Consider the following 57,671-nt stretch of genomic DNA (forward strand, 5'->3'; position numbering starts at 1 on the left):
ATCTGCCAAATCATTTTCCCAAGATAAAATGGCTCTCGCCTTATCGCAAGAATTGTATGACCAGCCAGCTTTTAATGACCAATTTAATGAGCAGGAAAAAATCTTCGCAGTTATGCCATTTATGCATTCTGAATCTAAAGTCATCCACAAATGGTCCTTAGCCATTTTTCAAGAAATTGGTAACGAAAATAATTTACACTACGAGAAGCTTCACAAGAATATCATCGACAGGTTCGGTCGGTATCCTCACCGCAATGAGGTGCTAGGCCGTGAGACTACCGCTGAAGAAGCTGAATTCCTGACCCAAGAAAATTCTTCGTTTTAAACAATGATCCAAGCAGAAGCAAACTACATAGTCGGTTTTTACATGATTGGATGATGTATTGTCAAATTTAGAGAGGATTCCATCGAATACAATGTCGATTTAGCCAGGGAAGCCGTCACAATCTCTAACGATTGAAGAACAAATCGAAAGCTTATCAAATTTAGCACCTTGGATTACCAACCTTCATGTCTTTCATTGACAACAAGACTTCTACAACCGTTATCCATTAGATGATGGGCATGATGAATGGTTACAATACTTCCAAACCATTGAAAAAGAGTCCCAAAAAAACATCATTACCTCATTCAATTTGTACCTGGCGAAGACCAAAAACAAGGATTCTTAGACAGTGTAGCCACTTTGAAATCTTGGTTAAACCAATTAGACATTGAATATTAATTCATCGCTAACAATAAACAAAGACGCAATACCTTTGTCGGCCTCCCAGCCAGCAAGTTCTTGCGTCTTTTTCCTATAGACATTTATTCAAATTTTTGACCTTATTGATAAGATGTTATTAAAAATACTTACTTAATATAGGTGGCAAAGTCTGTGAGTTCGAAAGGATTGGTATTCCCGCTAATAGTAATAACTTTATTCCCTTTTTGGATACTTAGGTAATTGGTTTCTGGATTGGATACTGAGAATCGACCCATACCATAGTCTTCTGGCGCGGTTAATAAGTTTTCTTCTAAATACTGAACCACAGTTGATGCTAGTGTTAACCCATCATCGCTGCCGTCGTTCTGTGCTTGGGTAGAAAAATCCCAGTGCCCTTCGTTCCATGAAGTATGGATTTGTCCTGCACCAGCGTCCATATAACCGGTGATGCCGTAACCCAAATCTACTGTTTCCCCGCCGATTTCTGCATAGTTATTTTGCGAAATCTGTTCGGCTGCTGCTTCACCACTATCGTAGTTGTCGATCGTAATGGAAGCTATTTTGACATCATCAAATTCTCCGTTAGCTAAACGTTCGTCCCCGTACGGCACTTGTTCTTCGATGCCATAGAAGTCAATTTTAATCCCCTGATCTGTTTCACTTGTGTAGGCTGTTGGGAATACCGTTATCCCTTCTGGCAGTGGGATATCAGTAGGAATATAGTCGACATAGTCACTGGCCACGTCAGCTTGAATGGCTTCAATGATAGCCGCCACGCTATTGTCATCCGACGTTTGATTTTCGTCTGATGATGCTTCTTCTGAATTAGTGTCTTCCGATGATTCCTCTGTTGAAGACTCGGATTCATTTTCCGTTTCATCACTAGACTCACTAGAAGTACTTTCTGATGATTGCCTGCTTGTTTCCGATGAGACACTTTCTGACTCGTTAGACGTCTCTGTATCGCTAGATGCGGTGTCTTGTCCGAACATGCCACATCCTGATAAGGCGATGACTGAGACAAATAACAGCATGCTTTTAGAAAATTTCATAAAAGTGAACCTCTTTCCATCGATCTTCCTACCTGCAGTTATTTCTGTATATATATTTTAAGTCAAAATTCCCCCATAATCCAAGGATGACCTGTAGTCCACTAATTTAAATTGAATAAAGTACAAAAATCAATAATTTTAAATACAAAAAATACCCTGAATATTATCCGAAAAAGGACACTATTCAGGGTAGATGGCTATTCAAATAGGTGATAATCGTGGTGATTAACCTCTTCGGCCATTTTCTCTTTATAATCATAGGTCCTATCTTGAATCATAGACTGGCTATAAAACTTATAAAGGTGGTATTGCAAGTAAGCGGCCAATAAACCAATCAAGGTCCCAATGACAATACCTTCAAATCGGTAGCTGAGATAGTCAAAGCCAAGATTTGGATTCTGAAAAGTTAATTGAATCAAAACCATATTGGTCACGAAGAAAATCCCCATTGAATAATTGCGCGGGATAAAGTACTCAGCCAATAAGTATAAAATAACTACTGCACCGATCCGTACAATATGCGGGATTGGGATAATAATGATTAAAGCAGCTGTTGCCAGACCGGCTATGGTCCCAAAAACTCTTTGGAAACTTCTATTTAAAATAATTTCCAGTGTGTTCCCTTGAAGGATGGCTGAACAGGACACGATAATCCATGAATAAGGACTCAGATCGAGCACAATATTCATATAAGACGCGAAGAATAAGACGGCTGCATAATAGAAAGAATCAACCACCATCCGTGGATCTTGTCGAATAGCCTCTTTTAAATGGAAGGTGAAGGTAAAGGTTTGTTTAGGTAAATGCAGATATTTCACTAATATATAGGCCATGATTAGGGAAACCACAATCCCGTAGTTAAATTCAAGCAATTGCACAGGCATTTGATTGAGTGGTATATCTCGTGTAGCAGCTGCAGCCATCACTAAAATAACGAAAATATCTCCTGGCTTATCGATCCGGTAAATCCGGTAGATCAGTCTGGCAAAAAAGGCTACTAGGCCGATTGCTATGGGGGCAATTAAAGGAATTTGCCCGATGATTAAGCCGACTGTATAAGCCACCATTAAGGTCATGGCCACAAAAACCATCCGTTTAATCGTCCGACTACCTTCAAAAGATTGAAAATGTAAGAAAGTAAATAAACCTAAGCTAGATGTGGCATTTATCCCAGGCATATCCAATAAATAACCGGTTAAATTGACAATCAAGGTACAAAAACCAGCGACTAATACTCGTTCTAAATGATCATTTGGCGAGGGTTTTAATAATAATGTTTGTTTAATAAATGAACGCATGTAGTTTCCTCCAAAAAATACCGGACCTGCCTTTTTTATATCAGCCAGCATCCGGTTGCCCTTCCATTATACCATGAAAGATTTCACTACATTTTCATTTTTTACCATTGATTGACAAGATCAACGATTTTAAAACCGTCAGACCTTAATTCATAGACTGTGTCACACACTGATTTTAAAAACTGTCGGTCATGGGAAACGGTGATGATAGCACCAGGATAATCATTGAAAACCGTACGGATTTCTTGTTGAGAAGAAGCTGAGAAATTCCTAGTCGGTTCATCTAAGAGTAAGACATTGTAGCCTTTAAGGTCCAAACTGGCTAGGATAATTTTCCCCTTTTGCCCACCAGATAAGTAAGCAATTGGTTGGTCCATTTCTTCAGGTATAAATCGTAGACTACCCAAACAAGTCATGATTTGCGTTCTTTCTTCCTTGTCCCCAGTGGTCGTCATAAATTCGATTGGGCTTTGGGCATCATGAATTTCCTCGCTATATTGTTGGGGCATGTAACCCACTTGAAGACCCTTTGACTCTTTTAAATCACACCAAAGTTGACGAAGGAAAGTCGTTTTGCCAGTACCATTAGGGCCAATAATACCGATTTTATCTTGACCTTTGACAGTCAGTTGCAGATTGTCGGCTAAAATGCGGTCATCAATGGTTATTTGACCGTCGTCTAAGTGCACGACCACTTGGCTCTTGGATAAAGGGTTCACGTTTGAAAATTCAATATGAATAGGCGATTCTTTAATCGGATAGTCCACAAATTTGGCTCTTTCGCGTTCAAATCGTTTGTCCATAGATTGGACAGCTTTCATCTTTTTGGCAAGAAGTCGCCCTGCAGTAGAATCCTTGGTATTGTTCAATTGGTGGTCTACTGAATCATGCACGCGGTTAAACTTGGCCATCCGGTTTTGGTCTTCTTCCCGCTGCTTGTTGGCTAAATTCTCCTGATTGGTCATTTCTTGATTACGGTGGGTCAGGTAATCTTCGTAGCTGGCCTTTACAAATGTTGAGCGGGCAGTCGACTTGTTGGTCAATCTTTCTACATGGAGGATATGGGTGGCGGTTCGTTTAAGCAACAACTCGTCATGGGAGATATAAATGATAGCCAAGTCACTTTGCTGAATAAACTTTTCAAGCCAGAGACTGGTTTCGACATCTAGATCATTAGACGGTTCATCCATTAACAACAAATCCGGCTCATCCATCAGCAAGTCAATCAACTGTAACTTAATTCGCTCGCCCCCAGACAGGTCTCCCACTATTTGTTGGTCATAAATCCGTTCCACATCAAAGTTTAGCCGGTTACCCAGTTGATAGAGCAATTGATAATCCACATCTGCGTAATCCCGACCCTTGAAGAAATAATCTTCCAACGACTCTGCTAGGTCCTCATTTGCCATCGCTTGAGGTAAATAAGCCAACTTAGTAAAATGATTGATCATTTGTCCAGTAATTTCAAGATAAGATTGAATACTTTCATCCCCGACAATATATTTTAGAATCGACGATTTCCCGTTGCCCTCTTCGCCAATAATTGCGACCTTATCACCAGCGTTTACCACAAATGATAAGTCGTCAATCATGGTGAATACAGTGCTAGCTTGCGTCATGGTTAAGTGTTTAATTTGTAACATAGATGTGCCTCCTTTATTATTTTGGGCACAAAAAATGCCCTACTAGCTTGTTCTGTAGTAGGACAAATGTTGAACATGGATACTTGGAAAATGACGATGCCAACTCAATCTAGGTCTATTGTATACCCTAGATATAGGCCCGCTTGCACTTTCCGTTAAACCTTTTTCAATGTTAAAAATGCAAACAAAAAAGAAAGGTTGCTAGTATCCGCCCAAAGTTTTTTATCCTACCAAAATAGCCGAGGTTAAACCAACACTATTATCAGTGTTTTTTCTCGCTCACTATTTTAAATAAAGTAGGATTATAACTTCATTGGACTGAATACCTGACCTTTCTTTGAAATTGTTATGTTATAAAAGCAATTTACCAGGATATTGAGGGTATGTCAACCTATAAGATATCATTTAGAAGGACATTCTTATAGATAACTGCTAGCCTTACTCACTCTCAAGAGCCGTTTTCAACTTAGCTAAAGCTTGATCTACCACATCTTTTGTGACATTTAATGGGGGTAGTAAACGGATGACGTTATCCTTAGCTGAAGTCACTAGCAAACCTTGGTCTGCTGCTGCCGCAATCACTTGGGCTACTGGCTTAGTGACTTTCAAGCCAATCAAAAACCCTTGACCACGAACTTCTTCAATTATAGGTGACTGCCAGGATTGCACTTGATCCTTGATATAAGCAGATATCACCTTCACATTTTTCAATAGTTGTTGGTTGTCAATGGCTGACAAGATATAATTGCCCGCTGCTGTAGCTAATGGATTACCACCAAATGTAGTGCCGTGGTCTCCTGGTTTAAAGTGGTCGGCCACCTGGGCCTTTGCCACTACAGCACCGATTGGTAAGCCCCCACCTAACCCTTTAGCTAGGGTGATGATATCCGGATCTAAGGTTGTTTGTTGAAAGGCGAACATAGTTCCTGTCCGACCAATTCCTGTTTGAATCTCATCTACAATCACTAGGACATTCTCTTGTTTTTGCAGTGTGTTGATGGCAGACATGAATTCAGGCGTAATGGCATTGACCCCACCCTCTCCTTGGATGACCTCAAGCAAAATGGCGCAAGTATTCTTGTTAACAGCCTTTTTTATAGCGTCAACGTCATTAAAATCCACATATTTAAAGCCGACTGGCAAGGGTTTAAAGGCGGTGTGCATGTCTTCTTGGCCGGTCGCCGTTAAGCTGGCTAAGGTCCGGCCGTGGAAAGATTGGTTCATGGAAATAATTTCGTAGGCATCGGGTCCCTTGCTTTCAGTCCCCCATTTACGGGCCAGTTTAATAGCTGCTTCATTGGCTTCAGTCCCAGAATTGGCGAAGAAAGTCTTATCCAGATTTGAAGCTTGGCTTAATTTTTCGGCTAGTTTAATCCCATTTTCATTCCAGAAAAGGTTAGACACATGAATCAAATTGCCTGCCTGCTTAGAAATGTATTCGACGAATCCTTGGTCGGCGTGCCCTAATACATTACAGGCAATCCCAGAAATGAAATCGATGTACTTTTGCCCATCAAGGTCTTCCACATAGGGACCTTGGCCTTTCACCAATACTGTTTCTTGGCGATTAAAGGTGTGCATGGTCACTTCTTGTCCTAATGTAATCAATTCTTGCGTATTGAGATTTTGTGTCGTCATATGCTCCTCCTAACTCCGGTAGTCGGCGTTAATTTTGATGTAATCTTCAGTCATATCGCAGGTCCAAACGGCTGTCTGGCTCTTGCCAATACCCAAGTCGATGGCAATTGTGATTTCTGTTTCAGATAGGATTTCATAGGCTAAATCTTCATCAAATACTAGCCCCTGACCATTCTTGCAGGTTAAAATCTCTCCCTTTTCAGAAATAAAACTGATCTGAATTTTCGCCGGATCTAAGTAATCAGGTTGGGCTTGTCCGATGGCTGAAAGTACCCGGCCCCAGTTAGCGTCTTGCCCGAAAATTGCTGTTTTCACAAGGGATGATGTCGCCACCTGTTTGGCAATGCCTTCAGCGTCTGCTTGATCTGACGCCCCTTTAACAGCTACAGTGACAAATTTTGTTGCCCCTTCTCCGTCGGCCACAATTTCCTGAGCCATCATTTGACAGATTTCCGTTAATTTCTCCTGAAAAATGAGTATGTGCTGTTTAGTTGGCTTAACTGAGACCTTATTGGTAGATGCAAGAAGGACGGTATCGTTGGGACTAGTATCCCCATCAACTGAAATCTTATTGAAAGATTGGTTGACAGACTCTTTCAGTAATTGCTGTAAGGTCTCTTGGCCAAGGTCCAAATCAGTTACCACATAAGACAACATGGTGCCCATATTCGGGTGGATCATACCTGACCCCTTGGCAATGGCTGCTAGGTGAACGGGCTGCCCTTCGATTTCAAAGGCAATAGCAGCTTGTTTAATTTTGGTATCCGTAGTCATAATGGCTTCAGCCGCTTGAATCGAATCACCATCCGTCAGATTATGGGCTAATGTGTCCACTTGGTCGTCGAAATTACCCAGGTCCATTGGTACACCAATAACACCCGTAGAACAAATCAGGACTTCATCTGGTTGAATCTTTAGCTTGCTAGCTAGTGTGTTAGCCATGATTTGAACATCGGTATCTCCTTTTGGTCCGTTAAAGGTGTTGGCATTTCCTGAGTTAATCATAATGGCTTTAAAGGTGGCCTGTTCATTCAAGCGTTTTTTATCATATTTGATATGATGCGATTGGATGGCATTTTTTGTAAATACCCCTGCCATAGTGGCCCCTTTTGGAAAATAAATCAGGGCTAAATCTTTATTACGGTGTTTGAAACCAGAATGTACACCAGACACCCAGACATTTTCAATAGCGCAAAGGCCTCCAGAAATGGCCTGACTAGCTAAGGGATGTGGTTCAGCATTTTCATTACTTATTGTGGTCGTTAATTGACTTTGTGACATGTAATCGAACTCCTTTCATTAATGGTTATGGGAAGATTGGGACTTGGGTAAGCCCAGTCGCTTGGTCTAGGCCTAACATTAGGTTCATATTTTGGATGGCTTGACCAGCTGCCCCTTTTACTAGGTTGTCTATAACGGCAAAAATGACTAATCGGTTGGTTCTTTGATCGACTTTGACTTGGATATGGGCAAAATTGCTAGCCCGTACCGCTTTAATTTGTGGCAATTGGTCTTGACCTAAAATTTGAATAAAATACTTATCTTGGTAGTAATCTTGGTAGATTTGACGAACTTGGTCTTCAGTAATCTCAGCTGTTAAGTCCAGGTAAATAGTGGCATGAATGCCCCGTTCGGTTGGCAACAAATGCGGAGTGAATTGTATTGTAACGGGGTTTTTGGCGACATTGTTTAAAATCTGTTCGATTTCAGGTATATGGCGGTGTGCCATAGGATTGTAAGCATAAAAGTTATTACCTAACTCAGTCAGTAAGTTGGCTACCTTGGCAGACCGGCCTGCCCCAGAGACACCTGTTTTGGCATCAATAATTATTGAATCTGTTCGAATGAACTCTTGGTCGATTACTGGCAATAAGCCGAGCAAACTGCAGGTCACAAAACAGCCAGGATTAGCGATTAAATCTGCCTTTTGAATGTCATCTGCGTAAAGTTCAGGTAAACCATAAACCGCTTGTTCAAGTAGCTCAGGCTCTGTTTGTGGGATGCCATAATATTGTTGGTAGATTTGCTTGTCTTTCAGTCTAAAGTCCGCCCCTAAATCAATCACTTTAACCTGATGTCCTTGCGCTGCTTTAGCGATTCCCATGGATACCCCGTGTGGCAGACCTAAGAAAAGGACATCCACTTTGTCGAAAATTTGGTTTGGATCATAAGCCACAAAGGATTGGTCGATTAAGCCCTTGAAATGAGGATAATAGTCCTGAACCTTTGTTCCCACTTCATTTCTTGAAGTTAAAATGGTTAATTCAATATCTGGACGGGTCACCAACAAGCGGATTAATTCCTCGCCTGTATAGCCAGTTGCCCCGATAATCCCTACTTTAATCACCTAATCGCCTCCTTTGTCTTTATTGTTTGGCCAGAATAAGTTGCCATTTGTTGCCGCCATGATGGCTTTAATTGAGTGCAAGCGATTTTCTGCTTGTAAGAATTGCTTGGCGTAATCGGCCTGAAAGACTTCATCTGTCACTTCCATTTCTTGGTAGCCGTATTGGTCTAAGACTTGCTGGCCGTAAGCAGTTTCTGCATCATGGAAGGCAGGTAAGCAATGTAGGAAAATAAAATTCGCTGTTTCAACTTGGTCTATCAATTGCTTGTTGACTTGGAATGGCATTAATTGCTTGATCCGGTCTTCAAAGGTCGCCTCCTCACCCATTGAAACCCAGACATCTGTGTATATAATGTTGGCTGTTTTCACAGCTTGAATTGGGTCGTTTGTTACGGTGATTTTGGTATTTGTTGTTTTGGCAATATCTTGAGCGGCTTCAAGAATATCTTGTTCAGGGTGTAATTGTGGGCTTGTCGCAATGGTGATGTCAACGCCCAACTTGGCACCTGCAATCATTAAAGAGTTGGCCATATTATTACGCCCGTCACCTAGATAGACCAAGTGGTGCCCTTTTAAAGAACCAAAAATCTCTTTAATCGTCATAAAGTCCGCGATCATTTGGGTTGGATGCCAGGTATCGGTCAATCCGTTCCAAACTGGTACGCCAGCATGGACGCCTAACAATTCAACTGCTTCCTGGTCAAAACCGCGGTATTCGATGCCATCAAACATTGCGCCAAGGACTTTTGCAGTATCGATAACAGATTCTTTCTTACCGAGTTGGATGTCGTTGGCCCCAAGGTATTCAGGGTGCCCGCCTAGATCGTTGACTGCCACGGTAAAAGCTGCACGGGTCCGAGTGGAAGATTTTTCAAATAATAGGGCAATATTTTGCCCTTTTAAATATTCGTGTGGAATATTGGCTTTTTTTAATTTTTTCAAATGCAAGGCGAAGTCGATTAGGAATTCAATTTCTTCACTGGTATAATCCAGTAATTTTAAAAAGTTTTTATTTTGTAAGTTCATGTATAAACCACCTTTTTAAGCTGTAATCATGGTGCCGATGCCATTTTTGGTAAATAATTCTAAGATCATAGCGTGGGGAATGGTGCCGTCGATAATCTGGCAAGAACGGACGCCCGACTGGATGGCGTCTAGGCAATTTTCCACTTTAGGGATCATACCACCAGTAATGATTTTGCTTTCAATAGCTTCTTGGATTTGGTCAGCGGACATAACCGAATATAAAGTTTTTGGGTCAGCCGGATCTTCATAGATGCCGTTAATATCGGTTAGATAAATCATTTTTTCAGCCTTTAAAGCTGAGGCAATAGCAGCGGCCGCTTCATCCGAATTGATGTTCAAACTTTCACCTTTGGGTCCATAAGCGATGGGTGAAATCACTGGCAGCAAATTATCATCTAACATTTGGCCTAGGTAGTCGGTGTTGACATTGGTTACCTGGCCAACTAAACCAAGCGACTCATCCTTTTTCACAGCTTCCATAATTTTATTGTCTTTACCGGAAACAGACACTGAGGAAACGCCCTCTTCATTCAACATAGTTGTTAAATTAGGTGAGATCGATCCAGTTAATACCATCTCCACTGTCCGCATGACGTCACTTGAAGTCACCCGCAAACCATTAATAAACTGAGGTTCAACCCCTTGCAGCTCAAGCATCCGGTTAATTTCTGGTCCACCACCATGTACGATAATTGGCTTCATCCCAACGTATGACAGCCAAGCGATATCTGAAATCACCCGGTGACGCATTTCCTCAGAAATCATGGCATGCCCCCCGTACTTAATCACCACAATTTTCTGGTGAAAATCCTTAATATAAGCCAATGAGTCTATTAAAATATTTGCCTTCTCAATATCTTGCTTGCTAATTTCTATCACTTTTCTCCTCCATTCATCAAAAAACACCCCTACATCTGCATTTCGCAAACATAGAGGCGTTAAACCGCGGTACCACTCTACTTAATCACTTTCCTAATTCATTGAACACAAATTCTTTGCATACAAGTCCTTGGAAAATGACTATCTCTCATCCTAACGTGGACACCACGTCCTTGTTCAGTTTTTTTACCTAACAAGAAATCTATAAAGCGCGGTTCAATTGGTTGATATCAGTAGTCTCACACTATCACTACTTCGCTTGACATATGCCCCAATTTACTTTCTTTATCTACGATTCATTTATATATAAAAAAGCCCCGTTCCATGTTCAAATAGAACATAGAGACGAGGCTTATCCGTGGTACCACTCTAGTTAACTCAAATTGACAAACAATTGAATTCACTCGATTTTGTTAACGCTGCATCAGCGAAACTGGCTACTTGCTTTCACCAATTTATCTATGAAGTGCGGTTCAGTGATGTCGTCATATTAGGCTTCCACTCTATCCTAACTCGCTGTGAATCCAATCACCACTTACTCTCTTCATACTTGATCTTTAATATTTCTGTTATTTTATTAGGAAATAATGATAAAGTCAAATGTTTTATAAGAATTTTTTTAAGTTAGTGATATATTTTTTGCATCACTGTCTTGCACAAAATTCATTAAACCTTAGCAGAAACCGCTTTTTCGTCTAAAACTTTTGTGTAGGCTTTAAAGGTATCTAGGTGGGTAAACAATGACACCAATTGGCTGATGGCAGTCAATCTAGTCGCCAACCCGTTTTCATACCCTGGCACATTACCTGTTGTATCCACCACTAATTGCACATCGTTTTCAGTGATGTATTGGTTTAACTCATCTGTATTTGAGAAGACTGTATAGTTATCTGATTCAAGCTTTTCATCTGCATCATTGATGTAGATTGCTAATGGGTAACCTGCCTGATGCAACTTGGTCAATTCCGCTTCGATTTCCCCTAAATCTGCTTTAAACAAGTTGAAGACAATCGCACCCTCGTCAGTTGCTTGAATGTTGGCTCCTTCAAAGGCTCTTTGTAGGGCAATAGCGTATGTTTTACCTGACCCCATCACCTCACCAGTTGATTTCATTTCTGGACTAACCGCTGGATCAACACCATTTAATTTAGTGAATGAGAAGACTGGTGCTTTCACGTGGACTTGGTCGTCAGTATAGTCAAATACCCCGCTAGTAAAGCCTTGCGCTTGTAAGCTAGTCCCCATGATCACGTTTGTAGCAATTTGCGCGACCTCGATATCCGTTACTTTTGATAAGAATGGCACTGTACGGCTAGCTCTAGGATTCACTTCGATGATAAATACTTTGTCATTTTCAACGATGAACTGAATGTTCACCATCCCGATTGTGCCTAAGCCATTTCCAATTTTGATAGTTTCATCGATAATTTGGTCAATGACACTTTGTGATAATCTTTGTGTCGGGAAAACAGCCATCGAGTCACCTGAATGAACACCCGCTGCTTCGATATGTTCCATGATACCTGGGATAAAGACATCCGTGCCGTCGCAAATGGCGTCCACTTCAACTTCAATCCCTTGTACGTAGTGGTCAATCAGGATCGGCGCTTCTTGTTTTAATTTATTGCTTTCAACTAGGGCGTCCTTCATGTAAGTGGTTAAGTTTTCTTCGTCATAAACCACTTCCATCCCTCTACCCCCTAAGACGAATGATGGTCTAACAAGTACTGGGTAGCCACCAATTTTTTCTGGAATAGCTAGGGCTTCTTCTAAGGTTAAGGCTGTAGCGCCTTCTGGTTGGGCAATATTTAATTGGGTTAACGCTTGCTCGAATAATTTTCTATCTTCAGCTCGGTTCATGTCTTCTACCGACGTTCCAAGAATTTGGATACCAGCTTCTTTCAAGTCATTGGCCAAATTGATGGCTGTTTGACCACCGAATTGAATCATGACACCGATTGGTTGCTCCCGTTCAATAATAGCCATCACATTTTCAAAAGTAACTGGTTCAAAGAATAACTTGTCAGAGATTGAGAAGTCAGTTGATACTGTTTCAGGGTTTGAGTTGATAATTAAGGCTTCGTAACCAGCTTTTTGCAAGGCTTTCACACAGTGAACGGTAGCGTAGTCAAATTCAATCCCTTGACCGATTCTGATTGGGCCAGAACCTAATACTAAGACAGATTCTTTATCAGTATCTGTATGAACTTTGTTTTCACCAGCATAAGAAGTGAAGTAGTAGCCTGCTTCACCATAGTCACCCATACCCCAGATGGTCACAGGGAGAAAATTAGGTACAAGCCCATGTTCATCTCTAAAGGATTTCACTTCATTAACGGTTACTTTGGCAAGTTGTGCAATTGTTTCATCATCAAAACCATTTAATTTCGCTTCTGCCACCACATCTTTATCTAGTGGCTGATCTTTAAGCGCCACTTCAATATCCACGATATGTTTAATGGCTTGTAGGAATAATGGGCGGATTTTTGTATGGTCTTCAGCTTCTTCTACAGTCATTCCGCGACGAATCGCTTCTGCCAGGTAGAAGATACGGTCATCTTTCACTTCGACAATTTCTTTTAAAATTTTCTCGTCTGACGCTTTAGCAGCTTCCCCATCAAATAAGTGTGGGTGGCCGTTATCTAGCGATTGGATTGATTTCAACAAGGCTTCTTCAATCGATTGACCTAGTGACATCACCTCACCAGTTGCCTTCATTTGCGTCGTTAAGCTTCTATCTGCATTTTTGAACTTGTCGCTTGACCAACGTGGTACTTTAGCAACAGTGTAAGTAATATTTTTTGGATCATATTCGGAAAAAGTTGTTTCAGTGTAAGGGTTGTATAATTCGTCAAAGCGATAACCTACTGCAATTTTAGCTGCCACTCTGGCAATGGGGAAACCTGTCGCTTTTGAAGCTAGGGCTGATGAACGAGACACACGAGGATTTACCTCAATGATGTAGTATTCCTGTGTATCAGGTTTTAAGGCAAGTTGTACATTACAGCCACCTTCAATTTCTAAGGCCTGAATAATTTTAATGGCTACGTCTGCTAGCAAGTCATTTTGTGCTTGATCAAGTGATTGATTAGGGGCAAACACAATTGAATCACCCGTGTGTACTCCAACTGGGTCGAAGTTTTCCATCGAAGTGATGACTTTTGCAACGCCCGCTCCGTCTCTCATGACTTCGTATTCGATTTCTTGGTAACCAGCAATTGATTTCTCAATTAAACATTGGGTTACTGGCGATAGAATCAAACCATTTTTAACGATTTTTTCAAGTGATGCTTGGTCTTCACAGATACCACCACCAGAACCACCCATGGTAAAGGCTGGTCTTACAATAATTGGGTAACCAATTTCATTGGCAAAATCAACCGCTTCATCAACAGTGTGAACAATTGTCGAATCTGGAACAGGTTGGCCGATGGAAGTCATCAAGTTTTTAAATAATTCACGGTCTTCTGCTTGGTCAATGGCTTTAAGGTTGGTACCAATTAACTCAATATCTAATTCTTCTAAAATACCTGAAGCATCTAAAGTCAAAGCCATGTTTAAGCCTGTTTGACCACCAAGCGATGGTAAAATTGCATCTGGTTTTTCTTCGTATAAAATTTTAGAAACCATTTCTTCAGTAATTGGTTCGATATAAATCTTATCAGCCATCTTGCGATCAGTCATTATTGTCGCTGGATTCGAATTAATTAGGACAACTTCGTATCCTTCCTCTTTTAATGCAAAACAAGCTTGAGTACCAGCATAGTCAAATTCGGCTGCTTGTCCGATAACAATGGGACCAGATCCGATAACTAGAATTTTGTTAATATCTGTTCTCTTTGGCATAATTTTTCCCCTTTTCTAATGACCTATCGATTGCACACCAAATCCACCAATTTCTTTAAACACCCCAAATTCAAGCAAAATGCCTGAGATCTGCGGGATTTTATTAAAAACATCGGTTCCGATTGGCTTTATTAAAATTAAAATACTTACCCTTTCACTTTCTCACCGTTACCAACAGCCTAATACTTAATAACAAGCTTGGCTTTAGTCCTAGTGATTTCATTTGTAAAGTATTTTTTCCTTTGACGTACTTTACGGTATGTTGAATGTTAGGTCAAACAAAAAATAAAAATTAAATCATATTTTTCTCATCTTTACCCAATAAATTTTAGCGAAAACCCATATGTTTCTATATATGCAGTCAAAAATAAATCATTTCTAAAAACCTTTTTAAAAATACAAAAAGGTACAATATTTGTCTTTATTGTACTTATTCTAGTCCATTTCGTCACTTACTTTTTTTAAGCTGTAAGATTTAGGTTTTAAATTTATTCTTCTGCTTGGCAGAATTTGCTAAAATAAGTGCACACAGGCACAATCAAAGAACAGAAATCATGGACATTATCCCTTACTATTTTTTAAAGACAAGCAAAAGACGCAATGATCTATTATCAAGAAAAACTTGACGGCAAGATATTAGCCCCAGTTGAATATGGTTCAATGGTAGATCCTGAAAATCCCGTTCAGTTACCGATAGCCTTTCACCATTATCTGATGCATGGTATCCTAGAAACAAGTAGCCAACGATTGTTAAGCTCATATGAATTTCCAAGCGAAAACCAGCCTGACTTTAATGATGTATCGGTCGCTATTATGTAAGATGATCTTGACCACCTCCAAACTTACTTCGCTAATTTAAAAAAGTCGCGATCAAAGTTATCGTTCCCTTTAAAGCAACAGATTGATCTCCAGGATATGGAATGTTAAGAGATAAGTGCATCGTTAAATGGCAGTTGAATTGCGAGGATTCATTGTTGAGAAATTTCGGCCATAAAAAAAAGCAGCCAATTGGCTGCTTTTTTTAAAGTTAATGCTTATTCTAAAAAGTCTTTTAATTGTTTTGAACGAGATGGATGGCGTAATTTTCTCAATGCTTTCGCCTCGATTTGACGAATACGCTCCCGGGTAACGCCAAATTGTTGACCAACTTGTTCCAATGTTTTCGATTGACCATCTTCTAGACCGAAACGTAAACGTAAAACATTTTCTTCACGGTCTGTTAAAGTATCTAATACCTCGTTTAATTGTTCTTTTAACAATTCTGCAGAAGTGTAGTCAGCAGGACTAGTTGCATCGTGGTCTTCAATAAAATCACCTAAGTGAGAGTCATCTTCCTCACCAATAGGTGTTTCCAATGATACTGGCTCTTGCGCAATTTTTAGAATATCACGTACTTTTTCAGTTGGTAAATCCATTTCAGCCCCAATTTCTTCTGGAGTTGGTTCGCGTCCTAAATCTTGCAATAATTGACGTTGGATACGTACTAATTTATTAATCGTTTCAACCATATGTACTGGAATACGGATAGTACGCGCTTGGTCAGCAATTGCACGCGTAATGGCTTGACGAATCCACCAAGTAGCGTAAGTAGAGAATTTAAACCCTTTATGGTAGTCAAATTTCTCAACAGCTTTCATTAGACCCATGTTACCTTCTTGAATTAAATCTAAGAATGACATTCCGCGTCCTACATAACGTTTAGCAATCGATACAACCAAACGTAAATTGGCTTCAGCTAATTCTTGCTTAGCTACTGGGTCACCTTGCTCAATACGTTGTGCTAAAGAAACCTCTTCGTCTGCAGTTAGTAATTCTACGCGTCCGATCTCTTTCAAGTACATTCTAACGGGGTCGTTAATTTTAACGTCAGAAGCTACAGAAGTAGGATCTATTTCCTCTTTCTTCACTTTTTCAGCTTCTTTGTCGGCCTCTTTATCCATTTGACGCATTGTTGGTTCGCCATTCTCGTCAACAACGGCAATACCTTGATCTTCGAATTTCTCAATCAAGCTATCCATACCTTTATCATCTAAGGCAAAAGGTTGTGCGATTTTATCGCTTAAATCAGTATATTGAATTGTACCAAGAATTTTTTTCTCAGCAATTAATTGTTTTGTAGCTTGGTTAAGTGTTACGCCGTCCACTTTTTTCTTTGCCATTCAATTCGCTCCTTACATAAATTAAAATTGAAATAGTTTAATTACCACGACTTTTTATTTGCTTTAGCAAATCTATTTTTTGTTTTATCAAAATGCCAATCTGTGCAAAGTCGTCTACCGATTTTGCATAAGTAATTTCGTCGTCTAAAGATTGCATTTTTTGTTCGATGTTACCTTTAATCTGGATGTTATAAATTAGATCTTCAACTTCGCCCTCACCTATATCTGGTGCTACTTCCATATTCATCACTTCAGCGACAAGACGCTGTTCTTCTGCACCTGACAAGGCTTGTAAGAAATCTCCAGGGTCAAGCTCACCGTCCATATTTTGATTATTTTCTCGATAGTCAGACAATAACATAAAGACCGTTTCAACTTCACTAGACTGAAAATGAAAATCCCTATTCGCTATGAGTAACCATGTTTCACTATTATAGAGTAAACGGTATAGTAATAGCAATTCGCTTTTTTCAAGTTGAGACTTTTTCTTGCTTGTTGCAGCAGGAATACCTAGTTGAAGAGTGTTATTTGCTGGAAAAGACTGCTGGTTGCCGTGATCATCAGCTTGGTAGGATTGGTGTGACTGATTTTTAGGACTATAGCTCTCTAACTGTTGTAATAAGGTATCTTTAGAAACACCTGTATCTTCAGCAATTTCTCCTACATAGATATCCCGATCGATGGCTTGTTGAATTTTAGCAATAGCTTCCAGCATCACATTAATGAATTGGATTTTGCCGTTATCAGTCTCAAGAGAAAATTTCTGCCGGTAATAATTTCTCATGAAATGAATCGGACTCAACCTTTTGTTCAAGACAAAATTGACATACCGCTCGCCACCATACTTTTGAATAAATTCATCAGGATCTAAGTTTTGCTCAAAGGCTAGCACATTAAGCTTCAAACGACTACTTTGATCCTGTATCAAGTTAATTGCTCGAAGGGTCGCCTTTTGACCAGGTTTATCTCCGTCATAGGCAATTAAGACCTGTTTACTTGTTCGTTCAATAGCCTTAATTTGGTTGCTCGTTAAACTAGTGCCCATAGAGGCCACTCCGTTGCCTACACCTTCATTGTGTGAGGCTATGACGTCCATAAAACCTTCAAATAAAACGAGCTCTTTGGCTCTTCGGGCTTCATTTTGAGCTAAATCCAAGTTAAACAAGAAAGTATTTTTCTCGAATATTTCTGTCTCAGGACTATTCAAGTACTTGGCTGCATCAGGATGGTTTTCATAATGTTTAGACCCAGGCAAGATTCGCCCTGAAAAACCAACAGTCTTCCCTTGCGGGTTTCGCAGTGGAAACATCACACGACCAGCAAATCTATCTTTTAACCGGTCTTGGTCGCCTACAAATATACCAGAAAGTTGCAATTCTTCAGTGGTAAATTCTTTGTTTAACAGATGTTGTGCAGCTAAGCGCCCATCTTCAGGGGCGATTCCAATTTGGTAGGCATCAAGTTTTTCTTTGCTTAAACCACGATCATATAGATAGGTTAGTCCCTGATGCCCATTTTCCGTATTCATCAATAAATAATTGTAAAATTGTCTTAATTCTTCATGGATATGGATAAGTCGATTTTGCGCACTTGAATAATTGCTTGTTTGTTGGCCATCATTTAAAGCTGACCAATCGAATGATATCGAAACATTCCCAGCTTCCGCTACCTTTTGGACAGCTTGGGGGAAGGAATAGCCTTCAATTTCTTCCATAAAACGAAAAACATTACCCCCCCGACCACATGAGAAACAGTGAAAAATCTGTTTTTCTTCATTTACTGTGAACGAAGGCGTACGTTCTTCATGAAATGGACAATAACCAAAATAGTTACGTCCCCTCTTTTGTAAGTCAACAAATTGACTGGTTACATCAAGGATATTTACATTGTTCTTAACTTCATTAATAATTTCCTCTGGGATAAAATTCGCCAATTGATCACCTACTTTTGCCAACAAAAACTCACAATAAATATAGCGGAAATCAAATCAAAATGCAATCGATATGGCTATATTCTTTACGAATGTCTGCAGCCTACTCTTCCACCTCAAATTCACCATCCAAAACAGCTTGAATAACTTCCCAAGCTTCATCGCGGCCATCCTTTGTTTCAGCAGAGAAAGGTAAGATCTGATCGATTGATTCTAATTCTAATGTTTTATAAATATCACTTAAGTGCTTATTCCATTGACTCTTCTTAATTTTGTCCGTTTTTGTTGCTATGACAAAATAAGGTACACCATGGTAATCCATAAACTCTTTCATTTGAATATCATCTTTTGTTGGTTTATGACGGAAGTCAACAATCAATAGGGCCAATGCTAGATTTTCACGGGTCGCAAAATAGGTTTCTAACATCTCGCCCCATTTAGCTTTTTCCGTCTTACTAACTCTGGCATAACCGTAACCTGGCACATCCACAAAGTAGAATAAATCTTCAATTTGATAATAGTTTAATTGTTGTGTTTTACCTGGTTTACTAGAAGTTCTAGCCAGTTTTTTACGGTTGATCATTGTATTGATGAAAGAACTTTTCCCAACATTTGACCGACCTGCTAGCGCGATTTCCGGAATAATGGGTGCTGGATACTGTTCTGGCCTTACGGCAGATATCAGAAACTCAACGTTATGTACGTCCATGAAAAATCCCCTTTCTGACGCAAAAAGGAAAGACTCATTCTAGTCTTTCCCATTGTATTTAATACACTGTTACTATTGGCAACAATTAAGCGATCTTTTTGCCTTCTAAGTCAAACAAATCTGGTTGGATGTCGTCATTAATTACTGATTCAGTAATCATAACTTTTGAAACGTCTTCTCGTGATGGAATTTCAAACATGATTTCTAACATAGCTTCTTCAATAATCGAGCGTAACCCACGAGCCCCTGTCTTACGGTCTAAAGCTTTTTGTGCGATGGCATCTAGAGCTTCATCTGTAAAGGTTAATTCCACATTATCCATCTTCAATAATTGTTGATATTGTTTCACTAGGGCATTTTTAGGTTGCGTTAGAATATGGACTAAATCATCTTTTGTTAACTTGTTCAAGTTCGCCATAATCGGTAAACGTCCAATAAACTCTGGAATCAACCCAAAAGTTTGTAAGTCTTGCGGAATAGCTTGTTGCATAATTGCATCGTTGTCATTCAAGATATGGTTGTTTGAAGAATTACCAAAACCAATAACTTTTTCACCAAGACGTTCTTTAATAATTGGTTCGATACCATCGAAGGCACCACCTACGATAAAGAGAATATTTGTTGTATCCACTTGAATTAATTCTTGATGTGGATGTTTACGACCACCTTGTGGTGGAATATTCGCTTCAGTTCCCTCTAAAATTTTCAGTAAGGCTTGTTGCACACCTTCACCAGAAACATCACGGGTAATTGATACGTTTTCTGATTTACGGGCAATCTTATCGATTTCATCGACATAGATAATCCCTTTTTGGGCGCGTTCTACGTCAAAATCTGCTGATTGCATCAATTTAACTAAAATATTTTCAACATCTTCCCCAACATAACCCGCTTCCGTTAGTGTCGTTGCATCTGCAATCGCAAATGGGACATCAAGAATACGTGCTAAAGTTTGAGCTAAGTATGTTTTACCTGAACCTGTTGGGCCCATTAGTAGGATGTTACTCTTTTGTAGAGATACCCCATCATCATTTATTTCGTTGTTGGAAGAAATACGTTTGTAGTGGTTATATACTGCTACTGATAAAGTTTTTTTAGCTTGATCTTGACCAATAACATAATCATCTAAGATGGAACGAATTTCAGTTGGTTTTGGTGGTTCAACCATTGTATAAGATTCTTGTCGTTCTTGGTTGACTTCTTCATCTATGATTTCTTGACATAGTGCTACACATTCATTACAGATATAGACGCCAGGTCCAGCGATGATTTTGTCTACCTCATCTTGTGATTTTCCACAAAAAGAACAGTGAATCGTTGTTTGTTCATCATCATTATACATGCTATCCGTTCTCCTTTCTCTTTTACATCACCTTATTGTGCCAAATTGTTGACTTCAAGTCAATTTAAAAGTCTTCAATTTAGTGGTTTATTCTGCGTGATTATATTGTACTTAAGATTTAGAATTGCATTTGGTTTATCATTCGGAAATCCGCAGAATATTACTAGTATTTTATTGACCAATATTTTATAATGATTAGCGGTGCAAAAATTTGAATATGAATAAGAAAAGGAGATAACTATGAGTATTATTCGCGGAATCATCGGTCTAATTGTCATCGGACTTATCGCTTTATTAATTAGTAAAGACCGTAAGAACGCCCGTATTAAGCAAGTAGGGATTTTATTAGTAATTATGTTTGTCTTAGCCTTCGTTGGTTTAAGAACAAGCTTTGGGATTGCCATTTTGGAAGGTGTATCAGGTTTATTTAACTGGTTAATTTTACAAGCAAACGGCGGTACCGAATTTGTCTTTGGTGAAGGCGCTACAAACTACGGGATTTTCTTCCTAAATGTTTTAATGCCAATTGTTTTTATTTCTGGATTGATTGGTATCCTTCAATACATTAACGTTTTACCTTTTGTCGCTAAATATATCGGTAAAATCCTTAATAAAATCACTGGTATGGGAGAAAATGAATCATATATTGCTATCATCATGGCTATGCTTGGCCAATCAAATGGTTTGATTACGCTTAAACGTTATATCGATAAATTTTCACCTGAACAAATCTTTACATTTGTGTTAATGGGTCTTTCGTGTGTATCTGCTACAACGATTGCTTCTTATATGCAAATGGTTGACGGTAAATTTGTAGTGGTTGCTATTCTATTGAATGTTTTCGCTGCATTTATTATCGTCTCACTGATGACACCCTATAACCCACAAACATATCAAGTAGATTTCAACCCTATTGAAGAGGCTAAAGAAAACGAAGGTATTGATGATGAGAACTTCTTCTCTGTGTTAAGTGACTATATTTCTAGTGGTTTCCAAATTGCCCTAGCAATTGCTGGTTCTCTGATTGGTTTTACAGCTTTAATTACATTCCTTAACTCATTAGCTACCTTGGGATTTGGTATTGACTTCTTTACTATTTTAGGCTATGTTTTTTCTCCACTTGCATACATTATGGGGGTTCCAAGCGCGGACATCGTAAGTGCTGGCTCAATCATGGCTTCTAAATTATTAACCAATGAATTTGTGGCCTTAGGAGAGGTTCAAGCGGTTGCAGGACAAGTTACTGATAAAACATTGGCAATGATGTCAACTTATGTTATCTCATTTTCAAATATCGCAACTGTCGGCATGATTATTGCTTCTATAAAAATTATGTCAGCTAAACAAGCAAAAGTTGTCGCAAACAATACGTGGCGTTTAATCATTGCATCTGTATTGGTATCTATGATTTCATCAACAATTGTTGGCTTCTTCTTCTAATTTAGAAACCCAACTCAATAGTAAATTTAAATAAACTTGTCTAAGGCATTGTCTTTCTTCTATCAATTTGAAAGACAATGCCTTATACTTTAAATAGGATAAGATATTGAAATATCTAACTTTATAGGGGGTTTAAATATGAAACTAATCTTAGATTTTGATACTGGTATTGATGATGCAATGGCTATTGCACTTGCCCTGGGTGAAGAAGACGCAGAAGTAATCGGTATTACATCTGTCTTCGGTAATGCTGAAGTAGACAAGTGTGTACACAATGCCTCTGCCGTATTAAAATTATTAAATCGCGAAGACATCCCCGTTTTCCGTGGGGCTTCCCACAAAATTGGGGCAAATGAAGATTATATCCAAGAAAAAGCATCTGGTATCTTCCATGGGTTAAATGGTCTAGGAAATGTCGAATTACCTGCTGGTAACAATATTTCTGACCAAGACGCTATTGACTTCATTATTGAGTCTGCCAACAAATACGGTGAAGAATTAGTCTTAGTGACAACAGGTCCTTTAACGAATGCAGCCTTAGCCATTCAAAAAGACCTACCTGCTATGCAAAAAATCAAAGGTATTGTTTCTATGGGTGGTGCTTTAACAGTTCCAGGTAACGTAAGCCCATTTGCTGAAGCTAACTTCTGGAAGGACTCAGAAGCGAATAACATCGTCTTTGATTCTGGTTTACCAATTAAAGTCATTGGTTTAGATGTGACTTTACGTACCCTAATCACAGATACCGATATCGCTCCTTGGTTAGAAATGTCTGAAGCGTCCAAAGTATTCCACGAGATTGTGACATATTACTTTAAGGCTTACGCAAATTCATACGAAGACCTAACAGGTTGTGCCCTACACGATCCATTAGCAGTTTCTGTTGCCCTTAAGAGTGACTGGGTAACGGGTGAAACATTCCGCATCAAGAGTTTATACGGCGAACAAGAAGGTCGTTTAGTCCAAGATCAAGTTGCCTTAAACCGCAAGGAAGAACCGAATGTATTTGTTGCTTTAGGCGTTGACGCTGAAGGCTATAACAAACACTTCCTAGACACAATCGTAAAAGCATTTTAATAGTTATTTCAATACTAAAAACCGAGCTAGGCTCGGTTTTTTTGTGGTCATTATATAATTCTTTTGCTTAAGAAAAAGCCAAGGAGTCACCCCCTTGGCTTTACATTTGAAAACTATAATAAAGCTTACGCTTCTTCCACAGTATCAGTGATTAATGCCATTGCTTTTTTCAATGCAATATCATTTTTCAACATATCTTCTGTTACAACGTTTTTAACTTCTTCAACAGTCATGCCGTAAGTTTCAGCTAATGTAGCGATTTCTTTCTCTACATCTTCAACTTCAGCAGTGATGTTTTCATCTTTAACGATTTGCTCAAGAATCAAGTTAGTTTTCACGCGAGTGTCAGCATCTTGTTCGAATTGAGTGTGCAAGTCTGCCTCACTTGTACCTGTTAATTGGAAGTACATTTCTTTAGAAATTCCTGAACGTTGCATTTCGTTTAAGTAGTGGTCCATTTGACGGTGAACTTCTTCATGGACCATTTCGTGTGGTAAATCAGTAATTTCAGCGTTTTCCACTGCTAAACGTAAAGCTTCTTCTTCACGAGCTTCTTTAGCTGCAGCTTCTTTTTGTTCCGCTAGTTCTTTACGGTATTTTTCTTTTAATTCGTCTAAAGTTTCAACTTCTTCGTCAACATCTTTAGCAAATTCGTCATCTAATTCTGGCACTTCTTTTGTTTTCACTTCGTGAACTTTAACTTTGAATGTAGCATCTTTACCAGCCAATTCATCAGCATGGTAATCTTCAGGGAAAGTAAGGTTAACTTCTACTTCGTCGCCTTCTTTAACACCAACTAATTGGTCTTCAAAACCAGGGATGAATGAATTAGAACCTAATTCTAATGAATGGTTTTCACCTTTACCACCTGCGAATGCTTCACCATCTTGGAAACCTTCGTAGTCGATAACAACAGTGTCACCAGTTTCAGCAGCGCCTTCTTTTAAAGCTAATTCGCTTAAGTTAGCTTGTGCTGCAGATAAACGGTCGTTGATTTCTTCTTCAGTCACTTCAACTTCTTGTTTAGGAACTGTTAGGTTTTTGTATTGACCTAATTTAACTTCTGGTTTAGTTGCAACATATGCAATTAATTCCCAGTCAGCATTTGTTTCAGCAGATTTGATATCGAAACGAGGTTGAGTAACAATTTCTAAACCTGATTCTTCAACAGCTTTTGTATAAGCTTCTGGTAAAACGATGTTTACAGCATCTTCAATTAAAGATTGCTCACCAAACATTTTTACAAACATTTGATAGTTTACTTTCCCTTTACGGAAACCTGGGATAGATACATCTTTTTTAATACGGTTAAAAGCTTGTTTCTTAGCTTTCGCTGCATCTTCTTTTGCTACGGTAAAGTGTAAAATACCTTCGTTTGTTGATGTTTGTTCATAATTTACTGACATTTAAATTCCCCTAACTCTAGTTATATTTACTAATTGATTATGCATGTATGCATAATCTTAACATCATAAAATACTACACTAAAACTGGCGAATTGTCTAGTTAATGAGCCAAAATGCCATTAATGTTATACTATAAGGGTGGATATTTCTTGTTTTTATATTAAAATCGGTGTTAAAACTATGGTATATGTCCTAAATAGGATAAAATAGAGTAAATATGGTGTCAATTTTTGGGCACCATATTCTGAAGGAGGTCATCATGAGGTATCCCAACGGTAAAGTCTACCAATCTAAGGCGAATCGTTCACTATCCGCTTCTTCTAATGGGAAAACAAACTTTGCCAAGCGTGGTATGAAGCTGGAGGAAATGATTAATCAAGCCAACCAGTGGTATTTATTGCGTGACAAAGCTGTTATTCACAAAAAGCCAACACCAATCCAAGTTGTTTCAGTCGACTATCCGAATAGGAGTCGCGCTGTGATAACTGAAGCCTACTATCGTACGGCTTCCACAACAGATTATAATGGGATCTATAATGGACACTATCTAGATTTTGAGGCTAAACAAACCAACCTTAAAACTAAGTTCCCGCTTCATAATATTCATCAACATCAAATAGATCATATGACAAATTGTGCCAACCATGGTGGGATTTGTTTTGTCCTTTTTCTATTTAAAGAACGTGATGAAGCCTATGTATACCCTATAAGGGCGCTATTGGAAGACTGGACTGGCTTTTTAGCCAATGACATTACTGCGATTCCTTTAAAGAGAATTCAATCTAAAGGTGTCCAAGCAAACATGGGGTATCAGCCCCGAATTGACTATTTAGCAGCTGTGGATGAAATGATTGCAGCCAATTATCAAAATTAAATAAACATACTAGGAGTGATATGCATGAGTCAAGATCAAAACTCAAGACGACGAAGCCAAAATAATCGCAAGTCGTCTAAAAAAATTCAAGGTAAGCGAGGTAAGTCTAACCGCTCTGGCATGGCCCTTTGGAAAAAAATCCTACTAGGTATTGTTGGCGCCGGTGTAGTAGTTGGGGTAGCCCTTTCAATCGTTGCCTATTCCTGGATTTCTGATAGTCCTACACTCACCGAAGAAGATTTGTACGGTACCATCGCATCTAGTATATATGACAATGAAGGTAACATTGTCTATGAAACTAGTCAAAACGATCGAATAATCGTTGACGAAAGTGATATTTCACAAACAACCTTTGACGCCGTCACCTCGATTGAGGACCGACGCTTTATGGAGCATAACGGTTTTGACCCGATTCGTATTGCTGGGTCTTTCTTAGCCAACCTAAAGGCTGGTGGCATTACTCAAGGTGGTTCAACCCTAACCCAACAATTAGTGAAGCTTACCTCTTTTTCAACTAATGAGGAAGACCAAACTTATAAACGTAAAGTCCAAGAGATTTGGCTAGCGATTCAATTAGAACAAGACTACACAAAACAAGAAATCTTTGAGTTTTATATTAATAAAGTCTACATGGCCAACGGTGTTTATGGTATGGGGACTGCTGCTGAAGTTTACTATGGTAAATCCTTAAGTGAGCTGTCAATAGCCCAAACTGCCCTATTAGCTGGTATGCCGCAAGCACCTAACGCTTACGATCCATATTCAGATCCTGACGCTGCTGAAGAAAGAAGAAACTTAGTACTTGCAGAGATGTTGGAAAATGAAAAAATCACTCAAGAGGAATACGACGAGGCAGTAGCCACACCAATTGAAGATGGTTTACAAGATATTGATACTGAGTCAACTGAACAATCTGAGACTGCAATTATGTTAGACTCTTATATTCAAGAGGTTGCCGCTGAAGTTGAGGAAGCTGGATATGACATGTATTCAGACGGGTTACAAATCTATACGCATTTAGATATGGATGCCATGACCGAAATCTACAATACAATCGAGGATGAAGATGGTTATTACTTCACAAATGACAACATGCAAGCTGCAGCGTCATTAGTGGATACAGAAACGGGTAATATCTTAGCCCTATATGGTGGACGTAACCAAGAAGGACAATTGTCTTATAACCGCGCAACTCAGTTAGAGCGAAGCGTTGGTTCTTCTATTAAGCCATTTGCGGACTATGCGACTGCTATAGAATATCTAAACTACTCTACCGAATCTTCTATTGAAGATGAAGAACATACTTATTCAGATCGGACAGAGATTAATAACTACGATAACCTATACCAAGGTACTATCACCCTGCGTCAAGCTTTAATCGGTTCTCGTAACATTCCAGCCTTAAAACTATTACAAGAGGTTGGTACCGAACAAGTAGATGAATTCCTACAAGGTATGGGTATTGTCTTAAATGACGGAAATGGTATTCATGAATCTGATGCTATTGGTGGTGAAATCACCCCGTTACAACTAAGTGCAGCCTTTGCGACACTGGGTAATTACGGTGAATACAATCAACCACGTGCGGTTGATTACTTTACAACGTTCGATGGTGAAGAAGTCACGATTGATTCAACAAGCAACCAAGCCATGGAAGATTCAACTGCTTATATGGTAACGGACATGTTGAAAGATAACTTTACGGATACTTCTTATGGTTTATCTACTAACTATCATACAGCTGGTCTAGCTGAAGCAGGTAAGTCTGGTACAACAAACTATTCCGAAGAACAAGCTGCTGAACTTGGCGTTGATTCAAGTGCGGTACCTGATACTTGGATGTCAGGTTATACAACTGATTACGCCCTATCTATTTGGACGGGTTATGATAACCAATTCTCTACCGATGAAGTTGGCTATATTGATGGGTCGGATAGATATATTGTAAGTTATCTATACCAAGCAATTATGGGATACCTATCTACTACTTCTGAAAATGCGGATTGGGTACAGCCTGATTCAGTACATGAAGTGAAATTAGTCAAAGGTGCAATACCAGATGAATTCCCTACAAACGCGACACCATCATCACAAATCTTAACTGGTTTGGCTAACGATGACTTGTATTCAGATTACCAAGCTTGGTTAGCATCTGGAAATGCGATTGTACAATCATCTTCATCATCTTCTAGCCGTGCATCATCAAGCAGCTCAAGTTCTATTTCTAGTTCAATTTCTTCATCGTCAAGCTCAAGTTCTTCATCAGCTGCAGAATCGAGCGAAGAATCAATCTCGTCTGAGAGTGAGTCTTCTGAGTCTAGTGTCAGTGAAAGTTCTGAAGCTGAAATACCTTCGAGTGAAGTGGAATCTTCAAGTGTTTCATCACCTACTACTGAACCAAGCGCTTCATCATCTTCTAGACCAGCAGACACTGGCGACGACGGGGATGTTGAGGACGAGGAAGCAGACGAAGCCGCTTAGGACCGGAATTACCAACTGAGTCTATGATATAACAATATTTTAAAAGGCCTGTGACGTTTTGTCGCAGGCCTTTTCTATTCCATAAATTATATATCCCTATTAATTGTGCTTTAACATTGAAGACACTATAATAGACTTAATCGAAAAAAAGAGGGGAAATTATGTTTGCATTAGACTACTATAACACTGTAACTATTCCATCCGCTTCACCTGACCGCCCTTATATCCCTGTTTACGCTTGGCAAAACGCCGATCATCCAAAAGCCATTATCCATATTGTCCATGGGATGTCAGAATTTGGTGGTCGCTATAAAAAAGTAGCTGAGTCATTTGTGGACCAAAACTTTTTAGTCATCGCCCATGACCATATTGGCCATGGAGGACTAGCTAAAGAACACAACCGTTTAGGCTATTTTGGCACAACGGATGCTGCTAAAGTCATGGTTGAAGATTTACATCGAGTTGTTCAAGCAACCAAGAAACATTATCCCGACTTACCCTATTATGTGTTAGGTCATTCAATGGGGGCATATATAACCCGTTTATATCTTGGTCAATATAGTGCGGAAGTAGACGGCGTATTATTGAGTGGGACGAACACCCATAGCCCTATTTTCGCGACAGGTGCAGCCTTAGCACCTATTTTAAATACCTTGCATCCAGATGCCTACAATTACTATATCCATCAAAAACTATTCGGTGCGGGTATAACTGATGACCCTGCTGTTGCCAATGCTTTTCCAGCATATTGGTATCCGCCTAAAAATGGTGAAGAAAGGGATTGGCCGCTAGTTGGCTTTGTTTTCACCAATAACGGTTTTGCAGAGTTGGTAAAAATTGCCCATAAGGCAACTTTACCCAGCTGGACCCGAAACATCCGGAAGGACTTACCAATTGCCATTATTGCTGGTCGTAACGATCCACTAATTAATGGTGGTAAAGAAACCCACAAACTGGCTAAAGAATTCACCCGTTCTGGTTTTGATGATGTCACAATTATGATGTTTGAAAATCGCGGTCATGAATGTTTAATGTACGGCAATACTAGACCCGTTTACCAAATAATCAATAATTGGTTTAAGAAACAACTAAAAACCATTCATGATTAAGTATATACAAAAATACATGCAAAAATCGCGCCTGTCATTTTCGACAGGCGCGATTTTCATGTAGCCAATATTTTAACTTTAAGTCCATTTTTCGTAGTCTTCGTCTGACATGGCTTCAACTTGCCCTAGTAAGTAACCATTACCTACTTGTGAGAAGAAGTCATGGTTTGAAGTACCGGTAGAAATACCGTTCATAACGATAGGGTCTACATCATCCGCTGTATCCGGGAACAATGGATCAAATCCTAAGTTTTGTAATGCTTTATTGGCATTGTAACGTAGAAATATTTTCACATCTTCAGTCCAGCCTAAGTCATCATAGATGTACTCGCTGTATTTCGCTTCGTTTTCATATAATTCAAACAATAAGCTGAACGCCCAGTTTTGCATGTCTTCTTGCTCTTCTTTCGATAATTGATTGAAAGCAATTTGGAATTTATAACCAATGTAAGTACCGTGGACACTTTCGTCACGTAAAATCAATTTAATAATTTCAGCGACGTTTGGCAATTTACCATTACCTAAGTACCAAAGTGGTGCATAGAATCCTGAGTAGAATAAGAATGACTCTAGGAATACTGAAGCCACTTTTCTTTGTAAGTCTGTACCGTTTTGGTAAATATCATTAATACGGTTCGCTTTGTATTGGATAAATTCATTTTCCCGTGTCCAAGCAAAGATTTTATCAATTTCTTTAGGTGTGTTTAAAGTTGAGAAAATAGATGAATATGATTTAGCATGTACACTTTCCATGAATTGGATGTTATTGTAAACCGCTTCTTCATGTTGGGTACGGATAGATGCTTTAAGTGATTCCATACCATCTTCAGATTGCAAGGTATCTAGTAGTGTTAAACCACCAAATACTTTTCCAATCATGTCTTGTTCTCTAGCTGATAATGTACGCCATGTATCTAAATCATTTGATAATGGAATACGTGTATCTAACCAGAATTGTTCTGTTAACTTCTCCCAAGTCAACTTGTCAATCATATCCTCAATATCATTCCAGTTAATAGCAATATAAGGATTTTCATTAAAATTCGTCATGTGTGTTCCTTCCTTATTCCAAGTGCAATCGATTAAACAGTACAGCTTTCACAGTAGTTTGCGCCAACTTCTTCGTTGTTGTCTGTGAATGTACGTACGTAGTAAATAGATTTGATGCCACGTTTCCATGCGTAACGACGCAAGATGTTTAAATCACGTGTCGTCATTTTGCTTGTACGCCCTTCTTTCCAAGGGTATAAACCTGCAGGAATATCTGAACGCATGAATAAGGTCAAACTCATACCTTGATCAATATGTTGTTGAGCAGCTGCATAAATATCGATAATACGACGGTTGTCGATGTCGTAAGCAGATTGGTAATAAGGTAGCGTCTTATTGCTTAAGAATGGTGCTGGATAGTAAGTCTTACCAGTTTTCTTTTCTTGACGCTCTTCAATCAATTGGATGATTGGATGTAAACTTGAGCTTGTTTCATTTACGTAAGAAATTGAACCAGTAGGCGCAACTGCTAAACGGTTTTGGTGGTATAAACCATGCTCTTGAACGGCAGCGCGTAAGGCTTTCCAGTCTTCTTGAGTTGGGATGTGAATACCTTCAAATTGCGCTGCAACTCTTTCAAATTCAAACGTTGTTTCTTCATTGATGTATTTGTCAAAATATTCACCTGTCGCATAAGTTGAGTTTTCGAAGTTTTCGAAAGTGATACCACGTTCTTTAGCGATTCTATTAGATGCTACTAAAGTATAGTAGTTTAATAGTAAGAAGTATTTGTCTGTAAATTCAATCGATTCTGGTGAACCATAGTGCATTTCATTTAAGGCAAAATAAGTATGTAGTCCCATTGCTCCTAAGCCGATAGTATGCGCTAAATCATTACCTTTTTTAATTGAAGGTACTACGTCAATAGCTGATGCATCTGTTACATACGTTAAACCGCGAACCATTGTATCAACTGATTTACCAAAGTCTGGTGAATGCATTAAGTTATTGATATTTGTTGAACCCAAGTTACATGAAATATCTGTACCTAATTCTTCAAATGTTTGGTCGTTGTTGATAATTGAAGGACGTTGTACTTGTAAAATTTCTGAACACAAGTTACTCATGACAATTGTCCCATCAATTGGGTTTTGGTCATTTACAGTATCGATATTGATGATGTAAGGATAACCAGATTCTTGTTGTAATTTGGAGATATCGTCTTCTAAATCACGCGCACGAATCTTAGATTTCTTGATTTCTGGGTTGTTTACCAAGTTGTCATACTCTTCTGTAATGTTGACATAGGCATAAGGTTTACCATAAATACGTTCAACATCATAAGGACTGAATAAGTACATCATTTCGTCTTTTTCTGCTAGTTCATAGAATTTATCGGGTACAACTAGACCTAGTGATAAAGTCTTCACACGGATTTTTTCATCAGCGTTTTCTTTTTTCGCAGATAAGAATGATACAACATCTGGATGGAAGACGCTAAGGTAAACTGCACCTGCACCGTTACGTTGCCCTAATTGGTTAGAGTAAGAGAATGAATCTTCTAGTAATTTCATGACTGGAATGATACCTGAAGAAGCATTCTCAATTTTTTTAATTGGGTCGCCGGCTGCACGAATGTTTGTTAGGTTAACCCCAACCCCACCACCTAAACGAGATAGTTGAAGTGCTGAGTTGATTGTACGACCAATTGAGTTCATGTCATCTGTTGCTTGGATTAAGAAACAAGAAACCAATTCTCCACGACGTTTACGACCCGCATTTAGGAAGGTAGGTGTCGCTGGTTGGTATCGTTGGTTGATCATTTCATCACGTAAATCGCTCGCTACTTGCTCGTCACCATTTGCTAAATATAGAGCAGTAAACACGATACGGTCTTCGTAACGCTCTAAATAACGTTTACCATCGTTTGTTTTTAGTGCGTATTGTGTATAGAATTTATAAGCGCTCATGAATGATTTGAAACGGAATTTGAAGTCATACGTTTCCTGCATTAAACGTTTCACAAATTCACGTTCGTATAAATTCAAGAACCCTTCTTCTAAGTAGTCATGTTCAACTAAGTAGTCGATTTTTTCATCTAAAGTATAGAAGAATACGGTATTTGGGTTAACGTGCTCTAAAAAGTAGGCCCGTACCGCTTCTTTATCTTTCTCGATTTGAATTTTTCCGTCTAGTGGACGGTTAACTTCATTATTCAGCTTGAAATAAGTAATTTCTTTTTCTTGTACTACTGCTTTAGGTTGGTCCAATTTCATTCACCTTTTCTTTCATAATTGTAACGTCGTTCACATTTCCCTGGAATTCAAAAGTTAACAGCAAAGGTACATTATACGCTTCTGCTAGATCTTTTGCAGTAAAACAATAAAGTTCATTGAAATTTAGATTCCCTGAACCACAAACGCCTTTTAAATACGTTAGATTTTGGCCAGTTTCAATAAAATCATTTAGTATTTCGGTTACTTCAATATCATAAGTTGGAGCAATCACGATATAGGGTTCGTTAATTTCTTGAAAAGCATTATCCATTGTAATTCTCAGGCTATCCATTTCAAGTTTATTTACAAACTTGTGTGTCTGTCCGGTTAGAGACATGTACACAATTTTCACATCACATTCCTCCTATTCAAAAAAACGACACCACTACATGTAGTGGTGTATTTATGTTACACATAACTATATATTGTTCATTCTGTAATTTCAACTATTTAAGACCGGTATTGTATCAGGAAAAAATATACCAATCCAGATAGCCAGACGTTATTATAAAATACAATCATTAGTCTAAGCCAATAATTTAGGCAATTCATCTGATGCTTAAATAATTATTCGGGCCTTTTTTATCCACAAATAAATCTTTTGCTTGAAAATTTTATTTTAAATTATGAGATGATTTATACAAAAAATGTTTTAAGTCTATTTTTGCAAATCTATTATTACAAATTAACTACAGAAAATTCATTTCACTTGCTTTTAAACATCTACAAATGTAAACTAAAATTGATTCAATCATCTGGTATCTACTACTGAAAGGAGTCAACGATGACAAGCAATATTATCCAAGAAAAGAGACAAGATTTCCAAGATGTTTCCGCTGCTGAGTGGGAAGTCATGCGGGTCGTATGGGCGCAAAAAGAAACGAATTCCCGCACTATTATCGCCTCATTAGAGGACAAAAAAGATTGGAAAGCCGCAACGATTAAGACCTTAATTGGCCGCCTAACTAAAAAGAACTGGCTAGAAACGACTAAAAATGGTAAATCCTTTATTTACCGTCCGGCAATCGATGAAGACACTGCCTTAGAAAACCAAGCACAGACACTATTAAATGGTTGGTGTAATACCGATGCTGACAAGGTGATTTCTGCACTTATCCAAGCCTCTGTATTAGACGATAAGATGAAGGATAATATCCTCAATGCCCTAGACCAAGCCACTTACGTTGACCATGTTACTTGTAATTGTGCGCCCGGTCAATGTATCCACCATCCAGAAACCCATTAACCATCTATTCTGACACTTGCCAATCAATTGGTGTGCGCCCTGATTTTTCCAGCAATTCATTTGCCTTGGAAAAGGGCTTAGTTCCGAAAAAGCCACGTGAGGCAGACAAGGGACTCGGGTGCACTGAACTTAGAATGTAATGTTTATTTTCATCAATTAAAGTAGCTTTGGCCTTTGCAGAATTACCCCATAAAATAAAGACAATGGGTTCAGCTGCTTGATTTAAGGCACTGATAGCCGCATCGGTTAAAACTTCCCAACCTTTACCTTTGTGGGCATTAGCACTTGAATCTGGCACTGTTAAGACCGCGTTCAATAATAGGACACCTTGATCAGCCCACTGTCTTAAATCACCATGACTAGCAGGTTGGATATCTAAATCTGACCGCAGTTCTTTATAGATATTTCGTAATGAAGGTGGAATTTTCACACCTTTGTTGACTGAAAAACTCAGTCCTTGTGCTTGACCTGGTTGATGGTAGGGATCTTGTCCTAAGATGACTACTTTCACTTGGTCAAATGGTGTATGCTCAAAAGCTGCATAGATATGATTTTGGTCTGGGTAAACCGGGCCTTTTTCATATGCTTGTATGATAAAATCTTCTAGTCGTTTAAAATTCTCAGACCCTAATACTGGCGCCAATTCTTTGGCCCAGTCACTTGGCATCTTCCCTAATCGTGTCATGCTTTTCGCTCCCCTCTTCTTTATAGTCCATCTTTCATTATAACATGGATGAGGTCTTTTGTAATTCACCGCCTAGTCAAACCCCTGGTTAGATTGAGCTGATATCTATTTTTGCATGCGCCATTTGACTAGTGAATTTATATTGACCGTGGTAAACTGAATTTAACTTAATTTAGATAGGAGCTTACAAATGATTGAATTGATTGTTTCAGATATGGATGGCACCTTGTTGGACGAGCATATGGATATTCCACAAGCAAATATTGATGCGATTATGCATACGTATAATAAAGGGATTCCATTTGTTGTATGTACTGGCCGTAATTTTACCGAAGCTAAAGTTAAATTGGATGAAGCGGGTATCCGTTGTCCGATTATCGGATTGAACGGCTCAATCCTTTTTGACAGAAATGGAAAAGTAGAATACGAAGTGGATATCGATGACCAAACTGCCCTTGATATCCTGAATAAAGGGTATGAAGCGGGCTTTTATATGGAGGCCATGACCAGTAAAAATGTCTACTCATCTTCATTAGACCAACGTATTCTTGCAATTACGGAACTGATTCACGAGATGAATCCAGAAATGTCATTAGAAGAAGCGAGAACGCGTGCAACCCAATCGAATGAGGTAACAACTATCGATTACCGTGATGATTTAAGAACTTTGATCACTGATGAAGGTCAAGCCATTATAAAGATTACTTTCGTGGATGCTGATCCAGAAAACACCATTAAACCAATGGCGGCAGAAATCGGGGAACAATATCCTGATACACATATCACCTCATCATTTAAGTACAATATTGAAATCAACCATGCTGATGGGACTAAGGGTAAGGCTGTTGAAAAATACTGTCAAGACCATGGTTACAACATTGATAATGTTGTGTCAGTTGGGGATAATTTCAATGACGTATCTATGTTAAAAGCTGCTGGCTATTCATTCGCAATGGCAAATGCGGAACCGGAAGTAAAAACATACGCTAAATATGAAACAACTAGCAATTACGACGGTGGCGTGGCGAATGCCATTTACCAGTCACTGAAAATGGCTGAGCACAACTAAAATATAGCGGCTATAAAATCACTATATAGTCACTACTCACCCAACCGCTAGACTTTATAGGGAGTAGCTTATGAAAGTGACTTTGGTCAAAACACCCTACTTGGTCAGCCTGGTCACCCAGTCTAAAAGGCTATTTTATACTTATTGCTGGCATCAGATGCCACTTACTAAGTAATCTCACAAGTATATGGAGCAACCGGTGGTAAACCAGTTTATTTATCGTTCAAAAGAGGTGCTACAACAGTCGTTTACACTCAACGCGTTGAACCAAAAAACGACCAATACTATCAGGGAATTGGATGATTTTGGCAAATGTCGGAAGAGTTTGACGTTCGTAGCCCAATATTATGGCTATCGTTAAATAGCAAGTATGGGGCTTGTGGCTTTTAGGTCACGGGCCTCTTTTTTCTAGAAATCCCCATAAACTTTCAGGCAAAAATAGTCTTTTACTTATCGGGAAATATTATTTCGGATTTGCCGAAATTGCGTTATACTAAGCTTAAGATAAATTTAATTTTAGTTGTTACTGTAGCACATGAGAAACGAAAGGACACAATAGTTATGAAAGAACGAATTGGTTTGATTGATATAGGTTCAAACTCTATTCGCCTTGTTGTCTTTCAAGTCGAAGATAATTTAGCCATGCGAGAAATTCAAAACATTAAAATTCCCGCACGGATTTTCCAATATATTAATGACGATCACGAAATGTCACAGGATGGTATTGATACCCTAGCCCGGATTATTGGTGCCTTTGCAAAAGAAGCGGCTATTTTAAAAGCTGACCGCATCTTGCCAAAAGCAACTGCAGCCATTCGGCAATCAAAAAATAAAGATGACATCATCAATCAAGTGAAGAAAAAAACTGGTGTCACCATTGAATTAGTGCCAGAAGAAATGGAAGCTTACTACGGATTCTCTGCAGTCGTTCACTCTATGAGTGATTCTGACGGTGTATCGATTGATATCGGTGGTGGCTCAACAGAAATCACCGTCTTTAAAGACAAAGAATTGGTTGAAGCCTTCTCTTTCCCATTTGGGGCCGTATCATTACAAGAGAAATTCTTTAACGGGAAAGACTTCAATGATGCTAAAAGCATCAAGGAAACACGTAAATTTGTCCGCCAAGCTTTTTCTGAACACCCTTTCTTTGAAAACTTAAACTTACCGATTTTTGCCATTGGTGGTTCTGCGCGTAACGTTGCCCGTGTCCACCAAATGCAGTCAAATTACGGTATGGCTGGTTTACATGAATATACAATGAAACCTAAGCAAATTGACCAAGTCTTTGATACTTTTGTCGACTTGTCAATGAAAGAGATGCTCAAATTAGAAGGTTTATCTTCTAACCGAGCAGATATTATCGTGCCAGCGACAATCGTTTTCCAAGAACTCATTCAAACTGTTGATTCACCAGTATTTAAGTTCTCACAAGAAGGATTGCGTGAGGGTATTGTGTATGAATATTTAGAGGAAAAATACCGGTCTGCCTTCGACATCCATCAAGTGGCCCAACAAACAGTTGAGCGATTATCTAGTATTTACCAATTTTCAATGCCTGATTCAGCGCAACGAATGGTGATTGCTCGCCAGTTATACGCGGCCTTAAGTGAAGATGGCTATTTGAAATTGAATGACCATGAATTAGAGTTATTGAATTATGGGGCATATTTGTACAATCTTGGGGAAATGATTGAACCAGGAAATGCATCGCAACATACCTTCTATTTACTTTCTAACTCTAACTTAAATGGATTCTCGCACCCTGAAAGATTAGCCCTTTCTATTTTAGCGTCATATAAAAATAAAACTTTATTTGACCAATATTTAACAACCTATGGAGAAATGCTAGACGATAAACAAGTGGAAAACCTTCAACACATTGGAGGACTGATCAAGTTTGCTGAATGTCTAAATGATTCTCATAACAATATTGTGAAAAGTATGGATACTGTGATGAAAGGTAATAGCCTGATTCTACGTGTCTTCTACCAAGGAGAATTATTATCCGAAGTCTACCGTTCTGAGGACCAAAAGAAACATGTAGAACGTGCAATCGGCAAAGACATTACCCTAGAGTTTATACATGCAAATTCATATCGGGCCATTTTATAACAGTTACTAGTCTCTCCGTAGCTTATTGAAAAGGAGAATACAAAAATGACTGAACAAATCAAATACAATCTTGATAATCCTGATTACTATGAAAATCGAGAAGTCTCTTGGTTAAATTTTAACTACCGCGTATTACAAGAAGCGGCCGATGTCAGAAACCCTTTATTAGAACGATTAAACTTTTTAAGTATTGGGACGTCAAATTTAGATGAATTTATGATGGTTCGTGTAGCTGGTCTACAAGACCAGTACCATCTAAATGTCAATGAATTAGATTCTAAGAAACAATGGACTGCTGAACAGCAACTCATCGCCATTGCAGATAAAAACCATGAAAATAACGAATACCAGTATGCCCTTTACCAAGAATTGAAGAAAGAAGTGGCAAAACATAATATCCACTTTATCCGTTTCAACGAAGCGCCTGCGCGTCGCCAAGAGAAAATAAAAACATTCTTCTTTAATGAAATTTACCCAACGCTTACACCACTCGGTATTGATGCTTATCGTCCTTTTCCAAGTCTAAACAACAAATTAATTCATATTTTTGTGAACTTAAGTCGGGAAGGCGAACAGCAAGTAGCTATTGTTCCAATTCCACAACTGGTGAACCGTTACTTCCATTACGAAGAAAATGGTCACTACTACTTCATTAATCTAGAAGATATTGTGACAAACTTTATTGAAACCTTATTTACTGGCTATACTATCGAATCTAGCTTCTTGTTCCGTGTGACCCGTAATGCCGATCTAGACATTCAAGAAGATGGCGCAGAAGATTTATTAACAGTCATTGAAGACTACTTAGTACAACGACGTAACGGTATGGCCGTTCGTATCGAAATTCAACAAGAAGAAAATTATGACCAAGAATATATTCATGCAGACCTTGAATACCTACTGGAAGAATTGGGTCTATTAGAACGTGACCTATACTTCGTCAACGGTCCACTAGACTTAACCGGCCTTGGGGATGCCATCGATGTCTTGGAAAATTATTTCCCTAACTTACGCTATGAACCATTTAAACCGGTTTACCCGAGCGAATTACAAACCACGAATTTATTCAAATTAGCTGAAAAACGTGATATCTTCCTACACCACCCTTATGATTCCTTCAAACCAGTGGTCGAATTTATCCAAGATGCAGCCAATGACCCACATACGCTTGCGATCAAACAAACTTTATACCGAGTATCGGCGAATTCACCAATCATTTCAGCCTTAAAAACAGCTGCTGAACGTGGTAAACAAGTAACCGTTTTAGTGGAATTGAAAGCACGTTTCGATGAAGAAAATAATGTCCAATGGGCAAAAATATTAGAAGAAGCTGGCTGCCATGTAATCTATGGTAAAACCCACCTTAAAACGCACTCTAAAATTGCCATGGTTGTGAAACAAAAGAATGGTCGCGTTCACCGTTACATCCATCTTGGAACTGGTAACTACAATGATAAGACTGCCCGTTTCTACACTGATATGGGGATCATCACAACTAACGAAGGGATTGCGGAAGATGCAACAGACTTCTTCAACTACCTAAGTGGTTACTCTAACCAACCAGACTACCACTACCTACACGTATCCCCTTTTGCGATTCGTGATAACTACATTGAAGATATAGAGGATGAAATTCAAGCTCACAAAGCAAATGGTAATGGTCATATCATTGCCAAAATGAATTCATTAACCTCAAAGGATGTCATCAAGAAATTATACGAAGCTAGTCAAGCTGGCGTGAAAGTAGATCTGATTATCCGTGGTATTTGCTGTCTGGTACAGGGTATTCCTGGCGTATCTGAAAATATCAATGTCATCTCAGTTGTCGGCCGTTTCTTAGAACACAGCCGTATCTACTGGTTCAACAATAACGGTGATGAGAAACTATTCTTATCATCTGCTGATATGATGACCCGTAACATGATCGGCCGTGTAGAAATCGAGTTCCCTATTTTAGATGAACATATTCATGAAGAAATTATGGAAATCTTGAAAGTATACTTAGAAGATAATACCAAAGCGCGTTATAAATTACCTGACTGTACTTACCAATATGTACAAAATGATTTAGCGCCAGTAGACTCACAACAAATCTTCATGCAAAAGGCTTTAAACGAAGGCGAACAAGCCAGAACTTCTGCCCCGCGCAGTAAAATGACTTGGTTTGAACGTTTGCAAAATAGACTAAATACAAAATAGTGATGGCTAATAATAAACGATCGCAATAAAAATAGCACCTTTGGATTAAATGTATTTGATTCAAGGGTGCTAATCATGTACCATGGGTATGGTTAGGCGTTTTACGCCACGAATCTTATGGAAGAAAGAGGATAAAGATGTTAACTGTAAATAATGTAAGTGTACAATTTGCAAGTCGTAAATTGTATGATGAAGTAAACTTAAAATTCACACCTGAGAACTGCTATGGCATTATCGGTGCCAATGGAGCGGGTAAATCTACCTTCTTAAAAGTATTATCTGGCGAATTAAGCCCATCAACTGGTAACGTATCTATGGGAGATGACGAACGCCTATCAGTTTTAAGCCAAAATCACTTTGGTTTTGAACAATACTCTGTTTTAGACACTGTTATCATGGGTAACAAACGTCTTTACACAGTTCGTGAGGAAAAAGATGCCCTATACGCTAAAGCTGACTTCTCTGAAGAAGACGGTGTTCGCGCCGGGGAATTAGAAGCAGAATTCGCCGAAATGAATGGTTGGGATGCTGAAAATGAAGCATCACAATTATTACGCGGCTTAGGTATCGGCGAAGACATGCACTACCAAACAATGAGCGAATTAGCTGAGCAAGAAAAAGTAAAAGTCTTACTTGCACAAGCCTTATTCGGTGAACCTGATGTCTTACTACTAGATGAGCCGACAAACGGTTTGGATTCAGACACCATCGAATGGTTAGCTGAATACATCATCAACTTCCCAAACACTGTATTAGTTGTTTCTCATGACCGTTACTTCTTAAACAAGGTATGTACGCACATCTGTGACGTAGACTACGGTAAAATTCAACTTTACGTTGGTAACTACGACTTCTGGAAACAATCTTCAGAATTAGCTGCTAAATTACAAGCTGATGCAAATGCGAAAAAAGAAGAGAAAGTGAAAGAGTTACAAGACTTTATCGCCCGCTTCTCTGCCAACGCATCTAAATCAAAACAAGCGACATCTCGTAAGAAAACATTGGAGAAAATCGAATTGGATGACATCCGTCCTTCAAGCCGTAAATATCCATTTGTTGGTTTCGAGCCAGAACGTGAAATTGGTAATGATGTATTAACTGTAGAAAACCTTTCTAAAACAATTGATGGCGTGAAAGTATTAGATAATGTTTCGTTCATTATCCGTCCAAAAGATAAAGTCGCTTTTGTATCTCGTAACGATATTTCAACTACTGCTTTAATGGAAATCATCACAGGGAATATGGAACCAGATTCAGGTTCATACAAATGGGGTGTCACTACAAGTCAAACTTACTTGGCACGTGATAACTCAGATGAATTTGAAAACAGTCAACAAAGTATCCTTGATTGGTTACGTCAATTCGCCAATGGTCCGGAGGAAGAAGATAACACATTCTTACGTTCATTCTTAGGTCGTATGTTATTCTCTGGTGACGAAGTAAATAAAAACCTAGATGTATTGTCAGGTGGGGAACGTGTTCGTTGTATGTTATCTAAGATGATGTTATCCAAAGCCAATGTATTGGTGATGGATGACCCAACAAATCACTTAGACTTGGAATCTATTTCTAGTCTGAATGAGGGCTTAATCAAATTTAAAGAAGTCGAATTATTCACTTCTCATGACCGTGAGTTTATCCAAACAATCGCTAACCGTATCATCCATGTAACACCAAATGGTGTGGTTGACCGTATGGATACTACTTACGAAGAATTTTTAGACAATAAAGATGTGCAAGACCGCATCCAAAAATTATACGCTGAATAAAATAGTGTTGTTAAAACACAAACTGATAAAAGCAGACCGATTTCGGTCTGCCTTTTATTCACTTTAGCGATAATTTATTCATTATATTTTTAAATGACTACTAGGCAAAATAAGTTTAAGGAGGAGAACATTTGAATTTTATCTGGAAATACGTTAAAAAATACCCTGGTAAATTGCTGATCACCTTCATTGCTACCTTTGGGACGGCAGCAGTAATGATCGGCTTACCTACCCTATTAGCGCAAATGATTGACAATGCCATTATCACCCAAGATATCCCTTTATTATGGCGCTATACATGGATAATGATGGGATTGGTGGTACTATCCCTCGTTTCACGGACGATTACCGCTTATACGGTTTCTACTATCGTCAATGACATGGTCATGAAGATCCGAAATGATGCCTACAAGAAAATGCAAAACCTTTCTCACCATGAGTTTCAAGAGTTGGGTGTGGCATCTTTAACGACTCGTATTTCAACCGATGCCTTTGTGATTTTACAATTTATGGAGATGACTTTAAAACAAGGTCTAGTATCCCCAATGATGCTAATTTTCTCGATTATCATGATCTTCTCCATTTCACCAGCATTAGGAATCTACGTGATTCCCGTTTCTATTATTATCATCTTATCTGTGATTTTTATCGCCAAATACACTTTGCCAATTTCTGAAAAACAACAGGCAAGTTTAGATAATATCAACCGGATTCTACGGGAAAACATTACTGGTTTACGTGTAATCCGTGCCTTCAATAATGAGCAATTCCAAGAAGGCCGGTTTAGAGACGTTAACCAATCTTACAAGAAACAATCTGGTAAATTATTCAAAACCATCGCGGTTACACCGGCCCTATTCTCTCTATTATTGAATACCGTGATTATTGCAATCCTTTGGTTTGGAGCTGGTTTGATTGAGACTGGTTCTATGCAAGTCGGTATCATGGTTGCCTTTATCGAGTATGTTTTCCACGCATTATTCTCATTATTAATGTTTGCCAACATATTTATGATGTACCCACGTGCGGCGGTTTCAGCGGGTCGATTACAAGAAGTGATGGATATGCCAATTACAGTTGCTTCACCTGATCCACAAGTGGCTATTACTGAATCTGATGAATTTGGTACCCTAGAATTCCGTGACGTTGACTTTGCTTATCCAGACGCTTCTAAGCCCGTTCTACGGAACATTTCCTTTAAAACAAATCCTGGTGAAACGGTGGCTTTTATTGGGTCAACTGGATCTGGTAAATCAACGATTGTTAAGCTAATTCCTCGTTTCTACGACGTGAGTAAAGGTCAGATTTTAATTGACGGGATTGACGTTCGAAACTATGAATTAAATGCTTTACGGTCAAAAATCGGGTATACACCGCAAAAAGCCTTACTATTTACTGGGGATATCGCGGAAAACTTACGCTACGGTAAATTCAATGCGGATGATATGGACCTGGACCGAGCGACTAACGTGGCGCAGGCTTCTGAATTTATTAATCGTTTGGAAACCAAATATGCGACTCATTTAGATGAAGGTGGGGCCAACCTATCTGGTGGACAGAAACAACGGTTGTCTATTGCCCGTTCCATTATCGCGGACCGAGAAATTTACATCTTCGATGACTCGTTCTCAGCACTAGACTACAAGACCGATGCTGCTGTTCGCCAAGCCTTAAAAGACGAAACACAAAATGCAACAACTATCATCGTTGCCCAACGTGTAAGTTCGATTATCCATGCTGATCAAATCATCGTTCTAGATGAAGGTGAAGTGGCAGCGCGCGGTACCCATAAAGAACTGCTTAAAACGTCTGAACTTTACTATGAAATTGCATCATCTCAATTAAGTGAGGAGGAATTAAATCGTGGCTAATACAGAAATTGAAAAACGAGAAATTCCAACTAAGGAAATCTTAGGCAACCTATGGCGGTATATCAAACCCTATAAAGGTCAATTCTTCTTGGCCATGTTTGCCACTGTATGGATGAATATTGCCGGTGTTTTAGAACCTATCGTACTTGGTTTAGCTATCACTGAGTTAACCAGTAATGTAGTAGATTTGATGCACCAAGTACCTGGTGCAAGTATCAACTATGAATACGTTGGTTACATTGCCCTACTTTACTTTATCCGTGGTTGCTTCTTCTGGTCGGGTCAATACTTAGGTCAGTATTGGCTAACAAACGTGGTACAAAATGCTATTTACGACCTTCGTAACGACGTGGCTAAGAAAGCCAACAACATGCCTGTTTCTTATTTTGACAGCCATCCAACAGGTGATGTCTTATCACGGATGACCAATGATATTGATTCAATTACCAATGCTTTGCAGCAGTCCTTTATTCAGTTCGTGAATGCGATTCTTGGGATTTCCTTTGCGGTGATTTCTATGTTCATTATCCAATGGCACCTAGCCTTAATTATTGTGACTACAATTCCATTATCATTCCTGTTTGCTAAGTTGATTATCAACCAATCACAATCAGCCTTCCAAAATCAAGCGAATGCCTTGGGGAACTTATTTGGTTATACGCAAGAACAGTTGTCAGGTTTCACCGAAATTAAGGTCTACAGTCGTCAAGATGAATCGGTGGCAGAATTTGAACGCCGAAACCAACAATTGCGGGATTACGGCTTTAAAGCTAGCTTCCTATCGTCTCTAATGATGCCACTACTGAATACGGTAAGTAACTTGGGTTACGTGGCCACTGCGATTGCCGGTGGTTTATATACCCTTGCTGGCAAGTTGACAGTTGGTAATCTACAAGCCTTAGTCCAATACGTGATGCAAATTACCCAACCGATTCAAATGTTGACCCAATTATCTGGTGTCTTACAATCAGCCCTAGCTGCAGCCCACCGTGTCTTCGACTTCTTAGACGAGGAAAACGAGATCCAAGAAGAAGTTACCGGCCACCTACCAGCGAAAGTAACTGGTGCTGTTGAATTCGACCACGTACGCTTCGGTTACGACCCAGAGAAACCGTTGATGCAAGATATCTCATTCAAAGTTGAACCTGGTCAAACAGTGGCCATTGTTGGCCCTACAGGTGCAGGTAAAACGACTTTAATCAACTTATTGATGCGTTTCTATGACGTGGATGCTGGTGCGATTAAAATTGATGGTGTACCTACTAAATCAATGACACGCGGAGACTTACGCAAGCACTTTGGTATGGTATTACAAGATGCTTGGTTATACACTGATACTGTCTTAGAAAATATTCGCTTCGGTAAGTTGGATGCCAATGACTATGAAGTCCAAGAAGCAGCAGAAGTTGCAAACGTTGACCATTTCATCAATACCCTACCTGGCGGTTATGAAATGGAAATCAACGAAGAAGCTAACAATATCTCATTAGGGCAAAAACAATTGATGACCATCGCTCGTGCCGTGATTGCGGATCCAGATATCTTAATCTTGGATGAAGCGACGTCATCGGTAGATACCCGTCTTGAAAAACTGATTCAAGAAGCTATGAATAAGATTATGGAAGGCAGAACAAGCTTCGTAATTGCCCACCGTTTATCAACGATTCGTGACGCTGACTTGATTCTCGTTATGCAACAAGGGAATATCACTGAACATGGTACCCATGAAGAATTAATGGCTTCAGGCGGCTTCTACGCTGATTTATACAACAGTCAATTCTCAGAAGAAACACCAATGGATGTTTCAATGGGATATTCTTAATAAACGATATGTATATCATCGTACAAAATAAAATAGTGTTGGTGGAAAATGCACAATCATTTCCACCAGCACTATTTTTGTGTACAAGAAATTCATTTTAACACGACCTTTCTAAGACGGATTTGGGAAATGAATTACATGCAACCAGCAAAAAAGGCGATAACAAATCGGTTATCGCCCTTTTGCAAAAATCACTATTCGCTTGATCCTAATTAAGATTATTGGTTTGTGTGGTTACTTTGATATTGTCTTGGTCTAGATTGTAATTGATGGTTGCGGATGCCAGTTTGTAACATAGGGCAAAAATTGGCACTGATAATAGCATACCGGCTAGGCCGAAGAAGGCACCTGAAACAGTTACTGAGAATAGCACCCAAATGCCTGGTAGACCGACTGACCCGCCGACAACTCTAGGGTAAATGATATTTCCTTCAACTTGCTGGACCACAATAATGAAAATAATAAACCAAATGGCTTGGACAACATCAACAACAGCAATTAGGAAGAAGCCGACAATCCCACCCATGATGGCCCCGTAGATAGGAACCAAGGCCATTGCACCAGTTAGGACCGAAATCGATAAGGTGAATGGGAAGTTGAAAATAGTCATTCCGATGAATACCAATACTAATAGAATAACGGCTTCCGTTACCTGACCAGACACATAGTGGCCAAATGTTTGGTTGGCTTCAGCACCTAGGTTAACTGTAAAGTTGGCCCAATGTTTCGGCATTGTTCCGTAAATAATCTTTTTAATCTGTCTGGTTAAGGTTTCCTTTTTAAAGAGAATCGACGTACCAAAGATAATGGCTACAAAGGCATTAAAGACGCCATTAACAAGGTTCCCAACAAGACTAATTGTGGTATCCAAAATACCTGATGTAAAGGATTGAACGATTGAGAATAATTGGTCTCTCAATTGGTTGGTGTCCACATTCAATTGGTTAACAGTTTCTAGTATTTCCGGGTTATCTGAAATATATTGATTAATTTTGTTATAAAGTAAATTGATTTCCGCTGGCACTTGGCTAATAAATGAGCCTAAAGTTTCCTGTAAATCGGGTACCACTAGGAAAATAATAAAGGCAATCACCACAGCGATAATCAGGTAGCCGAATAAGATGCCAACAATTCTAATCCAAGTGTGGTATTTCCCAACTAACTTTGTCATATGTTTTTCGAAAAACTTCAATGGCAAGTTAAGGATAAAGGCCAACGCTGCACCTAACAAGAAGGGCAAGGTGACAGCAATAATTGAATCAAATATTCCTTTGATAGTCCCAAAATTATTGATTGCCCAGTAACCGACAATCACAACAAACAACAAACTGACAATTCTTCGCCGTGTAAATTTCTTCTCCACTATTCGCCTCCTTTCTAATATTTCTTAATCCACAACTCATTGATGTAGTGGTCTTTTTCTTTATGAATGACAATATTGGCTCTATTGCGTGTTGGTAAGATATACTCCTGCAAGTTTATCAGGTTAATATTATTCCAGGTATGCTCTGCTCTCTCCATGGCCTTTTCATGAGGCACTTGGGTAAATTGATAGTAGAAGTCATCCGGGTGGTTAACGGCCTGGTCAACTAAGAGGTTGAATCGTTGGTAGAACCATTCTTCGATTTGCTTTTCATCTGCATCAACGTAGACGGACAAATCCCAGAAGTCACTCATATAAACCGTATTATTCTCTGATGTTTGCAGGACATTAATCCCTTCAACAATTAAGATTTGAGGGTTGCGCAATACGTTCTCCTCGTCCTCTACAATATCATAAACGGAGTGGGAATACTTTGGATAATAGATTTCACTTTTATTGCTTTTCACATCTGTTAAGAATGTCTCCAAGGCCTCCATGTTATAAGACTCTGGAAACCCTTTCCGGTCCATTAACCCTTTTTCTTCAAGCACTGCATTTGGGTATAAAAAACCGTCTGTAGTCACTAATTCAACGTTTAAATCAGGATAGGCTTGCGCTAAAAATAGTTTCAACAAACGAGCTGTTGTACTTTTACCAACGGCTACCCCACCAGCAATGCCAATAATAAAGGGCGGGATTTCTCCAGTGATGCCGAAGAAATTGGCCCGCTTTCTTTCCAGGTTTTTATAATTCTCACGGTAAATGGCAATCAATTGGGTTAAAGGTTTGTATACTTCGTTTGCATCTTTCAAAGATAGGGAATCGTTTAAAGATGTTAGCCGGTCCAATTGTTCATTGGTCAGCTTGATTTCAAACTCTTCGTTTAAGTCTTTTAAGTATTCATTCCATTCCATTCGTTCAATAATATAATAGTCTCTATTTACTAGCATACTTACTCCAAACTAGCCGGTTATTTAACCTGCCAAGTGATTTCTGTTAAACAGTGGGCCTTATCCTCACTATCAATAACATGTTGCGAATTGAATGTATCCCCTGATTTTAAATCTTCAGATACAGTTGAAATGTCTGAGTGAACGGCCCCTTCTTGGTGCAAATACATCTCTTTCTCGTAGGCAACAGTAAAGCTTGTTGGTGTATATTTTTCAAACCATTCCATTCCTAGTGAATTGGTAATCCAACGTAAATAGATGGTATTGTTCACGTGATTATTCAAATCAATGTCTAAGAATTTCACTTCAAACCGGTCTAATTTAGATTCAACCGCGACTTCCTTATTTAAACGTTTACGGCGACTTGGTCGTTCTTCTTTCTCAACTTGGTACCATTCAGCGACAATTTCTGGAATGCGGACTATTGACCGTTGATTTAAATCGATTAAAGCAAATGTTGTCTCAGCTTGGGCCAAAACTAGACCGTCATGTGTTTTCAAAGCGTAATGACGCTTGCTGAAAAACTTGTTATAAGTTGTTGCTTCAGTTTCTGCAATGATATCTTCGTTGTATCGTGGTAAACGATTGATGTCTATTTGATTTTGCGTGATGATCCAAGCCCACCCCTCTTGGCGAAAACCTTCTTTCGCTTCTGGAATCGTCGCTTCTTGGTTATTGGATGCAATCAACATGATATCCAAGATTGCAGGAAGTGTCATCTCACCTAATGCATTACAGTGGTAGTGACGCACTTTGACTGACTCTTGATATAATAAACCCACTCTTTTACCTCCTCGAACTTTTGAAATTAGTTTTGTACCCTAACTTCTACATAACATACCCTTCATTATACGGATATTTGGCTTTTTTAGCTAGCAAAAAAGCCTTCACCAGGCTTCCTTGACCCACCTTATTATGAGGGAATTTGTAATTGTCCATAACTACTGTAGAAATGCTTATAAGCTAAGTAAACAGCAATCATAGAAGTGATTGCTGAAGTTGCAATCATCATAAAATAAATCAAAATCTGATACATAATCGCACTTAAGGGAACTGCACCTGCTAGCATCATCCCTGTCATCATACCAGGTAGCAAGACTAAACCGACTGTTCTTGCTGTATCAATAGTTGGTTGCAGTGCTCCTTTAATCGCTTCTCTGACAATACCTGTAGAAGCCAATTTAATAGATGCACCAAGGGCCAATTGTTCATTCACTGCCTGTTGCGATTTGGCGAACTCATTATTCAAATTTCTAAAAGCCAATCCGATAACTGACATGGCATTTCCAACCAACATCCCTGTGATTGGAATGATTTGCGCTGGCACAAATTGAATAGAGCCTGAAACCACTAAGACCAGAATAGAGGTCACTACCCCACCAATAATAGCGATTAAAGAAATTTTGAAGGCATTGGGGATCTTATTGGCCCGTTTTGCCGCATTATAAGCCGCGTTGACAATCATAAAAATCATGATGATGGCAGTTACGATAATTGAATCGATTTGAAAAATATATGTCAATACATATCCGATGATGACCAACTGAATGATCATCCGAAGCATGGCCCATAAAATATCCTTTTCCAGCTCCAATTTTTCTTTATAAGAGATCAAGACCGCGATAATCACTAAAATAAACGAAAATACTAAAGTTGTTGGGGTTGTTGTTAATGCATTAGTCATTTTTAACACGCTCCTCAATTGTCATTTCTTGGTTGGCAATATGAAAGATTCGATTAGGTTGGATAGACCCGTCCTGGATATGACTCACCCATATAATGGTGACCCCATGTTTTTCTTTATAGTCCAGTAAAATCTGCCACACCAATTCGCGATTGCCCTCGTCTAATGATGAAGTAATTTCATCCAGTAAGAGGACTTTAGGTGGAAAAATCAGGTGTCTGATTAAACCAATCCGCTGTTTTTCCCCGCCAGAGATTTTATGAATCGATTTGTCGAGTGCGATATGACTTAAGCCAAAAGCCTTCATATAAGATAATACAAGCTTTTCATCAAAGTCTTGATCGCGGGCTTCAAAAACCAATTCAAAGTTATCACGGATGGTTTCGCCAAATAATAGTGGATTTTGGGCCACATATGAAATGTTTTGTCGGTATGTTTGATAAGCCACTTCTTCTAGTGGTTGGTCTAAGTAGGTAATTTCACCTGAATTTCTCGGAATAAGGGCTGCAATTAAACGCAGCAAGGTACTTTTTCCGCTTCCAGATGGTCCTTCAACACGAATCATTTCATTAGCATATATCAAAAAAGAGATGTCTTTTAAGAGGGCCTGGTCACCTGATTGAAAGGTCACTTGATTAAATTTTACGATAGCTTGCATGTTGATAATCCTCCCTTGGTTTGCATGAACATTTTATCATATTAGCAAGTGGTATCCAACGATTCCTCAGTCAATCTTTAAATTATCTGAAGAAAATCCTGATATACCCTTCAAAAACACCAAAAAATTGCTTTAAAGAAACAATACGTTATAATAAAACTAACAAGTTTCAAGATTAATGGAGGCGGCTAAAGATGAAACTAACGATTACACCAGCAGCACAAGCATACTTCAAAAATGACATGGGATTGTCCTCGGGTAGCCAAGTCGGATTTCATAGCCGCGTCTACGGTAAAACGGCTGTCCATGAAGGATTTTCAGTTGGCTTATCCGTAGAATCGCCAGATGGTGCCCTCTTAATTGACGAAACAATTGACGGTATCCAATACTATATTACGGAAAATGATGACTGGTTCTTCAATGGCTACGATTTTGAAGTCGACTTTTCTCCCGAAGAAGAAAATTTTATTTACCGTTTTATTGAACAATAAGCGACTTTCTTATACTATATAAGTAGTAGTAAATGACAAAATTTCACATATCTTTCCTATCTAAGCATATGAACCTAAAGCAGAAAAAAAGGAGTGTTTCTACATGAATCCGATTAAAAATTTATTTCTAGCAGCAGTTGGTGGCACACGATTAACTTATGAGAAAGCCGATGAAGTGCTAAAAAGCCTCATTGAAAAAGGTCAAATTTCCGTAGCTGAAGGTAAGTCATTAAGTGAAGATATTCAACGGGTAGCTAAGGGTCATGCAGAAGGTTCAAACGCTCCAGATTCTTTAGACCAAACCTTGTCTGAACGCATCTTAGCCCTACAAACACAAGTCGAAAACTTAACCCAAGAAGTCCAAACGTTAAAAAGGACAAACACTGAATCTGCGGATGAAGATGCCACAGAAGACGTCATTCAATAATTTTTAGATCTTATAGCGATAAGATGAGGCTGGGGCAAAAGTGCCTCAGCCTCATCTGCCATATACAGTTTTTTGATAATAATTGCTTTGAATTGACGGTGATAGCATGCAAAGAGAGAGTAGTCGTTTCCGTGAAATCGTCTCTATACTAGGTAGGTACGGATTCGGTGAGATACGATATCGAATAAAGAAGAATGAAGAAGATGATCGACCTAGAGCGCTAAGACAAGCTTTTGAAGAATTAGGCCCTAGTTTTATTAAGATTGGGCAAATCCTGTCGACTAGAAGTGACCTCTTGTCGACAGAATATCTAGTAGAATTAGAAAAGTTGCAAGAAGATACCCTACCCATCCCTTATGTGGTTATTCAACAAGAGTATTTTGAGTCTGTGGGCAGGCATATTGAGGATGATTTTGCCACCGTCAACAAGAAACCTATGGCTTCAGCCTCAATTGCCCAAGTCCACCTGGCCCAGATGAAATCTGGTGAGCAGGTCGTCGTAAAGGTTCAGCGACCTGAAATTGAAGACCAATTGATTCGCGATTTAAACATTTTTATTCGGGTTGTTGAAGCCATCCCATCAATTTTTATTGATGTCATTATCAACCCGGTAGAAATTTTAAAAGATATTAAGATCCAGATATTAGAAGAGATTGATTTCCTCAATGAAGCCCATAATATGTTGCTGTTTGCAGAAAATCACAGAAAGCGGACGACCATTTTGAACCCGATTCCTTATTTAAGGCTGTCGACCAGAAAAGTATTGGTTCAAGAATATATTGATGGCATTTCAATCGGCCGCCATTTTGCCTTAAAAGAGGAAGGCTATGACCTCAATGATCTAGCTAGCAAGTTCGTCCTGTCCTATTTATATCAGGTATTTGACGATGGCTTTTATCACGCTGACCCCCATGCCGGCAATATCATAATTAAAGACGGGAAGATTGTTTTTATCGATTTCGGGGCGATGGGGAAAATTTCCCCCGGCCAAAAACAGCTACTGGTTGAAATCTTGACTTCTTTAGTCAGTAAAGATATCGATGGTTTAGTCAATGTCTTGCTGCAAATCTGTAAGCAGAATAAAACTGTCGACAAGGTCGTTCTATACCGGGACATTGAAAGTTTATTCAACCGCTACCTAACTACAGGGATGGAAGCCTTGGAAATTGACGATATCTTCCAAGACCTCCTTAAATTTGGTCATAAACATGGGCTGACTTTCCCCTCTGAATATATTTTACTGGAGAAAACCATAGCCATGGTTCAAGGTGTTGCTCAAAGTTTAGACCCACACCTAGATTTTATGGCTATCTTCCAATCTTTCTTCTTGTCTAGCGGCACCATTCCCTGGGAGAAATTCTTGGACCCGAATGCTGTTGCAAGAGAAGCCTTTAGGACCCTGAATACCACTAGAAGAATGCCAACCAAGATAGAAAATTTAGTGGACAACATCAATAACGGTCGTTTAAATGTAAGACTAAGCTTTGAAAATATGGATGACCGGATACGGGACATTAACTCAATGATTAACCGAATTATTTTTGGGGTGATTCTATCCGCCCTTATCTTGGCATCCACATTGATCATTACCTCAGCACAAACCTATTATGCAGAATTGCTGGGTATTTTCTTTTTCGTCATTACAGCGCTTATTGGATTGATCCTTCTGATATCCATGTTGCGGGCGCGAAGGAAATAGCGTCCCTGAATTTGCCACGATTGAAATAGCCACAAAAACAGGCGGTATGCCAGATGAGATTTCATCTGGCATACCGCCTGTTATTTTTATTTAGCTTATCCTATTCTATAAAATAGGACCCCTCATATTTTATTTATACAAAGGTAAAATCGCACAACCTGTTAATTCAGGTCCTGTATGTACCGCTAAGGCTGATCCCAGTTGGACGTCGTAGGCATCTTCAAAATCCGGTAAAGCATCTTTAAGTCCTTCCAAAAGCTTGGCTGATGTCATTCTAGCATCCGGATTACCGCCACAAGAAGCCAATAAGAATTCTTCGTTTTCAGGAACAACACCCTTCACTAAATCAACCATCTTCTTTATTGTTTTGGCTTCATTATTGGTTTTTGTAGCACGGATTTTAGCGATTGTTGTATAAATTCCCTCTTCATCACAAGTGATAATTGGTTGAATATTTAACAAGGTACCCACAGCACCAGTCACCCGTCCAATTCGACCACCGGCAATTAGATATTTTAAGTTAGGGATATGGAAAAATACATGCCCTTTTTCAACTGAATCTTGTAATTTCTTGGTAATCGTTTTGAAGTCATTCTTCATTTCGAAGTATTTTGTTGCAGCGATCATAAATAGACCTGAACCAATTCCAATGTTTTTCGTATCTAAAAGGAAAAACTCAACTTGAGGAAAATCTTCTGCAATTAAACGAACTGAGTTATTAGTACCAGAAAGGTTTGATGAAATGGTAATGGCGATAATATGCGTACAGCCTTTTGCTATTAAGTGTTCAAAGGCTTGAGAAATCAATTCACCACTTGGTAGGGAGGTTTTCGGGATTTCCGATGCCATGCGCTCAAATACTTCTTGTGGTTGAATGGTTACTCCATCCAAGTAATCGCCATCTTTAAAGGCAACATTTAAAGGTAATACTTCGATTTCATATTTGTCGACAAACTCTTTTGGGACATCTGATCCAGAGTCCACAATAAAACCTATTTTTTCCAATTAATTACCTCCAACTATAAGGGTTATCCTTCTGTTTCTAGCTCTGTGATATCTTGATCTACAAAGGAAATGAATTTCTTCGCAAACAATAAATTAGTGATTGTTTCGCAAGCCAAATAGATAATATACTTATCAAAATCCTTTGGATCTGAATAGTCTGTATCAATTTCGTCATCAACGGCCACATTTAAATATACATGCCCTTTTCGTTTGATGGTAATTTCTAATAAGGCACAGAATTGATCGTAGGCGTTTGAATTGCCTTGTGACTGTGCTAGAAAAATCAACACACGACGGATGTCTTGAATTGAAATGACTTCCTTGAATAAGGTAATGACAATTAAATACGCGATATGTCGTTTATTGTAATGTCTCTTGATTGGCTTTGGAATTAACCCTAGTTTAACATAGTTATTGACCATTGAAGATGTTACAGGTTTCTTATCTGAAGAAAAAATTTGGAATGGTTCTAAATACTGGGTTACAACTGCAATGAGTTGGTCCATGTATAAAGGAATATCTGTAATTTCTTCCCATCTTGGCATGTTGACGTCGTCTAAACTTTTGACCCAGTTTTCAAATTCTATTTGTTTTTCCACTTATACTCACCCACTATTTCATTATAACTATATTGTACCATAAAGTTATCATCACTATGAACAATAGTTTTTGAAACGAGGTGTTTTATTTTGAATTCGAAAAATACAGAAAAAACATTAGCGTTTTCGGTTTCTAAATGACCATTTTGGCCAGTTAATTCTGGCCTTTTGGCCATTTTCTTTTACTTTATCATCTAGAGACATGCCTTGGCTGATGTCCTTTGCTTTGTTCCGCTCAGCATCTTGACCCTTTTTCGTTTCTATATCTGCCATGGCAGCTTGAAAATCGGGGTCATTTTGCCCGCGTTGCAGTCTCTGTCCATATAAATCTTTCATCAATTTACGGACTGTTCGTGGACTGACCTCTTCACCGTTAGCTTCTGCTGTGGCGATAAAAGTCAGAACTTCGATGTAGGACATGGCTAGGGCTGTGGTGATGATTGAGGCAGTTGTTCCTGAAATCATCCCACCTGCCACAGACCCGATACCTGGGATAAATTTAACCAAGTTAGAAACAATCAGGCGTCCTAGATAGGTTGCAGATCCTGTCCCACCAATAGCTCCTAGAATTCCTAAGGTGGTCGTTTGGTCCATGGAAATGCCAAATATAGCTGTAATATGGGCCATCATGCCTATTTGCATGGGTACGAGGACGGTTGCATCGGAAAAAGGAATGGGGGTGAATCCAACACCAAAGGTAGTGACAATATATCTTCGCGCCCAACGTCGCGCTGCTCGACCCTTTCGTTCAATATCAATCTGTTGGGCATTATTAAAAGCTGTGTGGACTTGATGTGGCAATAAGCCAAAAGTTCTTTCAACAAGCTCTTTTAGACCGAAGGCAGGGACAATCAATTCATCCGTAATCTTATAATCCTTAGCCATTAAACGGATAATGGCTTGAACGGGTAAATTTTGATTGACTAGGTACTGCTCAAACTTCAAGGCCTGTTCGCCAACTGACTGGGTTAAGACTAAGATAACAGGCATCTTACTAGCCAAATACTCAATTAAGCGAATCTCCATATTTTCAATTCGGGAAGATGAAGCATTAATACAGTAATAGGCCACGTGCATGTGTTCCTTGTTTTGAACCATTCTTGTTAATGTGTCATCGATTTCACCCGTCACTTGCATTTGGGTCTCTGTATCCAGTTCTAACCCTCTTGTATCATAGAGGACCATTGGCACACCCTCTTTTTCGATTTTATGCAAGTGTTTGGTAATCGGTTGACCAATACCTGTTTCCGCTAACTTCTCCCGGAAGATACTGTTAATCAAGGTTGATTTCCCTACGCCTGTTTTCCCAACAACCAAAATATGTACTTTTTCAATTTTTTCAATTTCTTCTTGTGTTTTCTTGGTTAATTCTCCAGCAAGAGACCAATCCATATTTTTCGCCATATCCGCTCACCTCAACTATTTTTATGCTTATAGATATTTTATCAGATAGTTTTTTAATTAATATTAATTGTATCGAATTTCCATTATTAGCTAATAGAATATGCTATACTACATGTGTAAAAAACTCATCCTACTAAAGGAGGAAAATGATGTCTGCTAATTCACGTAGTCAAGAAAAAATCAAATTGCCTTATACGAAAGCTTATTATATCACGAATGAGGTCCTGAATTCAGTGACACATGGTATTGGCTTTGTCCTTTCTATTGTTGCCACCGTTTTCCTCATCCTTAAAGGTGTTGAAAACCAAAATAGTATCGAAACTTTTTCATACGTGATGTACGGCATCTCTATGTGTGCCCTATACTTGGCTTCAACCTTATACCACAGCTTTTCATTTACCAAAGCTGCGGGTATCCTGAAAATTATCGACCATTCATCGATTTTTATTTTAATTGCTGGATCTTACACCCCCTTCGCCTTAGTCGCTATTGGTGGTGCCTTTGGCTGGTTTATCTTTATTGCACAATGGGCCATCGCCCTATTTGGGATTGTCGGTAAAATCCTCTTCCTAGATAAGATGAAGAAATTCTCCACCCTTTTATATATTTTAATGGGCTGGTTTGGTGTTATCGCTATCCCGCAAATGGCCACAGCTATCGGTTCTGGTGGCATCGCTTGGCTAATCGCCGGCGGGGTAACTTATACAGTCGGCACTATCTTCTACGCCCATGATAACTTGAAATTCTGGCATGTCATTTGGCACTTATTTGTACTCGGTGGTTCAATCGCGATGTACTTCGCCGTCTTATTATATGTGTAAGATGAAATGATTTATATGAATAATAAAATACCAAACATAGTTTAGTAGTCCTGCTACTCAACTATGCTTGGTATTTTTATTTGCTTTGTAAATATTTTAAACGGTGACCAGATTTATAAAACTCGTATTTAAGATTCAAGAACTTTTCGCAGTCTAACAAGATATCAAAGAGCATAGACCGGGTTTCAAATTCATTTCGACTTTGTGGTAAAGGTTGCTGTCTAAACCGTGACTTCAATTGTTCTAATTCATTTCGAAGTTTGGCCGCTGTATTAGATTCCGACAATTGTTGACTAACATGTCGAAAGAAACCACTCAAGTCATAAGTCTGGTCAGTTAATTCATAAATATTATCCAAGGAATTGTTGATATCATAGAGGATGATCAGTTGGTTCGACCGCATGGAAAAATAATTCAAATAGTAGTTTTGGACATCGCCAGTGATATTATTCTCAGCTTCCTTCAATGCCAGGAATTCACCGTGTTTCGCCAGCTCGTAAGCCTGATCGATTTGTTCATACAAGAAATGGTCCTGGTGGTCAGGGGTATCCATTCTGTCAGCTAGTTGATTTAAAATGATTTGCATTTCCTCTTCAATTTGCTCTTTTAACTTGTCCATCTCGACACTGGCTGATGTCTGATACAAATTGACAATTACTGCAATCCCGACACCAATCACTAATAGAAGCATTTCATTGACCCACCAATTAAAATCAGAAGCTTGTTCTAGCAACAAGTGAGAAATAAATACGGCACACGGGGCAATAGCATTATCACTCTTGAGGTAGACAGAAATGGGGTAAGTAATCAGTAGGTAAAGTGAAAATACCCAAATTTCATATCCGAAAAGATTAAATAATACGGTGGCAATCAATAAACTCAAGATCATTGTTAAGGTCAAGTTGCCGATGTATTGGATAGTTTTCTTACTGGTTTCTGCTAGGGATAGGATGGCTATAACCCCGGCAGATACTGCATAATCTAGGCCCAACCATTGGGCTAAAAATATGGCAATAAAAGTAGCCACGGCATATTTTGCACTCTTGATCGCTACACGCATTTAATCGCTCCTTTAACTTCATTCATAGCTATTTTACCATATAATCTGAAAGCTATTTTATGAGAACGTACCTTATCAACAAATTTCTAAAAATGTGCGCAATGATAATGAAATATGGTAGAATAGTGTAAGCGAGTAAGATCACATTTTTAATAAATTTATAAAAGGAGCAAAAAATGATTTTTAAAGTAACTTATCAAGATTCATTGACTGAAGTACCACGTCGTGAATCAACACACACTATGTATGTCCAAGCTGAAACTAAACGTGAGGTTCGTGCCCACCTAGAGAATGAAACCCCCTATCTAGTAGAGTTTATCCAACCACTTGAAGGTGCGCATTTAGAATACGAACAACAAAATCCAGACTTTAAAGTTGTGGAGCTTTCTAATTAATGAAAGTTGATATAAAAAATAATGAAGTTGGCGTTTTCGCTTTCGGGGGATTAGACGAAATCGGTAAAAACTCTTACGGAGTCCAATTTCAAGACGAAATTTTATTATTAG

Annotated in this window: 47 protein-coding genes and 1 other annotated feature (2 of these 48 cut by a window edge); of the genes, 20 read left to right on the plus strand and 27 right to left on the minus strand. The window is 38.9% G+C overall.

From position 1 onward, the window contains the following. Positions 1-325, plus strand: partial view of a DUF924 family protein gene (locus tag ACFW0C_RS05425; protein ID WP_378106050.1) — the 3' portion only. The gene continues 227 nt to the left of window position 1, outside the view; 325 of the gene's 552 nt are visible here — the last part of the coding sequence; its start codon lies off the left edge, out of view; it ends in the stop codon at positions 323-325. A gap of 527 nt (positions 326-852) precedes the next feature. Here the strand turns inward: ACFW0C_RS05425 and ACFW0C_RS05430 are convergent. From ACFW0C_RS05430 to carB, 9 genes are all read right to left on the minus strand, one after another. Beyond that, entirely contained in the window at positions 853-1,758 is a 906-nt protein-coding gene (locus ACFW0C_RS05430) for a hypothetical protein (protein WP_378106053.1), read from the minus strand. A 197-nt stretch (positions 1,759-1,955) separates the two neighbouring features. Continuing rightward, entirely contained in the window at positions 1,956-3,056 is a 1,101-nt protein-coding gene (locus ACFW0C_RS05435; protein WP_378106054.1) for an FUSC family protein, read from the minus strand. A 101-nt stretch (positions 3,057-3,157) separates the two neighbouring features. Next, positions 3,158-4,699, minus strand: a complete 1,542-nt coding sequence (locus ACFW0C_RS05440) for an ATP-binding cassette domain-containing protein (RefSeq protein ID WP_378106055.1) — start codon at positions 4,697-4,699, stop codon at positions 3,158-3,160. A 438-nt stretch (positions 4,700-5,137) separates the two neighbouring features. Further along, positions 5,138-6,337, minus strand: coding sequence for an acetylornithine transaminase (locus tag ACFW0C_RS05445; RefSeq protein ID WP_378106056.1), 1,200 nt, complete (start codon positions 6,335-6,337; stop codon positions 5,138-5,140). A gap of 9 nt (positions 6,338-6,346) precedes the next feature. After that, positions 6,347-7,618, minus strand: coding sequence for a bifunctional glutamate N-acetyltransferase/amino-acid acetyltransferase ArgJ (argJ, locus tag ACFW0C_RS05450; RefSeq protein ID WP_378106059.1), 1,272 nt, complete (start codon positions 7,616-7,618; stop codon positions 6,347-6,349). Between the two features lie 25 nt (positions 7,619-7,643). Then, positions 7,644-8,684 (minus strand): N-acetyl-gamma-glutamyl-phosphate reductase, encoded by a 1,041-nt coding sequence (gene argC, locus ACFW0C_RS05455; protein ID WP_378106062.1) that lies wholly within the window; start codon positions 8,682-8,684, stop codon positions 7,644-7,646. Further along, positions 8,685-9,710, minus strand: coding sequence for an ornithine carbamoyltransferase (gene argF, locus ACFW0C_RS05460; RefSeq protein ID WP_378106063.1), 1,026 nt, complete (start codon positions 9,708-9,710; stop codon positions 8,685-8,687). Positions 9,711-9,725: 15 nt separating this feature from the next. After that, positions 9,726-10,589 (minus strand): acetylglutamate kinase, encoded by an 864-nt coding sequence (argB, locus tag ACFW0C_RS05465; protein WP_378106065.1) that lies wholly within the window; start codon positions 10,587-10,589, stop codon positions 9,726-9,728. A 338-nt stretch (positions 10,590-10,927) separates the two neighbouring features. Beyond that, positions 10,928-11,149, minus strand: a binding site (T-box leader). A 106-nt stretch (positions 11,150-11,255) separates the two neighbouring features. Continuing rightward, positions 11,256-14,435 carry a carbamoyl-phosphate synthase large subunit gene (gene carB, locus ACFW0C_RS05470; RefSeq protein ID WP_378106067.1) on the minus strand — a complete coding sequence of 1,060 codons (3,180 nt, stop codon included), beginning with the start codon at positions 14,433-14,435 and terminating at the stop codon, positions 11,256-11,258. 600 nt (positions 14,436-15,035) lie between these two features. Between carB and ACFW0C_RS05475 the strand changes: the two genes are divergently transcribed. Next, on the plus strand, positions 15,036-15,254 hold the full coding sequence (locus ACFW0C_RS05475; RefSeq protein ID WP_378106069.1) for a hypothetical protein: 219 nt from the start codon (positions 15,036-15,038) through the stop codon (positions 15,252-15,254). Between the two features lie 215 nt (positions 15,255-15,469). Here ACFW0C_RS05475 and rpoD read toward each other — a convergent pair whose 3' ends face one another. The 4 genes from rpoD to clpX form a co-directional block, all read right to left on the minus strand. Then, positions 15,470-16,594: an RNA polymerase sigma factor RpoD gene (rpoD, locus tag ACFW0C_RS05480; protein WP_326133432.1), complete on the minus strand. Its 1,125-nt coding sequence runs from the start codon at positions 16,592-16,594 to the stop codon at positions 15,470-15,472. Positions 16,595-16,631: 37 nt separating this feature from the next. Continuing rightward, on the minus strand, positions 16,632-18,548 hold the full coding sequence (gene dnaG / locus ACFW0C_RS05485; protein ID WP_378106071.1) for a DNA primase: 1,917 nt from the start codon (positions 18,546-18,548) through the stop codon (positions 16,632-16,634). 79 nt (positions 18,549-18,627) lie between these two features. After that, a complete protein-coding gene (yihA, locus tag ACFW0C_RS05490; RefSeq protein WP_378106073.1) occupies positions 18,628-19,233 on the minus strand; it encodes a ribosome biogenesis GTP-binding protein YihA/YsxC in 606 nt (201 codons plus the stop codon). A gap of 85 nt (positions 19,234-19,318) precedes the next feature. Further along, positions 19,319-20,575: an ATP-dependent Clp protease ATP-binding subunit ClpX gene (gene clpX, locus ACFW0C_RS05495; RefSeq protein WP_378106075.1), complete on the minus strand. Its 1,257-nt coding sequence runs from the start codon at positions 20,573-20,575 to the stop codon at positions 19,319-19,321. A gap of 240 nt (positions 20,576-20,815) precedes the next feature. Here clpX and ACFW0C_RS05500 point away from each other — a divergent pair, with 240 nt between their 5' ends. Beyond that, positions 20,816-22,015 (plus strand): NupC/NupG family nucleoside CNT transporter, encoded by a 1,200-nt coding sequence (locus ACFW0C_RS05500; protein WP_378106078.1) that lies wholly within the window; start codon positions 20,816-20,818, stop codon positions 22,013-22,015. A gap of 138 nt (positions 22,016-22,153) precedes the next feature. Continuing rightward, the gene (locus ACFW0C_RS05505; RefSeq protein WP_378106080.1) at positions 22,154-23,092 is read left to right on the plus strand and encodes a nucleoside hydrolase; all 939 of its coding nucleotides are present in this window, start codon (positions 22,154-22,156) and stop codon (positions 23,090-23,092) included. Between the two features lie 125 nt (positions 23,093-23,217). Here the strand turns inward: ACFW0C_RS05505 and tig are convergent, their stop codons facing one another. Further along, on the minus strand, positions 23,218-24,498 hold the full coding sequence (tig, locus tag ACFW0C_RS05510; RefSeq protein ID WP_378106082.1) for a trigger factor: 1,281 nt from the start codon (positions 24,496-24,498) through the stop codon (positions 23,218-23,220). 259 nt (positions 24,499-24,757) lie between these two features. Between tig and recU the strand changes: the two genes are divergently transcribed. The 3 genes from recU to ACFW0C_RS05525 all read left to right on the plus strand — a co-directional run bounded on the left by recU (position 24,758) and on the right by ACFW0C_RS05525 (position 28,962). Then, positions 24,758-25,372: a Holliday junction resolvase RecU gene (recU, locus tag ACFW0C_RS05515; protein ID WP_378106084.1), complete on the plus strand. Its 615-nt coding sequence runs from the start codon at positions 24,758-24,760 to the stop codon at positions 25,370-25,372. Between the two features lie 24 nt (positions 25,373-25,396). Then, positions 25,397-27,853 (plus strand): transglycosylase domain-containing protein, encoded by a 2,457-nt coding sequence (locus tag ACFW0C_RS05520; RefSeq protein ID WP_378106086.1) that lies wholly within the window; start codon positions 25,397-25,399, stop codon positions 27,851-27,853. A 161-nt stretch (positions 27,854-28,014) separates the two neighbouring features. Then, positions 28,015-28,962, plus strand: a complete 948-nt coding sequence (locus ACFW0C_RS05525) for an alpha/beta fold hydrolase (RefSeq protein WP_378106087.1) — start codon at positions 28,015-28,017, stop codon at positions 28,960-28,962. 78 nt (positions 28,963-29,040) lie between these two features. Here ACFW0C_RS05525 and nrdF read toward each other — a convergent pair whose 3' ends face one another. Genes nrdF through nrdI form a run of 3 tightly spaced genes read right to left on the minus strand, consistent with a single transcriptional unit; the run spans position 29,041 to position 32,580 of the window. After that, positions 29,041-30,012: a class 1b ribonucleoside-diphosphate reductase subunit beta gene (nrdF, locus tag ACFW0C_RS05530; protein ID WP_378106089.1), complete on the minus strand. Its 972-nt coding sequence runs from the start codon at positions 30,010-30,012 to the stop codon at positions 29,041-29,043. A gap of 32 nt (positions 30,013-30,044) precedes the next feature. Then, positions 30,045-32,228 carry a class 1b ribonucleoside-diphosphate reductase subunit alpha gene (gene nrdE / locus ACFW0C_RS05535; protein WP_378106090.1) on the minus strand — a complete coding sequence of 728 codons (2,184 nt, stop codon included), beginning with the start codon at positions 32,226-32,228 and terminating at the stop codon, positions 30,045-30,047. Further along, complete coding sequence (gene nrdI / locus ACFW0C_RS05540; RefSeq protein WP_003142546.1) at positions 32,209-32,580, minus strand: class Ib ribonucleoside-diphosphate reductase assembly flavoprotein NrdI; 372 nt, start codon at positions 32,578-32,580, stop codon at positions 32,209-32,211. Before nrdI ends, nrdE begins: the two co-directional genes overlap by 20 nt. 432 nt (positions 32,581-33,012) lie before the next feature. Between nrdI and ACFW0C_RS05545 the strand changes: the two genes are divergently transcribed. Next, positions 33,013-33,474 (plus strand): CopY/TcrY family copper transport repressor, encoded by a 462-nt coding sequence (locus ACFW0C_RS05545; RefSeq protein ID WP_111856950.1) that lies wholly within the window; start codon positions 33,013-33,015, stop codon positions 33,472-33,474. 4 nt (positions 33,475-33,478) lie between these two features. Here the strand turns inward: ACFW0C_RS05545 and ACFW0C_RS05550 are convergent, their stop codons facing one another. Then, positions 33,479-34,159, minus strand: a complete 681-nt coding sequence (locus ACFW0C_RS05550) for a uracil-DNA glycosylase (RefSeq protein WP_378106092.1) — start codon at positions 34,157-34,159, stop codon at positions 33,479-33,481. A 190-nt stretch (positions 34,160-34,349) separates the two neighbouring features. On the opposite strand from ACFW0C_RS05550, the gene ACFW0C_RS05555 reads away from it, so the two are divergent. The 6 genes from ACFW0C_RS05555 to ACFW0C_RS05580 all read left to right on the plus strand — a co-directional run bounded on the left by ACFW0C_RS05555 (position 34,350) and on the right by ACFW0C_RS05580 (position 45,004). Beyond that, complete coding sequence (locus tag ACFW0C_RS05555; protein WP_378106093.1) at positions 34,350-35,228, plus strand: Cof-type HAD-IIB family hydrolase; 879 nt, start codon at positions 34,350-34,352, stop codon at positions 35,226-35,228. 561 nt (positions 35,229-35,789) lie between these two features. Next, positions 35,790-37,343: a Ppx/GppA family phosphatase gene (locus tag ACFW0C_RS05560; RefSeq protein ID WP_378106095.1), complete on the plus strand. Its 1,554-nt coding sequence runs from the start codon at positions 35,790-35,792 to the stop codon at positions 37,341-37,343. A 45-nt stretch (positions 37,344-37,388) separates the two neighbouring features. After that, complete coding sequence (locus ACFW0C_RS05565; protein WP_378106096.1) at positions 37,389-39,542, plus strand: RNA degradosome polyphosphate kinase; 2,154 nt, start codon at positions 37,389-37,391, stop codon at positions 39,540-39,542. Positions 39,543-39,679: 137 nt separating this feature from the next. Then, a complete protein-coding gene (locus ACFW0C_RS05570) occupies positions 39,680-41,311 on the plus strand; it encodes an ABC-F family ATP-binding cassette domain-containing protein (protein ID WP_378106098.1) in 1,632 nt (543 codons plus the stop codon). 131 nt (positions 41,312-41,442) lie between these two features. Further along, the gene (locus ACFW0C_RS05575) at positions 41,443-43,182 is read left to right on the plus strand and encodes an ABC transporter ATP-binding protein (RefSeq protein ID WP_378106099.1); all 1,740 of its coding nucleotides are present in this window, start codon (positions 41,443-41,445) and stop codon (positions 43,180-43,182) included. Then, entirely contained in the window at positions 43,175-45,004 is a 1,830-nt protein-coding gene (locus ACFW0C_RS05580) for an ABC transporter ATP-binding protein (protein ID WP_378106100.1), read from the plus strand. The genes ACFW0C_RS05575 and ACFW0C_RS05580 overlap by 8 nt, the downstream gene beginning before the upstream one ends. Positions 45,005-45,212: 208 nt before the next feature. Here ACFW0C_RS05580 and ACFW0C_RS05585 read toward each other — a convergent pair whose 3' ends face one another. The 5 genes from ACFW0C_RS05585 to ACFW0C_RS05605 all read right to left on the minus strand — a co-directional run bounded on the left by ACFW0C_RS05585 (position 45,213) and on the right by ACFW0C_RS05605 (position 49,659). Beyond that, complete coding sequence (locus tag ACFW0C_RS05585; protein WP_378106101.1) at positions 45,213-46,367, minus strand: AI-2E family transporter; 1,155 nt, start codon at positions 46,365-46,367, stop codon at positions 45,213-45,215. Between the two features lie 14 nt (positions 46,368-46,381). Further along, positions 46,382-47,317, minus strand: coding sequence for a type I pantothenate kinase (coaA, locus tag ACFW0C_RS05590; RefSeq protein ID WP_111856947.1), 936 nt, complete (start codon positions 47,315-47,317; stop codon positions 46,382-46,384). A 20-nt stretch (positions 47,318-47,337) separates the two neighbouring features. Then, positions 47,338-48,099, minus strand: a complete 762-nt coding sequence (locus tag ACFW0C_RS05595) for an acyl-[acyl-carrier-protein] thioesterase (RefSeq protein WP_378106103.1) — start codon at positions 48,097-48,099, stop codon at positions 47,338-47,340. Positions 48,100-48,230: 131 nt separating this feature from the next. Beyond that, the gene (locus ACFW0C_RS05600; protein ID WP_378106104.1) at positions 48,231-49,001 is read right to left on the minus strand and encodes an ABC transporter permease; all 771 of its coding nucleotides are present in this window, start codon (positions 48,999-49,001) and stop codon (positions 48,231-48,233) included. Continuing rightward, a complete protein-coding gene (locus ACFW0C_RS05605) occupies positions 48,994-49,659 on the minus strand; it encodes an ATP-binding cassette domain-containing protein (protein WP_378106106.1) in 666 nt (221 codons plus the stop codon). The genes ACFW0C_RS05600 and ACFW0C_RS05605 overlap by 8 nt, the downstream gene beginning before the upstream one ends. A 194-nt stretch (positions 49,660-49,853) precedes the next feature. Here ACFW0C_RS05605 and ACFW0C_RS05610 point away from each other — a divergent pair, with 194 nt between their 5' ends. From ACFW0C_RS05610 to ACFW0C_RS05620, 3 genes are all read left to right on the plus strand, one after another. Continuing rightward, a complete protein-coding gene (locus ACFW0C_RS05610; RefSeq protein WP_048725749.1) occupies positions 49,854-50,150 on the plus strand; it encodes a HesB/YadR/YfhF family protein in 297 nt (98 codons plus the stop codon). 103 nt (positions 50,151-50,253) lie between these two features. Next, entirely contained in the window at positions 50,254-50,577 is a 324-nt protein-coding gene (locus tag ACFW0C_RS05615) for a hypothetical protein (protein WP_378106108.1), read from the plus strand. Between the two features lie 106 nt (positions 50,578-50,683). Then, complete coding sequence (locus ACFW0C_RS05620; protein WP_378106109.1) at positions 50,684-52,276, plus strand: ABC1 kinase family protein; 1,593 nt, start codon at positions 50,684-50,686, stop codon at positions 52,274-52,276. 129 nt (positions 52,277-52,405) lie between these two features. On the opposite strand, the gene ACFW0C_RS05625 is transcribed toward ACFW0C_RS05620, so the two are convergent. From ACFW0C_RS05625 to ACFW0C_RS05635, 3 genes are all read right to left on the minus strand, one after another. Continuing rightward, entirely contained in the window at positions 52,406-53,281 is an 876-nt protein-coding gene (locus ACFW0C_RS05625) for a DegV family protein (protein ID WP_378106111.1), read from the minus strand. 23 nt (positions 53,282-53,304) lie between these two features. Then, positions 53,305-53,880 (minus strand): DUF1836 domain-containing protein, encoded by a 576-nt coding sequence (locus ACFW0C_RS05630; protein WP_111856942.1) that lies wholly within the window; start codon positions 53,878-53,880, stop codon positions 53,305-53,307. 117 nt (positions 53,881-53,997) lie between these two features. Next, positions 53,998-55,284, minus strand: coding sequence for a YcjF family protein (locus ACFW0C_RS05635; protein WP_378106113.1), 1,287 nt, complete (start codon positions 55,282-55,284; stop codon positions 53,998-54,000). A gap of 149 nt (positions 55,285-55,433) precedes the next feature. Between ACFW0C_RS05635 and ACFW0C_RS05640 the strand changes: the two genes are divergently transcribed. Continuing rightward, positions 55,434-56,105 (plus strand): hemolysin III family protein, encoded by a 672-nt coding sequence (locus ACFW0C_RS05640; RefSeq protein WP_378106114.1) that lies wholly within the window; start codon positions 55,434-55,436, stop codon positions 56,103-56,105. 76 nt (positions 56,106-56,181) lie between these two features. Here ACFW0C_RS05640 and ACFW0C_RS05645 read toward each other — a convergent pair whose 3' ends face one another. After that, the gene (locus tag ACFW0C_RS05645; RefSeq protein WP_378106116.1) at positions 56,182-57,165 is read right to left on the minus strand and encodes an aromatic acid exporter family protein; all 984 of its coding nucleotides are present in this window, start codon (positions 57,163-57,165) and stop codon (positions 56,182-56,184) included. A 176-nt stretch (positions 57,166-57,341) separates the two neighbouring features. Between ACFW0C_RS05645 and ACFW0C_RS05650 the strand changes: the two genes are divergently transcribed. Both ACFW0C_RS05650 and rnjA read left to right on the plus strand, forming a co-directional pair. Next, positions 57,342-57,560, plus strand: a complete 219-nt coding sequence (locus ACFW0C_RS05650; protein WP_003142522.1) for a DNA-directed RNA polymerase subunit epsilon — start codon at positions 57,342-57,344, stop codon at positions 57,558-57,560. Further along, positions 57,560-57,671, plus strand: the 5' portion of a protein-coding gene (gene rnjA / locus ACFW0C_RS05655; protein ID WP_378106118.1) for a ribonuclease J1. Its footprint extends 1,562 nt past the window's final position; the window shows 112 of its 1,674 coding nt (coding positions 1-112); its start codon is at positions 57,560-57,562; its stop codon lies off the right edge, out of view. Before ACFW0C_RS05650 ends, rnjA begins: the two co-directional genes overlap by 1 nt.

It is taken from the genome of Aerococcus sp. NPDC058936 (assembly GCF_042741995.1).
In the GTDB taxonomy this organism is placed as follows: domain Bacteria; phylum Bacillota; class Bacilli; order Lactobacillales; family Aerococcaceae; genus Aerococcus.

Excerpts from the sequence above, each read along its gene's own strand:
- ACFW0C_RS05430 (WP_378106053.1), bottom strand. The coding sequence starts at position 1,758 with ATGAAATTTTCTAAAAGCATGCTGTTATTTGTCTCAGTCATCGCCTTA.
- ACFW0C_RS05435 (WP_378106054.1), bottom strand. The coding sequence starts at position 3,056 with ATGCGTTCATTTATTAAACAAACATTATTATTAAAACCCTCGCCAAAT.
- ACFW0C_RS05440 (WP_378106055.1), bottom strand. The coding sequence starts at position 4,699 with ATGTTACAAATTAAACACTTAACCATGACGCAAGCTAGCACTGTATTC.
- ACFW0C_RS05445 (WP_378106056.1), bottom strand. The coding sequence starts at position 6,337 with ATGACGACACAAAATCTCAATACGCAAGAATTGATTACATTAGGACAA.
- argJ (WP_378106059.1), bottom strand. The coding sequence starts at position 7,618 with ATGTCACAAAGTCAATTAACGACCACAATAAGTAATGAAAATGCTGAA.
- argF (WP_378106063.1), bottom strand. The coding sequence starts at position 9,710 with ATGAACTTACAAAATAAAAACTTTTTAAAATTACTGGATTATACCAGT.
- carB (WP_378106067.1), bottom strand. The coding sequence starts at position 14,435 with ATGCCAAAGAGAACAGATATTAACAAAATTCTAGTTATCGGATCTGGT.
- ACFW0C_RS05475 (WP_378106069.1), top strand. The coding sequence starts at position 15,036 with ATGATCTATTATCAAGAAAAACTTGACGGCAAGATATTAGCCCCAGTT.
- rpoD (WP_326133432.1), bottom strand. The coding sequence starts at position 16,594 with ATGGCAAAGAAAAAAGTGGACGGCGTAACACTTAACCAAGCTACAAAA.
- yihA (WP_378106073.1), bottom strand. The coding sequence starts at position 19,233 with ATGGACGTACATAACGTTGAGTTTCTGATATCTGCCGTAAGGCCAGAA.
- clpX (WP_378106075.1), bottom strand. The coding sequence starts at position 20,575 with ATGTATAATGATGATGAACAAACAACGATTCACTGTTCTTTTTGTGGA.
- ACFW0C_RS05500 (WP_378106078.1), top strand. The coding sequence starts at position 20,816 with ATGAGTATTATTCGCGGAATCATCGGTCTAATTGTCATCGGACTTATC.
- ACFW0C_RS05505 (WP_378106080.1), top strand. The coding sequence starts at position 22,154 with ATGAAACTAATCTTAGATTTTGATACTGGTATTGATGATGCAATGGCT.
- tig (WP_378106082.1), bottom strand. The coding sequence starts at position 24,498 with ATGTCAGTAAATTATGAACAAACATCAACAAACGAAGGTATTTTACAC.
- recU (WP_378106084.1), top strand. The coding sequence starts at position 24,758 with ATGAGGTATCCCAACGGTAAAGTCTACCAATCTAAGGCGAATCGTTCA.
- ACFW0C_RS05520 (WP_378106086.1), top strand. The coding sequence starts at position 25,397 with ATGAGTCAAGATCAAAACTCAAGACGACGAAGCCAAAATAATCGCAAG.
- ACFW0C_RS05525 (WP_378106087.1), top strand. The coding sequence starts at position 28,015 with ATGTTTGCATTAGACTACTATAACACTGTAACTATTCCATCCGCTTCA.
- nrdF (WP_378106089.1), bottom strand. The coding sequence starts at position 30,012 with ATGACGAATTTTAATGAAAATCCTTATATTGCTATTAACTGGAATGAT.
- nrdE (WP_378106090.1), bottom strand. The coding sequence starts at position 32,228 with ATGAAATTGGACCAACCTAAAGCAGTAGTACAAGAAAAAGAAATTACT.
- ACFW0C_RS05545 (WP_111856950.1), top strand. The coding sequence starts at position 33,013 with ATGACAAGCAATATTATCCAAGAAAAGAGACAAGATTTCCAAGATGTT.
- ACFW0C_RS05550 (WP_378106092.1), bottom strand. The coding sequence starts at position 34,159 with ATGACACGATTAGGGAAGATGCCAAGTGACTGGGCCAAAGAATTGGCG.
- ACFW0C_RS05555 (WP_378106093.1), top strand. The coding sequence starts at position 34,350 with ATGATTGAATTGATTGTTTCAGATATGGATGGCACCTTGTTGGACGAG.
- ACFW0C_RS05560 (WP_378106095.1), top strand. The coding sequence starts at position 35,790 with ATGAAAGAACGAATTGGTTTGATTGATATAGGTTCAAACTCTATTCGC.
- ACFW0C_RS05565 (WP_378106096.1), top strand. The coding sequence starts at position 37,389 with ATGACTGAACAAATCAAATACAATCTTGATAATCCTGATTACTATGAA.
- ACFW0C_RS05570 (WP_378106098.1), top strand. The coding sequence starts at position 39,680 with ATGTTAACTGTAAATAATGTAAGTGTACAATTTGCAAGTCGTAAATTG.
- coaA (WP_111856947.1), bottom strand. The coding sequence starts at position 47,317 with ATGCTAGTAAATAGAGACTATTATATTATTGAACGAATGGAATGGAAT.
- ACFW0C_RS05600 (WP_378106104.1), bottom strand. The coding sequence starts at position 49,001 with ATGACTAATGCATTAACAACAACCCCAACAACTTTAGTATTTTCGTTT.
- ACFW0C_RS05605 (WP_378106106.1), bottom strand. The coding sequence starts at position 49,659 with ATGCAAGCTATCGTAAAATTTAATCAAGTGACCTTTCAATCAGGTGAC.
- ACFW0C_RS05610 (WP_048725749.1), top strand. The coding sequence starts at position 49,854 with ATGAAACTAACGATTACACCAGCAGCACAAGCATACTTCAAAAATGAC.
- ACFW0C_RS05615 (WP_378106108.1), top strand. The coding sequence starts at position 50,254 with ATGAATCCGATTAAAAATTTATTTCTAGCAGCAGTTGGTGGCACACGA.
- ACFW0C_RS05620 (WP_378106109.1), top strand. The coding sequence starts at position 50,684 with ATGCAAAGAGAGAGTAGTCGTTTCCGTGAAATCGTCTCTATACTAGGT.
- ACFW0C_RS05635 (WP_378106113.1), bottom strand. The coding sequence starts at position 55,284 with ATGGCGAAAAATATGGATTGGTCTCTTGCTGGAGAATTAACCAAGAAA.
- ACFW0C_RS05640 (WP_378106114.1), top strand. The coding sequence starts at position 55,434 with ATGTCTGCTAATTCACGTAGTCAAGAAAAAATCAAATTGCCTTATACG.
- ACFW0C_RS05645 (WP_378106116.1), bottom strand. The coding sequence starts at position 57,165 with ATGCGTGTAGCGATCAAGAGTGCAAAATATGCCGTGGCTACTTTTATT.
- ACFW0C_RS05650 (WP_003142522.1), top strand. The coding sequence starts at position 57,342 with ATGATTTTTAAAGTAACTTATCAAGATTCATTGACTGAAGTACCACGT.